Source organism: Arenibacter certesii DSM 19833, assembly GCF_000429545.1.
In the GTDB taxonomy this organism is placed as follows: Bacteria; Bacteroidota; Bacteroidia; order Flavobacteriales; family Flavobacteriaceae; genus Arenibacter; species Arenibacter certesii.
The window spans coordinates 57,672-115,342 of record NZ_AUCB01000011.1 but is presented as its reverse complement, the minus strand read 5'-3'; the positions used below and the strand labels follow the sequence as shown (position 1 = coordinate 115,342).

At 37.3% G+C, this 57,671-nt stretch carries 46 protein-coding genes (2 of these 46 cut by a window edge); 16 read left to right on the top strand and 30 right to left on the bottom strand.

The annotated features are described in order from the left end of the window. Positions 1-284, bottom strand: the start of a protein-coding gene (locus tag G466_RS0107060) for a rhomboid family intramembrane serine protease (RefSeq protein WP_026813033.1). 367 nt of this gene lie to the left of the window's left edge; only the first 284 of its 651 coding nucleotides appear in the window; its start codon is at positions 282-284; its stop codon lies off the left edge, out of view. Between the two features lie 58 nt (positions 285-342). Here G466_RS0107060 and G466_RS0107055 point away from each other — a divergent pair, with 58 nt between their 5' ends. Further along, complete coding sequence (locus G466_RS0107055; protein ID WP_026813032.1) at positions 343-1,230, top strand: lysophospholipid acyltransferase family protein; 888 nt, start codon at positions 343-345, stop codon at positions 1,228-1,230. A gap of 151 nt (positions 1,231-1,381) precedes the next feature. Here G466_RS0107055 and G466_RS0107050 read toward each other — a convergent pair whose 3' ends face one another. Together G466_RS0107050 and glmM are read right to left on the bottom strand one after the other, a co-directional pair. Further along, positions 1,382-2,170, bottom strand: a complete 789-nt coding sequence (locus G466_RS0107050; protein WP_034234939.1) for an endonuclease/exonuclease/phosphatase family protein — start codon at positions 2,168-2,170, stop codon at positions 1,382-1,384. Between the two features lie 104 nt (positions 2,171-2,274). Next, entirely contained in the window at positions 2,275-3,663 is a 1,389-nt protein-coding gene (gene glmM / locus G466_RS0107045) for a phosphoglucosamine mutase (RefSeq protein WP_026813030.1), read from the bottom strand. A gap of 96 nt (positions 3,664-3,759) precedes the next feature. Here glmM and G466_RS0107040 point away from each other — a divergent pair, with 96 nt between their 5' ends. The 5 genes from G466_RS0107040 to G466_RS21580 all read left to right on the top strand — a co-directional run bounded on the left by G466_RS0107040 (position 3,760) and on the right by G466_RS21580 (position 9,098). Then, positions 3,760-4,353: an acyl carrier protein phosphodiesterase gene (locus G466_RS0107040; protein ID WP_026813029.1), complete on the top strand. Its 594-nt coding sequence runs from the start codon at positions 3,760-3,762 to the stop codon at positions 4,351-4,353. Between the two features lie 36 nt (positions 4,354-4,389). Continuing rightward, on the top strand, positions 4,390-6,078 hold the full coding sequence (ggt, locus tag G466_RS0107035) for a gamma-glutamyltransferase (RefSeq protein WP_026813028.1): 1,689 nt from the start codon (positions 4,390-4,392) through the stop codon (positions 6,076-6,078). Between the two features lie 12 nt (positions 6,079-6,090). Then, positions 6,091-6,810, top strand: a complete 720-nt coding sequence (locus tag G466_RS0107030) for a hypothetical protein (RefSeq protein ID WP_034234906.1) — start codon at positions 6,091-6,093, stop codon at positions 6,808-6,810. Positions 6,811-7,002: 192 nt separating this feature from the next. Next, a complete protein-coding gene (locus tag G466_RS0107025; RefSeq protein WP_026813026.1) occupies positions 7,003-7,416 on the top strand; it encodes a hypothetical protein in 414 nt (137 codons plus the stop codon). Between the two features lie 380 nt (positions 7,417-7,796). Further along, entirely contained in the window at positions 7,797-9,098 is a 1,302-nt protein-coding gene (locus G466_RS21580; RefSeq protein ID WP_157373824.1) for a serine hydrolase domain-containing protein, read from the top strand. 120 nt (positions 9,099-9,218) lie between these two features. On the opposite strand, the gene G466_RS0107015 is transcribed toward G466_RS21580, so the two are convergent. Continuing rightward, positions 9,219-10,097, bottom strand: a complete 879-nt coding sequence (locus tag G466_RS0107015; RefSeq protein ID WP_026813025.1) for a universal stress protein — start codon at positions 10,095-10,097, stop codon at positions 9,219-9,221. Between the two features lie 3 nt (positions 10,098-10,100). Continuing rightward, complete coding sequence (locus tag G466_RS0107010) at positions 10,101-11,765, bottom strand: BCCT family transporter (protein WP_026813024.1); 1,665 nt, start codon at positions 11,763-11,765, stop codon at positions 10,101-10,103. A 599-nt stretch (positions 11,766-12,364) separates the two neighbouring features. On the opposite strand from G466_RS0107010, the gene G466_RS0107005 reads away from it, so the two are divergent. The 3 genes from G466_RS0107005 (at position 12,365) to G466_RS0106995 (ending at position 15,120) form a co-directional block, all read left to right on the top strand. Next, positions 12,365-13,492, top strand: coding sequence for a DmpA family aminopeptidase (locus G466_RS0107005; protein ID WP_026813023.1), 1,128 nt, complete (start codon positions 12,365-12,367; stop codon positions 13,490-13,492). A gap of 8 nt (positions 13,493-13,500) precedes the next feature. Beyond that, positions 13,501-14,349: a 23S rRNA (adenine(1618)-N(6))-methyltransferase RlmF gene (gene rlmF / locus G466_RS0107000; RefSeq protein WP_026813022.1), complete on the top strand. Its 849-nt coding sequence runs from the start codon at positions 13,501-13,503 to the stop codon at positions 14,347-14,349. 249 nt (positions 14,350-14,598) lie between these two features. Further along, positions 14,599-15,120: a sigma-70 family RNA polymerase sigma factor gene (locus tag G466_RS0106995; protein WP_026813021.1), complete on the top strand. Its 522-nt coding sequence runs from the start codon at positions 14,599-14,601 to the stop codon at positions 15,118-15,120. A 221-nt stretch (positions 15,121-15,341) separates the two neighbouring features. On the opposite strand, the gene G466_RS0106990 is transcribed toward G466_RS0106995, so the two are convergent. From G466_RS0106990 to G466_RS0106980, 3 genes are all read right to left on the bottom strand, one after another. Continuing rightward, positions 15,342-15,845: a nucleoside deaminase gene (locus G466_RS0106990; RefSeq protein WP_026813020.1), complete on the bottom strand. Its 504-nt coding sequence runs from the start codon at positions 15,843-15,845 to the stop codon at positions 15,342-15,344. A 110-nt stretch (positions 15,846-15,955) separates the two neighbouring features. Beyond that, on the bottom strand, positions 15,956-17,122 hold the full coding sequence (locus G466_RS0106985; RefSeq protein ID WP_026813019.1) for an MFS transporter: 1,167 nt from the start codon (positions 17,120-17,122) through the stop codon (positions 15,956-15,958). A 424-nt stretch (positions 17,123-17,546) separates the two neighbouring features. Continuing rightward, positions 17,547-18,086: a DUF4494 domain-containing protein gene (locus G466_RS0106980; RefSeq protein ID WP_026813018.1), complete on the bottom strand. Its 540-nt coding sequence runs from the start codon at positions 18,084-18,086 to the stop codon at positions 17,547-17,549. 572 nt (positions 18,087-18,658) lie between these two features. On the opposite strand from G466_RS0106980, the gene G466_RS0106970 reads away from it, so the two are divergent. Next, entirely contained in the window at positions 18,659-19,111 is a 453-nt protein-coding gene (locus G466_RS0106970) for a response regulator (protein ID WP_026813017.1), read from the top strand. Between the two features lie 6 nt (positions 19,112-19,117). Next, positions 19,118-22,384 carry a PAS domain S-box protein gene (locus tag G466_RS0106965; protein ID WP_026813016.1) on the top strand — a complete coding sequence of 1,089 codons (3,267 nt, stop codon included), beginning with the start codon at positions 19,118-19,120 and terminating at the stop codon, positions 22,382-22,384. A gap of 813 nt (positions 22,385-23,197) precedes the next feature. Here the strand turns inward: G466_RS0106965 and G466_RS0106950 are convergent. Continuing rightward, positions 23,198-24,619, bottom strand: coding sequence for a nicotinate phosphoribosyltransferase (locus tag G466_RS0106950; protein ID WP_026813015.1), 1,422 nt, complete (start codon positions 24,617-24,619; stop codon positions 23,198-23,200). A gap of 136 nt (positions 24,620-24,755) precedes the next feature. Then, entirely contained in the window at positions 24,756-25,211 is a 456-nt protein-coding gene (locus G466_RS0106945) for a copper resistance protein NlpE (RefSeq protein ID WP_026813014.1), read from the bottom strand. Between the two features lie 222 nt (positions 25,212-25,433). Between G466_RS0106945 and G466_RS0106940 the strand changes: the two genes are divergently transcribed. Together G466_RS0106940 and G466_RS0106930 are read left to right on the top strand one after the other, a co-directional pair. Next, positions 25,434-27,095 (top strand): ArnT family glycosyltransferase, encoded by a 1,662-nt coding sequence (locus G466_RS0106940; protein WP_026813013.1) that lies wholly within the window; start codon positions 25,434-25,436, stop codon positions 27,093-27,095. Positions 27,096-27,283: 188 nt separating this feature from the next. Beyond that, positions 27,284-28,195 carry an NAD(P)-dependent oxidoreductase gene (locus G466_RS0106930; RefSeq protein WP_026813012.1) on the top strand — a complete coding sequence of 304 codons (912 nt, stop codon included), beginning with the start codon at positions 27,284-27,286 and terminating at the stop codon, positions 28,193-28,195. On the opposite strand, the gene G466_RS0106925 is transcribed toward G466_RS0106930, so the two are convergent. From G466_RS0106925 to G466_RS0106865, 13 genes are all read right to left on the bottom strand, one after another. After that, the gene (locus G466_RS0106925; RefSeq protein ID WP_026813011.1) at positions 28,182-28,982 is read right to left on the bottom strand and encodes an aspartate dehydrogenase domain-containing protein; all 801 of its coding nucleotides are present in this window, start codon (positions 28,980-28,982) and stop codon (positions 28,182-28,184) included. The genes G466_RS0106930 and G466_RS0106925 overlap by 14 nt on opposite strands. Positions 28,983-29,245: 263 nt before the next feature. Further along, a complete protein-coding gene (locus G466_RS0106920; RefSeq protein WP_026813010.1) occupies positions 29,246-29,857 on the bottom strand; it encodes an ABC transporter ATP-binding protein in 612 nt (203 codons plus the stop codon). Beyond that, positions 29,850-30,809: an oligopeptide/dipeptide ABC transporter ATP-binding protein gene (locus G466_RS0106915; RefSeq protein WP_026813009.1), complete on the bottom strand. Its 960-nt coding sequence runs from the start codon at positions 30,807-30,809 to the stop codon at positions 29,850-29,852. Before G466_RS0106915 ends, G466_RS0106920 begins: the two co-directional genes overlap by 8 nt. Before the next feature lie 8 nt (positions 30,810-30,817). After that, positions 30,818-31,681, bottom strand: a complete 864-nt coding sequence (locus G466_RS0106910; protein ID WP_026813008.1) for an ABC transporter permease — start codon at positions 31,679-31,681, stop codon at positions 30,818-30,820. Then, entirely contained in the window at positions 31,674-32,654 is a 981-nt protein-coding gene (locus tag G466_RS21575) for an ABC transporter permease (RefSeq protein WP_034234901.1), read from the bottom strand. The genes G466_RS0106910 and G466_RS21575 overlap by 8 nt, the downstream gene beginning before the upstream one ends. 24 nt (positions 32,655-32,678) lie before the next feature. Next, on the bottom strand, positions 32,679-34,280 hold the full coding sequence (locus G466_RS0106900; RefSeq protein ID WP_026813007.1) for an ABC transporter substrate-binding protein: 1,602 nt from the start codon (positions 34,278-34,280) through the stop codon (positions 32,679-32,681). 331 nt (positions 34,281-34,611) lie between these two features. Continuing rightward, positions 34,612-35,448, bottom strand: coding sequence for an urease accessory protein UreD (locus tag G466_RS0106895; RefSeq protein ID WP_026813006.1), 837 nt, complete (start codon positions 35,446-35,448; stop codon positions 34,612-34,614). Further along, positions 35,435-36,055: an urease accessory protein UreG gene (gene ureG, locus G466_RS0106890; RefSeq protein ID WP_026813005.1), complete on the bottom strand. Its 621-nt coding sequence runs from the start codon at positions 36,053-36,055 to the stop codon at positions 35,435-35,437. The genes G466_RS0106895 and ureG overlap by 14 nt, the downstream gene beginning before the upstream one ends. A 41-nt stretch (positions 36,056-36,096) precedes the next feature. Beyond that, on the bottom strand, positions 36,097-36,783 hold the full coding sequence (locus G466_RS0106885) for an urease accessory protein UreF (protein WP_026813004.1): 687 nt from the start codon (positions 36,781-36,783) through the stop codon (positions 36,097-36,099). Next, a complete protein-coding gene (gene ureE / locus G466_RS0106880; protein ID WP_026813003.1) occupies positions 36,776-37,237 on the bottom strand; it encodes an urease accessory protein UreE in 462 nt (153 codons plus the stop codon). Before ureE ends, G466_RS0106885 begins: the two co-directional genes overlap by 8 nt. A 22-nt stretch (positions 37,238-37,259) precedes the next feature. Further along, positions 37,260-38,978 (bottom strand): urease subunit alpha, encoded by a 1,719-nt coding sequence (gene ureC, locus G466_RS0106875; protein ID WP_026813002.1) that lies wholly within the window; start codon positions 38,976-38,978, stop codon positions 37,260-37,262. A 6-nt stretch (positions 38,979-38,984) separates the two neighbouring features. Next, positions 38,985-39,299, bottom strand: a complete 315-nt coding sequence (locus G466_RS0106870) for an urease subunit beta (protein ID WP_026813001.1) — start codon at positions 39,297-39,299, stop codon at positions 38,985-38,987. A gap of 24 nt (positions 39,300-39,323) precedes the next feature. Then, positions 39,324-39,626, bottom strand: a complete 303-nt coding sequence (locus G466_RS0106865; protein ID WP_026813000.1) for an urease subunit gamma — start codon at positions 39,624-39,626, stop codon at positions 39,324-39,326. Between the two features lie 1,311 nt (positions 39,627-40,937). Between G466_RS0106865 and G466_RS0106860 the strand changes: the two genes are divergently transcribed. Further along, positions 40,938-42,428: an acyl-CoA dehydrogenase family protein gene (locus tag G466_RS0106860; RefSeq protein WP_026812999.1), complete on the top strand. Its 1,491-nt coding sequence runs from the start codon at positions 40,938-40,940 to the stop codon at positions 42,426-42,428. 180 nt (positions 42,429-42,608) lie between these two features. On the opposite strand, the gene G466_RS0106855 is transcribed toward G466_RS0106860, so the two are convergent. Beyond that, positions 42,609-43,022 (bottom strand): response regulator, encoded by a 414-nt coding sequence (locus tag G466_RS0106855; RefSeq protein WP_026812998.1) that lies wholly within the window; start codon positions 43,020-43,022, stop codon positions 42,609-42,611. A 421-nt stretch (positions 43,023-43,443) separates the two neighbouring features. Between G466_RS0106855 and G466_RS0106850 the strand changes: the two genes are divergently transcribed. Both G466_RS0106850 and G466_RS0106845 read left to right on the top strand, forming a co-directional pair. Next, positions 43,444-45,750, top strand: a complete 2,307-nt coding sequence (locus tag G466_RS0106850; RefSeq protein WP_026812997.1) for a glycoside hydrolase family 65 protein — start codon at positions 43,444-43,446, stop codon at positions 45,748-45,750. A 92-nt stretch (positions 45,751-45,842) separates the two neighbouring features. Further along, a complete protein-coding gene (locus G466_RS0106845; protein ID WP_034234898.1) occupies positions 45,843-47,675 on the top strand; it encodes a glycoside hydrolase family 13 protein in 1,833 nt (610 codons plus the stop codon). A 109-nt stretch (positions 47,676-47,784) separates the two neighbouring features. Here the strand turns inward: G466_RS0106845 and G466_RS0106840 are convergent, their stop codons facing one another. From G466_RS0106840 to G466_RS0106815, 6 genes are all read right to left on the bottom strand, one after another. Further along, positions 47,785-49,263 carry a potassium/proton antiporter gene (locus tag G466_RS0106840; protein WP_026812995.1) on the bottom strand — a complete coding sequence of 493 codons (1,479 nt, stop codon included), beginning with the start codon at positions 49,261-49,263 and terminating at the stop codon, positions 47,785-47,787. Positions 49,264-49,539: 276 nt separating this feature from the next. Beyond that, a complete protein-coding gene (locus G466_RS0106835; RefSeq protein ID WP_026812994.1) occupies positions 49,540-50,814 on the bottom strand; it encodes a chloride channel protein in 1,275 nt (424 codons plus the stop codon). A 48-nt stretch (positions 50,815-50,862) separates the two neighbouring features. Continuing rightward, positions 50,863-51,978, bottom strand: coding sequence for a mechanosensitive ion channel family protein (locus G466_RS0106830; protein ID WP_026812993.1), 1,116 nt, complete (start codon positions 51,976-51,978; stop codon positions 50,863-50,865). A gap of 42 nt (positions 51,979-52,020) precedes the next feature. After that, positions 52,021-53,427 (bottom strand): efflux transporter outer membrane subunit, encoded by a 1,407-nt coding sequence (locus tag G466_RS0106825; protein WP_026812992.1) that lies wholly within the window; start codon positions 53,425-53,427, stop codon positions 52,021-52,023. 4 nt (positions 53,428-53,431) lie between these two features. After that, on the bottom strand, positions 53,432-56,575 hold the full coding sequence (locus G466_RS0106820) for an efflux RND transporter permease subunit (RefSeq protein WP_026812991.1): 3,144 nt from the start codon (positions 56,573-56,575) through the stop codon (positions 53,432-53,434). A 24-nt stretch (positions 56,576-56,599) separates the two neighbouring features. Then, positions 56,600-57,671 carry the 3' portion of an efflux RND transporter periplasmic adaptor subunit gene (locus G466_RS0106815; RefSeq protein WP_026812990.1) on the bottom strand. The gene runs 56 nt beyond the window's last position, so the window shows 1,072 of its 1,128 coding nt (coding positions 57-1,128); the start codon falls outside the window, past its right edge; its stop codon occupies positions 56,600-56,602.

The window sequence follows — 57,671 nt, the reverse complement described above, 5'->3', positions numbered from 1 at the left end:
CTACCTGCTATTAGGCTTATAAAGTAAATTATTAAGAATTTCCCTGGCCCAAACCAATTGATTACCACGGGAGCAAAGAAAAAGAGGGTAAACATATTAAAGAAAAGGTGCGAGAAATCTACGTGCAAGAATCCCGAAGTAACCATTCTGTCCTTTTGTCCTGCTTGTATAGCTCCCACTCCAAATTTGTAGCGTTCAAAAAAATGAGTGTCATTAAAACCTTTTAAAGAGGCAATTAAGTTGATTGCCATGATAGCTATGGTGGCAAAATGGATGTCATTCATATTTAAATGGATTATCTTTGACGCCAAATATAATTATATTTCGACTAATCCTCTTTGCATGCAGCTTGTTGTTTTTCTATTAGTATTTCCTTTCTTATGGATTATTTCCATACTTCCATATAGACTGTTTTACGCGTTTTCTGATTTTGTATTTTTTTTGGTCTACCATGTAGTAGGATATCGAAAAGAGGTGGTATTAAACAATTTAAAACTTGTTTTCCCCAATAAAGATAAGGAAGAACTGTTAGGGATTAGAAAATCCTTCTACCATCATATGTGCGATATGTTTTTAGAAATGGTAAAGACCATGGCCTTATCTAAAGAAAAAGTAAAACAACGGTACCATGTTACCAACATTGAACTGCTACAGAAGATTTCACGGAAGAAAAGTATCTTGGTAGTATGTTCTCATTATGCAAATTGGGAGTGGAATGTTAGCATCAACAATTATATAGATGCCAAAGGTTATGCCGTATATCAGAAAATAGGAAATCCTTATTTTGACCGACTAGTAAAACGGATAAGGGCAAAATGGAACACTACTCCTATTACTACCAATGAAACTCCAAAAACTGTTCTCTATAACGAGCGAAGAAATGTACGTTCTGTTTATGGGATGGTAAGCGACCAGTCTCCAATGGCACAACGGGCCCATTATTGGAGTGATTTTATGGGAATAAAAGTACCTGTTTATAATGGTGCCGAGGCTTTAGCCCGTAAATTAGATTTGGCAGTTGTTTTTTTAAAAGTTTCAAAGGTGAAACGCGGAAATTACGAAGCAGAATTTATCCCTATCACCTTATCGGGCGGGGAAACGAAAGAAAATGAGATAACTGAGCAATTCTTACGTCTTACCGAACAACAGATCAGGGATAAACCGGATTATTACCTGTGGACCCACAGAAGATGGAAACATCGGGACAAGGTTCCTGCCGAGTTTAAGTAGGCTGTTTTTATCAGTAATTTTTGTTAAAAACAGAGCGGTTTACTTATATTTAAAAAAACAGAATACCTCATACTGCCCCTGGCATGGAGTTACACTGGAGAGCACCCGACTGATAAATTAGTCCGTAACACCCCTCTTCAGAAATAAATAATTAAGGAGTAAATACCAAAGTAGCCATTACCACACAGTGATCTGTTGCATAGTTCTCACAAAGCACTTGATAATCTGTTACCTTCCATTTCTGGGGTACATTATATAGTATATGATCTATATTTATCCTTGGATTATCTGAAGGCCAAGTAGGTAAATAGGCATTTGGTGTTTCGGGTTTTGTAAATTCTGCTAACAATAATTTTATAGACTCGTCCTTAGGTTGTGCATTTAAATCACCGGCAAGAATAGTAGGATATGGAGAATCTTTCAGTTTTTCCACCAGAGCTTTCGCCTGCATCACTCTATCCGTATTATCTTCCAAATGGTCTAAATGCGTGGCTACAAACTGAATAATATTCCCTTTTTTTGTTCTTACTCTAGTAATCAATGCAGCTCGAGGTTCCGAAGTTGGTAAATGAGGTAAGGCAAAATTTTCGGTTTCAACAAAGGTGAATTTAGACAGCACACCTTCCCCATACTCTCCACCATCGTAGTACATTGCACGGCCAAAAAGAGAGGCCATTTTTGTTCTATGGCCCAATTCTGTGGGTAGATCATATTCCTTTGCACGCTTCGTTTTAAAATCTACCTCCTGTAATGCTACTAAATGTGGTTGATAACTATTGATTACCCCAGCAAGGGTATCCAAATTGAAATCGTTTTTAACTGTTGCCCCGTGAAGAATATTGAAACTCATTATTCTTAGTGTGTCCGTTTGGGCATTTACTTTAGGGATTGACGCTAATATGGCTCCAATATGTAACAACTTTATCCAAGTTAATTTCATTATGGTAATTTTAAAATTAAGGAAATGTATAGAAAATAAAAGGTCCCGGAAAGAACCAGGACCTTTAAAAATATAGTTTAATTGTATACGAACCAAATTATCCATTATAATCCGGCTACCGCTTTAATCTCTCCTATAATCCGATCAGCAAGTGTATCTGCATCAGCCTGACTTTTCGCTTCGGTATATATTCTGATAATTGGCTCAGTGTTAGATTTACGTAAATGCACCCAATTTTCGGGGAAGTCAATTTTAACCCCGTCAATAGTAGAGATTTCCTCATTCTTGTATTTTTCCGCCATAGCTGTTAAAATACCATCAACATCCAACCCTGGAGTCAATTCAATTTTCTTTTTACTCATAAAGTAACTTGGGTAACTAGCCCTAAGTTCACTTACGGTACCTCCTTTTTCTGCCATCAGCATTAAAAACAGCGCGGTTCCTACAAGGGAGTCGCGACCATAGTGACTCTCTGGATAGATAATACCACCATTACCTTCACCTCCAATTATGGCCTTATTCTTTTTCATTAAGGTTACTACATTCACCTCGCCTACTGCAGACGCTTCATAAGTACCGCCGTGTTTCTGGGTAATATCCCTTAGAGCACGACTAGACGATAAATTAGAGACGGTATTCCCCTTGGTTTTCCCTAGCACGTAATCTGCACAGGCAACCAAAGTATATTCTTCTCCAAACATTTCCCCTTCATTGGTTATAAAAGCTAACCGATCTACATCAGGATCCACAACAATTCCAAAATCTGCTTTTTCTTTTACCACTAATTCACAGATATCACCTAAATGTTCTTTAAGGGGTTCGGGGTTATGTGGAAAGTGTCCCGTTGGCTCACAGTAAAGCTCTACAACCTCTACTCCTAATTCTCTTAAGAGCTTGGGGATGGCAATTCCACCTGTAGAATTTACCCCGTCTACCACTACCTTAAATTTAGCAGCCCTAATTACATCTGCATCTACAAGGGAAAGATTTAAAACTTCATCGATATGGATATCTATATAAGAATCGTTTCGGGTAATTGTTCCCAAATCGTCTACTTCTGCAAAAACAAACGCCTCTTCCGCTGCAATTTCCAATATTTTGGCGCCTTGTTCAGCATCCAAAAATTCTCCTTTTTCATTTAGAAGTTTAAGGGCATTCCATTGCTTAGGATTATGGCTAGCGGTTAGAATAATTCCACCATCGGCATTTTCCAAGGGAACGGCTATTTCCACAGTTGGGGTGGTTGAAAGATCTAAATCTATTATATCTATACCAAGGCCTACCAAAGTAGAAACTACCAAATTCTGGATCATTTCACCTGATAGTCGGGCATCCCTTCCTATTACTACTTTTAATTTTTCTTTTTTGGAATAGTCTTTTAACCAAATTCCATAAGCAGCAGCAAATTTCACTGCATCTATAGGTGTTAAATTGTCTCCTGGTTTTCCTCCGATAGTGCCTCGGATTCCTGAAATGGATTTAATTAAAGTCATTTTTACAATTATAAGTTTATACAAATATAACGGGTTAGGTTTAATTACTATGGCCCTAAGTTGTAAATTAGTTCTTAATAACCTTCTTTTGTCAGTATGAATTTTTTGGCACATATATTCCTTTCCGGCAATGATGATGAAATAACTATAGGGAATTTTATAGCGGACAGTATTAGAGGTAATAATTACACGCACCTACCAGAAAAAGTACAGAAGGGAATTATACTGCACCGTGCCATTGATACATTTACGGACAAACACCCTACTTTTAGAAAGAGTACTAAACGACTTCACAATAACTATAGTCATTATAGTGGTGTTATCGTAGATATTTATTACGATCATTTTTTGGCTAAAAACTGGTTAAATTATTCTGATACTCCTCTTCCCATTTTTACCAAAAACTTTTACGCTCTTTTAGAAAGCAATTACGGATTACTTCCTCCAAGAATAAAAGGAATGATGCCGTATATGATAGAAGATAACTGGCTTTTGAATTACGCCAATTTAGACGGTATATCAGGGGTGTTGAGGGGTTTAAACCAGCGTACAGGAAACAAATCCAAAATGAATCTAGCCATAGGAGATTTAAAAGAACATTACACCGAATTTGAAAATGAGTTTACCATTTTTTTTGCCGAACTTATGGTCCATGCAAGAGCAAAATATATTGAATTAACAGACCAATAGAACTAAATATTACAAACATCTAACAACTGTAGATTTATGAAATTACATCAGTTTATTGTCGCGCTATTGCTTATCGCATTTGTTTCTTGTAAGAAAGCTGTTCCTGTCCCTACAGGTTTGGTAACAGAAAATGCTATGGTGGTCTCTGCACGTGAGGAAGCCTCCAAAATTGGATCAGATATCTTACAAAAAGGTGGTAACGCCTTTGATGCTATGGTAGCAACAGAATTAGCACTTGCCGTGGCCTTTCCCTTTGCGGGAAATGTTGGTGGTGGCGGATTTATGGTCTATAGGAAGGCCGATGGTGATTTTGGTGGTATAGACTATCGTGAAAAAGCCCCTATGACAGCCCATAAGGATATGTATTTGGATTCTTTGGGTAATGTTATTCCGGGCAAAAGCACTGTGGGTGCAACCGCTGTAGGAGTTCCAGGGACGGTAGCTGGCGTAATGGCGGTACATGAAAAATTTGGGACCATGCCCTTAAAAGAATTATTGGCCCCCGTAATCGCATTAGCAGAAAAAGGTGTGGTAGTTACCCAAAAGCAAGAAGACCGATTAGCCTCTTACAGAAGTCAGTTTATTGAGGTTAATGGAGATAGCACATTTTTTGCCCAACCCTATAAAAAAGGGGATACTATTAAATATAAGGCCTTGGCTAGGGTTATGAGAAAAATTGCCGAGGAAGGGAAAGACGGATTTTATAAGGGTGAAATAGCTGAGAAGTTAAGTGCTTTTATTCAAGACATGGGAGGATATGTTTCTATGGAAGACTTAGCGCTGTACGAGGCCAAATGGCGTGCTCCCCTTAAATTCTCCTATAAGGATTTAGATATCATTTCTATGAGTCCGCCTAGTAGTGGTGGTTTTACTATACAGCAGATCCTTAAAATGATGGAACCTCACGAGATTTCTAAATTTGGACATAATTCGGCCAAGACAATACAATTATTTACGGAAGCAGCTAGAAGAGCTTATGCCGACAGAAATTACTATTTGGGCGATCCGGATTATGTGGCAATACCGATGAACGAATTGTTAAGTGATAGTTATATACAAAGTAGAATGGCCGACTTTAGCTTTGACAAGGCCACAAAATCTACAGCCGTATCCCATGGCGATGTAACTATTGTAGAAAGTGATGAGACTACACACTACTCTATCGTAGATAGTTTTGGAAATGCCGTGTCCGCTACCACTACTATAAATGGTGGTTATGGTTCCAAACTATTTTCAGAGGAATTAGGTTTTTTCTTAAACAACGAAATGGATGACTTTAGCGCTAAACCAGGCGTCCCCAATATGTTTGGATTGATTGGCGCAGAGGCCAATAGCATTATGCCCGGAAAAAGAATGCTGAGCAGTATGACCCCTACTATTGTAGAGAAAAACGGAAAATTATGGATGGTAGTGGGTACCCCAGGTGGATCTACTATAATTACAGCAGTGGCACAAACTATTTTGAATGGATACGAATTTAATATGAGTATGCAAGAGGCAGTTAATGCGCCAAGATTTCACCATCAATGGATGCCAGACAATGTAGTTTTTGAGCCTAATGGTTTCTCTCCGGATCTAATGATTGAGTTAAAAGAAAAAGGATATGTCATAAACGAGGAACGAACTCCGATAATAGGAAAAGTAGATGCTATTATGGTATTACCCGATGGTAGGTTGGAAGGAGGAGCGGACCACCGGGGAGATGATACTGCCGTTGGCTTTTAAGGAGCGTTACATATGATAAAGAAAATTGGGAAATTTTTACTTGTCGCTTTCATACTGCTATTAGTAGTAGCAGGAACTCTTTTTGCCTTGTTGCATGAGTCGCGCCCCCAAAATTCTCCTAGCATAGAAGCAGATGCACTAGCCAGTAAAATGCTCACTGCCCTTAACTATGAGGCCTATAAAAACACCCGTTTCTTGGAATGGTCCTTTACTAATAACAAACATCATTATTTATGGGATAAACAGGAAAATCTAGTAGAAGTAAATTGGGATGCCTATACTGTAATTCTAAATTTAAAGGTTAGCAATCTAGGCGAAGCGTTAAAAAATGGAGAAGCAATAGTTGGTGAGGAAAAGAAGAAAATAATGGAAAAGGCCCGAACTTATTTTAACAATGATTCTTTTTGGTTAGTAGCCCCTTATAAAGTATTCGATAAGGGTACCCAGCGGAGTTTGGTGCCATTTGATAATGAAACTTATGGCCTTCTGGTTACCTATACCACCGGAGGAGATACTCCAGGAGATTCATATTTATGGGTTTTAGATGAAGAGGGAATTCCACAAAGCTTTAAGATGTGGGTGAAAATTATTCCCATTGGCGGTTTAGAAGCCACATGGGAAGGATGGCAAGTAATGGATAGTGGGGCGTTACTTCCTGCTAGCCACCAATTGGGGCCATTTAACTTTAGTATGGGAGAAGTTAAGGGATTTAATTCTGTGATAGAAAATTAACGTCAAACCGGCTTTGATAATGGAGATGTTTTAAAAATGGTATTCGTAGTAAGGCTAAATAAAAATTACTTAAGATTTATATTCATTGAAAACTTTACGTAAAGCGGATCCTACATATTAATAGTAGATATGAGAAAGATATTTTCTGTATTGGTTTAAAGATTTTAGCAGTAATAATTAGCTGAGTATAAAATGAACGAAAAAGTATGGAAAATAACAGTAAAAAGCCTAGTATTACTCCCTATTGGATTATCCCTATGGGTTTTAATTAATGGTTTTGACTTGGAGTACTGGGTGATTCCGGTAATTGCTGGATTAGTAATATCGTTCGGAATTGTATTTTGGAATATTTTTGATTACGAAAAGTTTGAGGATATAGATATGTCCGATTTTCTGGAGTCTACCCATAGAGTAACTTTTAAGTATAATAGTAAAAACTGGAATAACATTCTTCAAATGATCCAAACTCCATTCGTAAAATTAGAAATACTAGAGAAAATAGGGAATATTATAAAGACACAGGTCCACCAAAAATTCATAGATTCTATTCTAACTATAGAAAAATCTGAAAATGAAATTATAGTAGATATTGAAAAAAAGCAATGAAATTTATGCCAGATAAAGCCGAAAATTATAAGATTCTGAAGAAGATTGAAAAGGGTATTTTGGGGTAGTGGTATATTAAAAAATTTAAAAGAGCTAAATGAATATTTCAACCAAATAAAAATGTGAAAAGAGCGATTGTTTAAGGTGAATCTACACAGACAAAAATAGCAACCAATTAAAATAGGTCTTCAACTTATATTATAATACATTATAAATCTGCCATGTACCATCTAAAACTTAGGACTTCTCCTTTAATAAGAAACAAATAACGATTGAAATATAAGAAACTATGCTCTTCATCCGTTAATAAAGTATATTACCCGAAATTTAACCCATTATTTTCATCAACTTACAAAATAATTAGTATGCTTCAAAACAAAATGATAGTAAGAACATCTTTATTAATCCTTACGATTTTTGTTTTTACCTATATTGGCTTTTCACTAGTTTCACCACAAAACGATTCCGTATCCGAAAAGTCGGACTTTTCAGCGAACATAGAGGAACCATTAGTTGACCCCCTTGAAGTGCAACTGTATAAATTGCAACAACGCGACTTAAAAATTGCTGTTCAGGCCTATTTTGATAAGGCAATTGCAGCAGGAGATATTGTAGGTGCAGGAGTAAGTATTGTAAAAGGAGATTCTATTATAATTTCGGATGGATATGGCAGGCGAGATATCAATCAAAATAGCAGTGTAGATCGTGAAACTGTATTTCGGCTAGGATCCTTATCCAAGGGGTTTGCCGGAGTATTGGCCGCTAATTTAAAGAGTGAGGGCAAATTACATTGGGAGGATAGGATAAGTGATTTTATTCCTGCATTTCGCTTAGGAGACAAAACTAATACAGATAATATTACACTTGCCAATATACTTTCGCACACATCTGGTACACCTTATCATAGTTACACCAATCTTGTGGAGGCCGGATTACCCTTAACAACCATTGCGGCACGCTTTAAAGATGTGGTCCCAATTAGTAAACCAGGATTGATGTATAGCTATCAAAATGCCATGTTTGCACTCTGTGAAGAGTTGGTACTACAGGCCACCGGGCAAAATATTACCACCTCTTTGACCAATCGATTTTTTAAACCTTTGGGCATGAAAAATGTAACTATGGATTACGAAGCTTTGTCACATGAGCAGAATGTAGCCATGCCACATTCACCCATTAAAAATGGATGGAGAACTTTAGCCCTCAATTCTAATTATTATAATGCCATTGCCGCAGGCGGCATCAATGCCAGTGCATTGGATATGGGTAAATGGATGCGTTTTTTATTGGGACACCATCCAGAATTAATGGAGAAATCTGCCTTGTTAGAAACCTTTAATCCGTTTGTAGAAATAAAAGGGAGTAGCAAATATTACCAACGTTGGCCCGGGCATTTAAAATCATATTATGGATTTGGATGGCGAATCCACACCTTTTTGGAGGACGATAGCGAAGTTCCAAAAACCGTTTGGCATCACGGTGGTAGTGTTAATAGTTATAGAAATGAGATTGCAGTATACCCAGAATCCGATCTAGGGATTTGTGTATTGTTGAACAGTAATTCTAAATTGGCAAGAACAGTAATTCCAGACTTGCGCCAGATTGTAAAAGATGTGTACAACACTCCATCACCCATATCGCTTCAAAACCCTCTAGAGAAACCTGATAGACCTACGGGGTAGTCCGTCTATACAGGTCTAAGAATACAGGTTTATCATACAAACAAAATCACTAGACTTATAATTTAAACATTATTGAGTACAAAAAAAAAGGCTTTACCTGTTGGAAAAGCCCTAGCTTTATTACTTAACGACCAACAAGGGCATTGTTCGGTTCATTAATAATAGGTCGTTTGTAATACTTCCTATAAAAAGGGACGTGATATTGTTTCCTCCCCTGGCAGACATTAAAATAATGTCGAAATTCCCTTTCTCTGCTTCTCGTTCAATTATCTCTACTACCGAGTGCTCTTCGCGATCTATATGTATAAAATCGATGTCTCGCGGCAGTCGGTGCTTTTTACGATACTGATCAAATCTAGCGTGTAGATGCGCACTCGTTTTATCCTTTGCTTTTTGGGTGTCAATGTAGGGGAAATAGAATGAAGGGATATTGTACACATGCAAGGCTTGTATTTCCTTATTATCATCACTACCTAAACTTTTTGCTGCTGAAAATGCCTTTGCGGAATTAGAACTAAAATCTACGGGAACCAACATTTTTTGTAAACTATGCCTTGCATCCTCTGGCACCAATAGCAAATGTCTATTTAACATACGTACCAATTTTTGCGGTATTGCACCCGTTCCTTGCAACTCGTCCTTATTCCCCATCACCACAACATCTATATCGTATTCCTTCGCTAAATCGGCAATTATACTTTCTGTATAATTATCGGAAGTAATTACAACAGTATGTGGCGCATTTCCATTGTAGTTTTCTTTAATGGAACGCTCTAGTTCTCGCTCTACGATATCTTCCACTGTAATATCGTCCTTCAAAAAATCCTCGTATAGATTATAAAGCTTGGACTGTTTTATATTATGAGTAAAATAAAGGTGTTTCACCTTCCAAACATTGCTTAAATAACTAACATATTTCAGCAGAATAGGATCCATTCTTGTAAGGTCCAGCGCTACAATAAGATTTAATTCGTTATCCAAACTTTTATTCTTTGTCATTTCCTATTTATTATCTGTTAGTGTAGATTCTACGTTAATTTCTTTTTCGTTTTGGCTTCTAGCTTCCCTTTCCCTGTCTACTAGTTGAAGGATATTTTTTCTATAGGATTCCCTTTCCAGTAGTTTCTGTTCTCGTTCTGCTTGTTCATAATCTTCCTTCATTCCCGAATGGAGGGAGAAGCACATCATCACAAGCAGTATGGCAAAGGGAAGTCCAGAAATGGTGACTGCAGTCTGCAGTGCATTTAATCCACCTCCATACATAAGTACACCTGCTATAGTGCCCGTAGCAACTGCCCATATAACTCGCTGAAAAGGAGGCGTCTTCAGCTTACCTCCAGAAGTAATACTATCTACTACCAAGGCTCCTGAATCTGCAGATGTGATTATAAAACTACTTATAAGCACAACACCCAATACTTTAAGCAACATTGCTAATGGAAATTTATCGAAAAACACATAAAGGGCGGTAGAGATATTGTCATTAACCGCAGCGATCATAGCGGTATCCCCTAACAGAATATCGCGCATTGTAATTCCACCAAAGGCACTGAACCAAAGAAATGTAACCAATGCCGGAAGGATCAACACACAGAGCATAAATTCCTTTACGGTTCTACCTCTAGATATTCGGGCAATAAAGGTACCTACAAATGGAGACCAAGAAATCCACCATCCCCAATACATGATAGTCCTAGTTTTCTGCCAATCTGTTCCCCTGAGCGCTTCTGTCCATGTGGCCATATCCACAAAGTTGGTGAGGTAAACCCCAATATTTTGGATATAGGATTTAAATATAAAGGTGGTTGGCCCAAGAATAAGAACCAAAAGAAAAATTGCCGAAGCGACTCTTACATTTAGCTTACTTAGCATTTGAACCCCTTTATTTACACCACTAAATGCAGAGAGCGTGGCAGCAAGGGTAACTGCAAGAATTATAATTATTTGATAAAACAGGGAGCTTGGAATACCAAAAACATGAGTCAGTCCAGAATTGATCTGCCCTACTCCAAAGCCTATTGTTGTAGCCAGTCCAAATAAGGTTGTAATTACCGCCATAATATCGATCACGTCTCCCATCCATCCATGAATCCTGTTTCCTAAAAGTGGATAGAAAGCGGATCGTAGCGTAAGGGGCATTTTTCTATTATATGTAAAGTAAGCTAAGGAGAGGCCCACAACAGAATAAATAGCCCAACCGTGTATTCCATGGTGAAGAAATGAAAAACTAATAGCTTCTTGTGCAATAAGTGCCGGTTCTTCTCCCGCTAAACGTGGGGGATTTAAAAAATCACGCACTGGATCAGCAATACTGAAAAGCACTAATCCATTTCCTATTCCAGCACTGAACAACATGGAAAACCAAGCCCAAAGGCTAAATTCGGGTTTGGAGTTTTTTCCGCCAATTCGGACTTTTCCGAATTTCCCAAAAGCCATATATAGACAAAATATAATGAACAGGTTAACCGCTAAGGTATAGATCCAACCTCCGTGGGCGGACACATAAGTTTGTGCAATTCCAAAATAATGATCGGCCTCTTTCTCAAATATTAAAGTGAAGAGGATACTTCCTATAAGAATTAAGGTGGCACTTAAGAAAACTGTTTTATTGACTACCAATCCTAAAAACTTGGAAGATTTTTCTTTTCTAGTAACTTTTACTGGCATATTTCTTTATTGGATTACTAATTTTAAATTTATCCTTCCTCATAACCTGAAGAAAGAATTAAGAAAATTTGAATTATAGACTTGAGCTTGCGTGATTTGGTGAATCATAAGAAGGAAACAATTTAATATGATGCTTATCCAAAAAAGGCATCGTGAAAATTAAATACAACAAATGGGTTACCTCAGGTTGCCTGAAGAGAATGCGTTTCATAAATATTTGTTTTGCGATTTGGTAAATTCTGCGATCGGCCATTATAATAAAAATAGGACTATTTTACAACTATTTCCTAGAATAGTTAAATCACATTTAAGGCATAATTCTCAGTTTTCTTTTTATAAGATTACGTTTTATATAATTTTTCCTATCTACAACCATGTAGTACCATTAGAATAATTTCAATATCTATTTATAGCCTACCTGAAAAACATATAAATCATTAGAGTGGTAGCTTATCTCTAATGTATATTTAGGAAAAGCTGATAATTAAATTTTAAATTATGGAACACTTATATTTGGTGTATCCTAGAACTAATAAACAATTCTGTCAATTATAAATTTAACTTGTCTGAAAACCACCAACGGCACTAAAAGTTACCCTATGAAACCAACTAGATTATTTGTATTGGTAGTTTTACTAATTTCCCTTCAAACACATTCCCAACGCAAAAGAGCAAGGGACTACGGAATTGAGATTGGAGTCTTAAAAACCGGTAAAAACAATGCCATTACAGATGTTTTAGGAGTTAGCGTTGGACATACTACCCTAATTTTAGGAGATAATGTAAGAACGGGGGTAACTGCCATACTCCCCCACTCTGGCAACATTTTTCAAGACAAAGTGCCAGCTGCCATTTATATCGGTAACGGTTTTGGTAAATTAGCAGGTTATAGTCAAGTAAAAGAATTAGGGAATATAGAAACTCCCATTATCTTAACCAATACGTTAAGTGTTCCCATAGCTTCTGATGCCTTAATCACCTATACTTTAGATCGCAACGAAAATGTGCATTCCGTAAATTCCATAGTTGGGGAAACCAACGATAGTCGGTTAAATGATATAAGGGGAAGGCACATTAAACTAGAACATGTATTGAGTGCTATTGAAAATGCCAAGGCTGGGGAGGTAATGGAAGGCAATGTGGGTGCAGGAACTGGTACCGTGTGTTTTCAGTTCAAAGGAGGTATTGGTACATCTTCTCGTGTAATTCCACCATCACAAGGAGGATACACTGTGGGGGTTTTAGTTCAATCCAACTTTGGAGGAGTACTAGAAATCAATGGCGTTCCTATTGCCAAAGAGTTGAATTCCATCCCTAAACAGTACAATTACGATACGGATGGCTCTTGCATGATAGTAGTCTTCACTGATGCACCATTAGACTCCAGAAATTTAGAGCGACTTGCTAAAAGAGCTATGCTAGGATTAGGAAAAACTGGGGGAATTGCCTCTAATGGTAGTGGTGATTATATAATAGCGGTATCAACGGCAAAAGATAATTTAATCCCCTATTCCAGTGAATCTTTAATTAATGAGGCTAAACTACTAAGAAATGAGGCTATGACACCCTTATTTTTAGCAACTATAGAAGCAACCGAGGAGGCTATTATAAATTCCTTGTTTGCTGCAGAAACCATGATTGGAAGAAATGGAAATACAGTAGCGTCGCTTCCCATTGATAGGGTTATGAAAATCATGACCGACTATGGAAAAATCAGTAAACAATAAACTGCCTTATGCACCCAAAAAATCCTTTCATAAAAGAGTATGATTTTGATAGGTTAACTTCTATTCATCCTACCCTAAATGACTTTGTTTTTGTAAATGATTATGGGAGTAAAACTATAAAATTTGGTGATAGAGATGCGGTAAAAGCATTGAACACAGCTTTATTAAAGTCGCATTACGGCCTCACCTATTGGGATATTCCAGAAAATAATCTTTGCCCTCCTATCCCTGGTCGGCTGGACTATCTACTGTATATTTCCGATTTAATTCCAAAAACTAATATTCGGTTATTGGACATTGGTACTGGAGCCAATTTGATATACCCTATTTTGGGCTGTCGTCATTTTAATTGGGAGTGTACTGGAACCGAAGTGGATCTGACATCCCTTAATAACGCTCAAATTCTTATTGAAAAGAATCGTGTTTTAAAAGAAATAGATTTGCGCCATCAACGGTTTAAAAATAATATTTTAGAGCACGTTGTATTGCCCGATGATGTTTTTGATGTGGTGGTATGCAATCCGCCATTTTTTAGGAATAAGTCCGAAGCACTTCGCAGCAATAAGCGCAAGGTCCAAAATCTTAGGTTATTAGAAAAAGATTCACAAAATTTTGGCGGACTCTCTAACGAACTGTGGTACAAGGGTGGGGAAACAGCCTTTATAAAAAAAATGGCAATGGAAAGTGTGCAATTCAAAGACCAAATACACTGGTTTACTTCCTTAGTATCTCAAAATGAAAATGTGAAAGACATAAAACGAGCTATAAACAAAACCCTTCCTACCTCTGTAAAGGTGATTAATATGCAACTAGGCAATAAAAAAAGTCGGTTTATTGCATGGACTTTCCAAGGTTAATCTTTTCCTGATTAAAAAAATAGTAAATAATTTGTATCTTTTTATAAGTTTATCGGTCTACTTATATAGAACTTAAACAATTTAGATATGAATAATTGTAAATGTACCGATTGCGACTGCAAACAATGTAATTGTGGAAACTGCCTAGAAAATAAATGTCCCTGTGACAAGTGCGAATGTAGCAAATGTGATTGTTGTTAAAAAAAAAGGGTTGGATTTAGATCCGACCTTTAACATTAAAAATAGGAAATGGAAACTTCTACCATATGGAATAAATATAATGGTCAGATGTACTTTTTTATACTTAAAAAAGTAAATGATCGGGATACTACCAATGATATAATGCAAAATTCTTTTTTAAAAATTCATCAAAATATACATCAGTTAAAAAACCGGGAAAAAGCAAAGGCTTGGGCATTTCAAATTGTCCGTAATGAAATCCATGATTATTTTAATAAGTCGAGTAAAATAGTCCAAGACCTTAATCACGCTCCCATTGTCCAAACAGAAAGTTATTTGGATTTATGTTGTTTTGATCGCTTTTTGGCCAATTTACCCGAGGAATATAAATCGGTAATTACCATGGTTTATATAAAAGGAATGAAGCAGAAGGACGTAGCCTCCGAAATAGGAATTAGTCTAGCCAATGTGAAAGCTCGGATAAGACGGGCTAAGCGCCTTCTCATTGAGAAATTTAATGAATGTTGTAAATATGAATTGAACCTTGAAGGTAAGTTGGTGGGAGAGTCTAATTGTAGTCTCTGCAATTAATTGTATTAGGTGTATTTGCCTTAAATTATACTTATTTCAATTGGCACCCCTAAAATTAAACCCTTACGCTTGAAGGTGTATCCGATATGGTATTATAAAAATAATCCATCAAGTGTATATTGATGGGGCTTATTTTTATATTTATCTATTGAAGGAATCTCCTGCCCCCTATTCTATCATTCATCTAGGAAAGCTCTATTCTCCATTGTTCCAATTTTCACTTAAGAATACAGTTCATAATACTTCTTATGCAAGGCTTTGATGCCCTCTAGCAATTCCCCACTTGCCGGACCTTTTACCTGAATATTAGGCACAATATCTTGAATGGGATAAAAATTAATGGGTGCTGTAGGAACTTCCATTTCCAAGAGCCATTCTTTTAATTGTTTTGCAGAGCTTAGATATACAATTCCCCCTAAACCTACCCATCCATGGGCCGCAGCACACATAGGGCAATGTTCACCACTGGTGTACATCACTATTTGTTTCCGTTCTTCGGGAGAGACATGTTTTGCTGCCCAATGTGCTAATTCGATCTCTGGATGTGCCAAATCATTTAATTCGTTCACCCTATTCCGTGCCGATGCAATTACCTCGTTTTTGTTATTAACAAGAATAGATCCAAAAGGTTTATCTCCTGCATCTACTGCTTCTTTCGCTAAAGCAAGACAATGAGCCAGATGTTTTAAATCATTTTCTGAAAGTGATTCTTTAGTATTATTCATGTATAAAATTATTTTGTGTTACTATTTAAGGAAGAAAAGCTCTATTTGCATTCCCGAAGCTAATCTTGGGCCAAATGTTATCCTTTAATAATTCATTTATTTCTTATCCCCTAGATGGTTGCTTTACGTCTAGAAAAAAGGTGTACTACAAGGATACCTATGGACAAAACACCTCCCAGTACAGAAACTCCTAGCCAACCATAATTTTCCCAGGAAATTGCTCCTAAGGTAGTTCCTAAAGCGCCTCCGATAAAAAAAGCGACCATATAAACTGTGTTTACGCGGTTCCGGGCCTCAGGATTTTTTGAAAATATAATATGTTGATTAATAATATGCAAAGATTGTAATCCTAGGTCTATCAATATCACCCCAATAATTAATCCTATCAGGGAATAGGTAGAGAACAGAAAGATCATCCAAGACAGAACAAGCAGAATACTAGAAAACAGAATAATTTTGTTGTTACTTACCTTACTGCTCATTTTCCCTACCACTGTCGCTGCCAAGGCACCTACAATCCCTAATAACCCAAAGATTCCTGTAATTCCACTTCCATATCCAAAAGAATCTTCCATTAAGAAAACCAACGTAGTCCAGAAGGCACTTAAACCCGCAAAGGCCAATGCTCCTCTAATTGCAGCTAAACGCAACGAGCGTTCCGTTTTAAAATAATACCAAAGTGACCTCATCAGCTCCCAATAGGATCCATTATATTTAGGGGTAATTTTCGGCAATTTAAATTGGAGAAGTATAAAAAGGAGCAACATCATTACTGCGGCCACATAGTACATCACCCTCCATCCAAATTGCTCTCCTAACAGGCCACTGATAACCCTACTACCTAAAATCCCAATCAACAATCCGCTCATAACGATTCCTATAGCTCTTCCTCTTCCTTCATCATCACTAAGTTGTGCCGCCATGGGTACAAATAGTTGAGGTAACGATGAACTTAAACCTATAAAAAAACTACTAGTAATTAACAGCATTAGGGAACTGGACATTGCGCATGCCAAGAGCGATATAATCATCAAAATAAAATTATACTGTACAATTTTCTTATTAGACATCATATCGCCCAAAGGGTTAATAAAAAGTAATCCACCTGCATAGCCCAATTGTGTTGCGAGCGCCACGTTACTCACCGCAGATTCCGTGACTCCAAAAGATTCTGAAATCAAATGCAATAGCGGCTGATTATAGTAGAGATTCGCTACTATAAGTCCGGCCGAAATACTCATTAGATATAAAGTAGCGTTGGAAAGCTGTTTCTTCATTATAGGAGATTATTTTTATTCTTTTGCGTTAGGGATAGCAGCGGAAATCCCCCAAGCCATAGGTTGGGGGATTGAAACGGATAGCCCGCCCGAACGCCCTAAATATAAGAGCTAAATTAGTCAAGATATAATTTTATAACTATAATTAAAACGTGTCGTATTCTATAGTTTAGAAAATAAAGATAGCGAAACGCGATCCCTTGAGTACTGGCAACCATGGAATGATGATAAATCTATTAAAGAAAAATTCCAAACACGGATTGATGCAGCGTATGAACTATCTTAAAAGCCTATTATTTATTAAACTTCTCCGTTCAGAAATCTTTAGGATTTTGAACAAAGAATACCTATTGAAGGTTAAGCCTATCTAAAATACAGAAGAAATTTAGGCCTCCTTTTTTATTATCAGAGGCCTTTACATTGATTACTTACTTTCACTCTCTTCCATCTCTTCTAGAACGTCTTCCGATTCAGATTCAGATTCGGGTTCGGTTTTTGCAATGGCATTAAATTTTTCCAACTGCTCCTCTTCACCTGTAAAGTACGGAAATACATCCAATATAGGTGATTCGGTGATTGCAGGAATAGAATACTCGCCCATGGTACCCTTCATCGCAGTTATCGTATTATCATACGCCTCTTTTACGTCATTGGCTTGTACCAGCATATATAAATTCGTCTTTCTTTCTTTCCCACTCTCTTCATCATAGGCGATTAAAGAAACTTTAGATTTAAACCATCGATCGGAATTTTCATAAGGATGGACTTCCGAAAAATTTGCTACCTTAATATTCGTAATTAGAAACTCCTCACTTGTATAGGCTGCCATTTCTTCGTTAATCCTAGTTTCTGCCTCCGTATAGGATATAGCATCTAAGAGATAGGTTTCCGTAGTTACTTTTTGTTCTCCTGTTTCGTGTGTTTTTCTGTATTTTACTTTGCACTCGTACCAAGTTACGCTCATAATTATTTTTTTAGGATGCCAAATATATATTTAATAAAAAGGATAGCGGATAAATCTGGGAATAGATATCCACAATATAGAACCCAGTTTAAATTACGTCTGCACAACAAACAGCAAAAGCAAGTTCAATTTCAGTATTTTGACACTGAAAAGGTCGATTTTTACTTTGGTCCTTTCCTATAATCTGATTAAGTTCATTATTAATTTACCCTTTACAGTATTTGCATAATGTAGCTTAGTATTATAAGTGCCTGGATGAATTGAAATTTTAGGATGATTAAGGTGTTTATAAGTAGACATGGTAAGCCCATGAAAATTAAAAGTCGATTACTGAAAACAATTGGACGCCCGCAAAAAAAGAACAGACAGATAGGCCTTATAGCATTCGTTTTTCATTAATCTGTAGCATTGTGAGGCCATAAATTAAATTACATGGACGTAAAATGTTGATAACAAAAAAATAAATAGACATCCTCACCAAACACCGGTTTTAATAATATTTTCGCTACATTTAAAACCAAGGAAAAATAACTCATAATTATTTCTTATAGTTCTTTAAATTTGAAATTAGAATGAATAATGCCCATATACAAATAATGCTCGCAGATGATGATGAGGACGACTGCATGTTTTTCAAAGATGCTTTGGATGAACTTACTTTACCCGTATCGTTAAAGACAATGAATAATGGCGTGGAATTAATGAATTATCTTCAGCATAATTTTACCAATCTTCCACATATTCTTTTTTTGGACTTAAATATGCCTTGTAAAACAGGTTTTGAATGTTTAACCGAAATAAAGCAGAGCGAGGAATTAAAAAATTTGCCCGTGGTAATCTATTCTACCTCTAACAATCCCCAAGTAATTGATACGCTATATGGCAAAGGTGCTCACCATTATATTCGGAAACCTGCGGCTTTTTCGGATTTAAAAACGGTAATTAAAAAGGCTATCTCTCTTCTTACCGCTAACATTGGCCTACAACCTAAAAAGGAAATCTTTCTTATTGAACCTGAAAATTAGATTGCTATGACTAAACCGTTAAAAGGGGATGAACTCACTTTCCTCAATGGTGGAGGTGAAATGGGCGACTTGATAAAATCAATAGAGTGGGATAAAACTTCATTGGGTGACATTAAAGAATGGCCCACTAGCCTATGCTCCACGCTTGGCTTGATTTTACACTCTGCCTTTCCTATGTGTTATTTTTGGGGAGAGGAGCATATCTGCTTTTATAATGACGCTTTTAGGATACATCTGGAAGGGGAAGAAAAGAATCCCGTAATCGGCAAAAGGGGATTTGAAGCATGGCCAGAAATGTGGAATCGATTAGGGCCAATGGTAAAGGAAGTAGTGTCTACAACTAAACCTGTCTCCTATTATAATGAGAATCTGCCATTTCTTACAAACAAGGCATCAAAAAATAGATATTGGACATTCTGTTGTAGTGCTGCGTTTAATGATGAAGGCAAGGTTAATGGAGCATTAATAACCTTTACTGAAACTACGGATAACGTAAAGGCCAAAACAGAATTGCAGGAGAGTGAGAATTTGTTACGCTCCATGATAAGACAAGCCCCTGTGGCAATCGCGATATTTAGAGGCAGTGAACATATTACAGAAATAGCAAACTCCAAGGCATTGGAGTTATGGGGCAGAACTGCTGATGAGGTAGAAGATAAACCCATTTTAGAAGTTTTGCAAGAGCTAAAAACACAAGGAATAAAAGAAATTGTGGATCAGGTATTTAAAACAGGTGAAATTTTTACTGCATCAGAATATCAACTACAACTACTTAGAAACCAACAATTAGAAACTATCTATCTTAATTTCAGCTTTGAACCACTAGTAAATGCTAAGGGGGAGATTGATGGGATTATGGCTCTTGGTGTAGAGGTTACCGATCACGTTATTATCCGTAAAACAATTGAAGAAAGTGAAGCTAAATATAAATCCTTAGTTCATGGGTTGCCAGTAGCGTTATATATCTGTGACAGCGAAGGATATATACAACTCTTCAATGAGGCTGCTGTTAAGTTATGGGGCCACACCCCAGCTATTGGGAAGGATTTATGGTCCGGATCATGGAAGATTTTCACTCTTGAAGGTAATCCAGTGTTATCAGAAGATCTTCCAATGTCACATGCTTTAAAAGGTGGTGAGGTAACTAACCCAATCCTTGTGGTGGAAAGACCAAATGGTAGCAGACGGCATTTTATTCCACACCCCAAACCTATTTATAATAATGATGGTCAAATTAGTGGTGTAATTAACACCCTTATTGATATTACAGATCAAATAAGAGGTCAAGAAAAAATAAAGGAAAGTGCCATTCGAATGCGTGCTATAGCAGATAACATACCTAATATGGCCTGGATGACTCATGCCAATGGAAGTGTTTATTGGTATAATAAAAAATGGCAGGATTATACAGGTACAACCTTGGAAGAAGTGGAAGGATGGAATTGGCAAAAGGTAATTCACCCAGAATACTTACAAGAAGTTTTAGCGAAGTGGCAGCAATCGTTAAAAGCAAGAAAAGAATTTGAAATGATATTTCCCCTTAAAGGTGCTGATAATGGGTATAGACAATTTTTGACACGTGTTTTGCCAGTTTATGATGAATCTGGCGAAATTTCCAATTGGTTTGGAAGTAATACTGATATTACAGAGCACATTGAAGCAAAAAAGAGACTTGAGGAAAGCGAACAGAAATTTAGACTTCTAGCAGATTCCATGCCCGAATTTGTCTGGATTGCAGATCCGCAAGGCAATATAAATTACTTTAACCAATCTGTATTTAAGTTTTCAGGTTTTACTCCGCAAGAATTAATAAGAAAAGATGGGTGGTTACAAATGGTACATCCAGACGACAGAGAAGAGAATGTTAGATTATGGAAAAAATCTATTGCTTCTGGTGAAGATTTTATAATAGAGCACCGCTTTTATCGTCATGATGGGGAATATCGATGGCAATTGAGTAGAGCAAGACCTCAATTCAATGAAAACGGTGAAATAACGATGTGGGTAGGAACCAGCACAGATATTCAAGAACAAAAAATGTTTACAAACGAGCTGGAAAAACAAGTTAGGGAACGCACCACAGAGCTGCTTAAGCTAAATGAGTCTTTAAAAGAAAGTGAACAACGCTACCACCTTATGGTGGAAGAAGTACAGGATTACGCTATTCTATATCTAAATAAGGATGGGATTGTGGAGAACTGGAATGCTGGCGCAGAAAAAATCAAAGGATATACCGCTGAAGAGTTTGTTGGTAAAAGTTTTTCCAACTTTTATACAGAGGAAGATCAAAAAAGTGGACTACCCCAAAAATTATTAAAAAAGGCTATAAAAAACGGCCAAGCAATACAAGAAGGCTGGCGGGTTAGGAAAGACAAAACTCTATTCTGGGCAAGTGTCGTTATTACAGCTGTACATGGAAATAATAATAAATTAATAGGTTTTTCTAAAGTTACGCGGGACCAAACAGCAAAAAAAGAGGCCGATGACGCTTTACAGGAGAAAAAGATAGAACTAGAACAAAAAAATAATGAGCTTCAGAAAATGAATAAGGAGCTTCAATCTTTTGCGTATATTTCTAGCCATGATCTACAAGAGCCACTAAGAAAAATTCAGACTTTTGCCTCTCGTATAGCAGAAAAAGAAAGCAACTCCTTATCAGAATACGGTCTAGATCTTTTTAATCGCATGCAATCGTCTGCCGAACGTATGCAGTCACTAATTGAGGATTTGCTTGCATATTCCCGAACTCATAATCTAGAGGGAGATTTTAAAAAAGTAGCTTTAAGAGGCATTATTGAACGAGTAGAAGATGACCTTGGAGAAGAATTATTAGATAAAAATGCTACCATTGATATTCAAACTAGTGGGGAGGTAAATATAATTCCTTTTCAGATTCAACAGCTCTTTCACAATCTATTTACTAATTCCTTAAAATTCGCTAAAACAGAAGAACCTCTACGCATCACAATAAGCACTGCTATTGTGAAGGGGAATACCATAGAAAATGAAAATTTAATGGATGATCATAGCTACTGCCGCATTTCGGTAACCGATAACGGAATTGGTTTTGATCAACGGTATAGCGATAAGATTTTTGAACTTTTTCAGCGGCTACATGGAAAAAACGAATATCCAGGAACTGGGATTGGTCTTGCCATTATAAAAAGGATAGTAGAAAATCATAATGGTGCAATTGTCGCGAAAGGGGAATTGGGCGTCGGTGCTACTTTCCATATTTTTCTTCCCGTTGAAGACCAGAAAATAGGTATTTAAAAGGTCTATTTTATTTTTTAAATTAGTTTATGTACCATGTTTACGCAGCATTAATGATTTTAACTGAGGTACTGCTTCAATTTAGAATAATCGTTGCTATTCTTTTTATTAGTTGCGACACTGCTTATAAGTGCTCCTAGGAAAAGGTCATTGAATACCGGTAAGAATCTAAGGACACAAGAATAGAATAGAATCACGGACTGTAACTGTAAGCAACATGTCTTCTGGTACTGAGTTGACCCAAATCGCAAAGACGGAGAAAGCTCCTGAGGGAAAGGAAATTGGCAATAAGTACAATTACATTTACACCAAGTCTATGGGAGATAGCAACTCCTGAGGTGAAATTTCTATACAATTAAATTTTACTACCCTATCTATGTTAGGTTTGGAATAGTGTTAAATAGTATAATTTCAATTATCAAAGACCAATAGTTGTCAGAACAAATGAGCTTAACGAGCAGAGACGCTACCTAATATTATCTTTTATCCATCCGCATAATAATTTCTCTAAGCAGCTCGTTATGTTCTTGTTTCAGTGCAATAAATTTATTTACCCATTTATAGATTAAATAAAGAATTCCAAAAAATATTGCTAGATAAATAATCATGAAGAGAAAGGGAAAAAAGCGAAAGATTTCCATAAGGTTAAATGGGTGTTTTGGTTATAATTATTTTATCAATCGGTTAAAATAGGGAGAGATATTATAAATTAAACTCTTTCATTAAACTGAGGAAGATACTACATTAACTTATTACCCCCTACTTCCCTCTCATTAGTAATAGTACCATATTTTTCTCTATAATGCTATATTTCTATTTTTTCTTTTTAATATCAGCCAATAGCTTTTCTCTCAGTTTAATGAGGGCATCGCTTAATCCTACCTTATAAATATGAGGAAATTCGAACCGCTTATGCTCCTCGGACAATTGGGAAACTCTATATTTTCTATATTCTGAAATTTCCCTTACCTCTTTTTTGGGGGCAAGAACCTTACCATTTTCAAAAACTTTGGAAACTAGGACCTCACTTTTTAATCCGCTTACGTCCGATTTTTTATCGGCGTATTGAGGATGATAAATAGTGTCTATTTCCGATAAATTTTCTTCTGCTAGTACAATAGCATCGGCATATAGTTTATTCTCCCCGTTATAGTACCTTACAATTTTCTTTTTTCCGGGGAGTGTCAATTTATACACATCTTCAGATAGTTTTATGGTAGGTCTTTGGTTAACCTGACTCAGTTTGTAGACGCCGTCCAATGCCCCATCTTCTCGCCCAGTAATCAGACTAGTTCCTACCCCAAATGCATCAATTTTTGCTCCTTGGTCAATAAGACTTTTAATGATGTATTCATCCAACTGATTAGATGCAATAATTTTTACTCCTCTCAACCCGGCATCATCCAACATTATTCTCGCTTTTTTAGACAAGTAGGCCAAGTCCCCACTATCTAATCTAATACCGGAGAGTCGTTCTCCTTTTTTCTCCATTTCCTTTGCAACAACGATTGCATTGGGTACGCCACTATTGAGGGTATGATAGGTGTCTACCAGCAACACGCAGTTCTTGGGCCTGGTTTCGGCATAAACCCTAAAGGCCGTTATTTCATCCTTAAAACTTTGTATCCAGGAATGAGCTTGGGTCCCAGAAGATTCCAATCCGTACAAATAGGCGCTCAGCACATTTGATGTACTATCTACCCCACCAATTACCGCTGCCCTACTACCATGGATAACGGCCCATCCTTGTGCTCGTCGCATTCCAAATTCCATTACACCCCTATCCCCCGCAGAATGTCGTAGTCTGTTTGCCTTTGTAGCGATAAGAGATTGATAATTGATGGTATTTAGTAATAAGGTTTCCAAAAGTTGAGCCTCAATAATATTTCCTTCAACTGTAATTGTCGGTTCATTAGGAAAAACGACTTCTCCCTCTTGCGGCGCATGTAAAGTCCCCTTAAATTTAAAGTCCTTTAAGTAATCCAGAAAACTACTGTGAAAGCCTCTTTTGTGTAGAAAATCAATAGCCTCCGAATTAAACCTAAAGTCTTCTATCATTTCAAAAAGGTCTTGTAATCCTGCAAAAATGGTAAATCCACCTCCAAAAGGATTTTTTCTAAAAAAATAATCGAAATTGACACTATCTGTCCCCCTCCCGGCCAAAAAATAGCCCTCAGCCATTGATAGTTGGTACTGATCAGTGTATAAACCGGAGAATTTATTTGTTGATTTCATGCTGTTGGTATTAAAAATCTTCGTTGAATTAAAGGGCCATATTAGCACCTATTATAACGAATATAATATATATAGCATTTTTAACCATAGTATCCTGAATTGATTTTCACCAAGGCCACTATTATGAGAAAGAATACTACTTTTTAGATAATATGTAATGCCCGGCCAACTCCCCTGTAGTGATTTTTCCATCCGAATTTAAGAGAATTATAGCATTCTCCACCACTTTATATAATTGTTTTCCCCCGTCCGCTTCATATAATGTAATAGTATTACCATCTGCCCTCCATTCAAAATTTCCTTTATCAAAAAACTTTCCTTCTTCCTCCCCTAAATAGGCAGCCTCAGAGGTATACGTGTTATCTGCTTTTAAAGATATTATGGTTTTTATACCCACGCAACTGGCACATGGTAACGTTCCAGTATAGGTTCCCTCCCAATCCAGTGATATCTGCGAAGTGTGCATATCCGGAGTAGTAATTTTTTCTGTCATGTTTTTAACTTCAAGGGTGTGGTCTTGCTTTTTATCGTTGTTTTTACAAGACATGACTAACAAACCTAACATACCAAATACTGAAATTGTTTTTTTCATTTTCCTATCAGATTGAAGTGAACTAAACCATTAACAAACTGTTTGCCAGAAAGGGCTTATTCAACTGGAATTATGGGTTAAAGGTAGATAACTTACTCTTGTAATAATTGATTTACCAAACCATATCTATTTAGTTTTCTGGAATACAATACTTTATGCCCAAAAAGATTTTTGTACCTTAACCTAACTACTAGGATCAAAAACATCCCATTAACTACCGAAATGAAAATATTACTAACTAAAATAACTACATTTCGGTTTTATATAGTATTTATCGCTATTGTCTTTATATTGTTAATAAATGGCATAGGCAATTACGGTTTAGCAGAAACCAGTGAGGCCCGTTACGCAGAGATCAGTAGGGAAATGTTCATCTCTAGCGATTATTTGAATCCGAAGCTACTGGGCATATTTCACTATCATAAACCTCCTCTAACCTACTATATTACAACCGTGGGCTACCGTATCTTTGGGATAAATGAATTTGGTGCGAGGTTCTTCCTTCAGATTGCCATCGTAATCCAATTACTATTAATATATGGAATGGCTCAGTTGCTGTTCCACAATAAAAAGATAGCGTTTATATCTGGACTCATCTATTTTTCCATACCGATAGTGTTAATATCAAGTCGCAATTTAACCACAGACGCCTATCTTACTACATTTATCCTAGGGGCCATTTATTGCTGGCAGAATTACACCAATTATAAAAGGATATTTTACCTTTATCTGTTCTATATTTTAGTTGCCCTAGGTTTGCTGACCAAAGGTCCGGTTGAACTTATATTTATCTTCACCTATATCATCACTTACAAAATACTTTTTAGAGCTGGTTTTAAGATTACTCTCCACCATGCGTTGGGTTTTATACTGTGTCTTCTTTTAGGTGGAAGTTGGTATTTCATATTGATAATGGACAATTCTGGCTTATGGAATTATTTTTTGGAGAAGCAACTTTATTCCCGAGTCGCCCTAGATTCCTTTAACCGTTCCAAACCTTTTTGGTTCTTCATCCCTCTAATTATTATATTACTTTTCCCATGGTGGATCCCAATAATTGGGAAATATGTGAAGCGATTACTAATCGCATTTAAAGGGGACAAGGAGTCAAAATTGCTTTTGATCTCGACCCTTTGCACCCTTATAGTATTTTCCATTTTCAGCACTAAATTGATCTTATATATCCTTCCAGTGTTTTGGATGATGTCCCTATTAATTTCAGCACTATTGATTAAGACCGGAAATAAAATCAGTTTTATTTTAAACCATGCTTTCAGTTTTATGATACTTGTTTTTTTCATGGGAGTTTTCACCTGTTATATTATGAAACCTGAATTCATCAAGATTGCAAACGGAACTTTAATCTTGACTTTCATTTGTGTTTCCATATATACAGGTATTTACTTTGCGTTAGATAATTACTCTCCCATTAAAACGGCTATTCTAGCGACAGTTTTTAGTGGAACAGTGTTAGTAACCACAACCTCCATTCTGCCAGATAATAGTGTAGCGATCAATTCTACCAAAGAGATCATTGGCTTTATCAATGCCGAAGGTCATAATCAGGAGTCTACTATATTAGTATACGATTATCTTCTCTCTTCTGTTCCATTTTATACCGAGGCGAATCAAATAACTTTAAAATCTACCCACAACACTACAGATAGGGAAGTGCTATTTCAACATGATAATCTATGGAGAAATAATCTTTGGGATATGAAGGATGATCAGACGATCTATCGATTGGATTCGATAAGTTACAAACCTCATACATTTCTACTGGTCAGGAAAAAAAGCCCACTGCCCAATAATTTAAATTTCTTGAAAAACCATTTTAAAGCTCAATTAGAATATACTAAATGGTGGCTTTATTATAATAAATAAAAGAGTGTTGTACCGATGATCATTTTACAAACCCTTAAGTTTACACTATATCGTGGAATATAGCATTGGGGAATTTATTCCTATCGATATCGGAGGGAATTACCAATCCCAAGTTTTTCCCAACCTTAGGTTTGTTTTTCCACAAAAGATACTTTATAATGCGCTATGGAAAAAAATCAAACTAGATAATGTTCAATAAACTTGTTGCTATTGAGCCGCTAAATTTAATTCCATCAGCGGAAATAGATCTTTATAACTATGCAAAAGAAGTAGTTCTGTCTAGGGACATCCCCTCCAATAATGCAGAAATAGCAACGCGAATTGGCGATGCCGATGCTGTATTATTAAGCTACACGTCCAATCTTGGTACAGCAGCGCTAGAAGAGTGTCCTAATATAAAATCCATTGGAATGTGTTGCTCTCTATACTCTCCGGAAAGTGCAAATGTAGCTATTTCATACGCCAATGCGCGTGGAATTACCGTTACGGGAATTCGCGATTATGGTGATGAAGGGGTCGTAGAATATGTTATTAGTGAGCTAGTCCGATGCCTACATGGTTTTGGCACCAAACCCAATGGCAATCCAGAACAACCTTGGGATGGAGTCCCTAGGGAAATTACAGGATTGAAAGTAGGAATCGTAGGTTTGGGAGCATCTGGAGGTATGGTTGCCGATACCCTTCATTTTCTAGGTGCCGAGATCGCCTATTTTTCCTTTAGTCAAAAAACAGAAGCACTAGCCAAAGGATATCGATATTTACCATTAAGAACATTACTTGCAGAAAGTGAAGTAGTTATCACCTGTCTCAATAAAAATACGGTCCTCTTGCACAAAGAAGAGTTCGCAAGTTTGGGAAACCGAAAAATACTTTTTAATACCGGACTTTCCCCTGCTTGGGACGAAGTTCCTTTTGAAAATTGGATAAAGGGGGAAAATAGACTTTATGCAGATACAATAGAGGCTTTAGGAAATGAAAAATTTTTAGACCATCCTAATGTATATTGCATGCAAGTCTCCGTAGGAAGAACTAGACAGGCTTTTGACCGACTAAGCAAGAAGGTATTGGCAAAGATTAAGCAGTACCTTAAAATACAATAGGCGAGGTAATATTACGTAAGGTATTGACAACGCTCCACCCGGCAATTTGTGAGGTTTTGCTATAAATATCCATTAAAGCATTTACCTGTTCACTTTTAACCTCTATTCGATGTCTATCACCCACGAAGCCTGGTGTGGATGTTATTGAAACTTCCATGTTGTCCGGACCTACTGTAGCCAGTGAAGCGGCAACCGCCACATTTACTTTGGAAGGAAAAAGAGCAATAGCTTCTTTAGCGTTTCCTTTCATAACCGTTTTCTTTTCAGTTTGAAGGGATTCCTCGTATACGGGTGTGTTTTTAAGAGAGTTAGGATTTTTTTCGGTGTCAAAAGATGCAGTACAACTTTCCATGAGAGAGATAGTTCGCATAACATCAAAACCACCAATAGCACCAGAAACTAAATGTACTCGAGTATTGTTTTCACTCGCGGCCGTATTAACCTCCTCATAATAAGCAGTATCTGCCAATGCACCTATAGAAAGAGTTACAATGGAGGAGCCGTTTTTTAATGCAGGAATTGCGAACTCACGAAAAGCGTTTGGTGAAGCCGCCTCAACAATATAGTCGGGTTTAAGGGCCAGTAATTCATCAATGGTTTTAAAAGCAGTGCACAATTCTTGGGGTTGGGAATTGGAGACCAGTTCCGCAATTTTCTCCGCTTTTTCAAAGGTGCGTGAATAGGCGCCAATAAGCTGATAATGGGGTAATAAACCAGAGTTTATTGCTTTTACAACTATATGGGCAAGTTTCCCACAACCAACAATAGCAAGTGATTTTGTTTTCATGCCGGCCAAGATACTGTGTTTTTTATCTTAAAACAATCCAGTCATAAGTCATTTGGCATCTAGCAGTCAATTACTTCTAAACAAGGCCATGAGGTATTGGACGTAATCCATTACTACCATTTTGACGTCCGCAAAAACGGAACCGGCAGGCGAGCCTTAGTGAGTAAAATTATACTGGTGCAGTGATATTCCATTTACAAACTATATCTCCTTAATTCCGTATACCAATTTTTGATTGAAATCCATTCCCCATACGCTATTCTTTAGATAGCTCTTGCAAGCTCTTCAAAGTTGAGAATACGATTAGAAATTTGTTTCAATAAAGGCAGCTCATGGCTTATGACCAACATTCCCAGTTGTCTTCGTTCCACGAGCAATAATACGGTTTGCCAAATCTGTGCTTGGGTAATGGCATCCAGCATTGTAGTCATTTCGTCCGCTATCAAGTACGATGTTTCAGGTGCAATAGCTCTTGCAAGGCAAAACCGCTGTAATTCGCCTCCAGACAGCTGTGATGGAAAGCGGTGCATCCACTCTTTACTAATCCCCAATTCCGATAAAAACCCATCGCTGTATTCTCCAGATTCTGCTAAAACTTGCTTCATCCGCCAGTGAGGATTAATAGCTTTTTCTGGATGTTGACCTATTAATTGTACCGGGTTTCTTCCAATTTGTGGGGATACTTTTCCATTTACTATAATGGAGCCCCTATCTGGTTTTAAGTAACCTGCAATAACTTTTGCAAAAGTAGATTTTCCAACACCACTAGGCCCGTAAATTCCAACCACTTCTCCTGGATTAACATTGAGCTGAATGCTATCAAATATCCAATGATCTGAATGATATTTGTAGCTTATATTGTTTATTTTAAGCATAAAAACAGCGTGTTATCCCATTGTTGATCATCGTAGAGTCCGGCTTATTTGTTTTACAAAGCCCGGTAGCTATGGGGCATCGTGGCTCAAATACACATCCTGGGAAAACATCCTCGGATTCTGGTTGATTACCTTTTAAGACTTTAAAATCATTTTCAGGTAAGGCAAGCCACAAGGCTTTAGTATAGGGATGTCTTAATACTTCACCTTTTCCCGAGAAATCTTCTTTATTTGCTATTTCCAATGTTTCACCGGCATAAAACACGGCTATCTTATCAGCAATTTTTAAAGCGGCCTGAATGTCGTGAGTAATAAACATAATACCCCTATTGCCTTCGCTCAGTTGCTTTAAATTGCTAAGCGTTTCTTCCCATGCCAGCTCATCCAAACCTGGAGTGGGCTCGTCGGCAATTATTAATTGTGCCTCACTTACCATAGCCGACGCTATTAAAACCCTTCGGGCCATTCCTCCTGAAAGCTCATGGGGATATTTATCACCAGTACCGGGTGCTAAACCTAATTTTAGAAAGGCCTCTTCTTGTATTCTTTTTTTATCTTTTTTATCTCGGATAATACCCTGTACTTGCCTACCGGTTTTCATTAGCGGGTCTAATGCCTTTACGGATTGCGGAATAAGCGATATCGCTTTTCCGCGAAGTTGTTCTTGCCTATTTTTAGTCAATGCAACCCCTTTAAATAAAAGAGTTCCGTTAATCGCGGCATTTTCTGGCAAAATTCCCAAGATGGAATCGGCTAGAAGACTTTTACCCGATCCACTAGACCCCACCACGGCCACTATCTCACCAGGATAAATAGTGAGTTCAAAATCCCTGATAACTTGAATATAGGATTCTTCAAATCCTTTTTTATACTGTGGAAAGGATAATGAAAGCTGTTTTACCTCCAATAATGGTATTTTATTCTTTTTATTGGGAATCGATATATTTTCCATAGCAAAACTCAACCTTTTTGTCCTTTAAATGGGTCCAAAATATTACGCAAATTACGACCTAGACTATCAAAAACAGCAACCATCAGTAACAACATTAAACCTGGAAACAATGCTAACCACCACATTCCTGAGGATAAATATCCCATAGATTCAGACAAGATAACTCCAATAGCGGGTTGCTCCGAAGATAGACCAAATCCTAAAAAGGTAATGCTGGCCTCGTGTAAAATAGCATGTGGAAACGTCAAGATAAACCCAATAATTAACTGAGGGATTAAATGGGGTAAAATATGATGACGAGCAATCCAAAACCACGATTTTCCCATGTTTCGCGAAACCGTAATGTACTCGGTATTTTTTATTTGCATGATTTCTGCACGCAATAAACGCGCCAAACGGGGCCAATGGGTTAATGCTAGGGCAATAATAACCCCTTTGAGTCCGCCGCCGAGCATAAAAGATATTAGGATCAAGGTTACCATATGTGGTAGTCCTAGAAACAAATCAATAAGTCCCGTCACCAAAGAATCCAAGGTTTTATTGAGCACTAATAACAAACTTAGCAGCAACGCGATAAGGGCACTGATAAAAGCGGCCAACAAACCTACCCAAAAACTTAGGGTAAGGCCTTTTACTGTTCGTACAAACATATCACGCCCTAACCAATCCGTGCCAAAGGGGTGCGTCAATGAAGGTGCACTGTTGGATGCATCAAAATTAACCGCCAATCCGTCGGTCCCAATAAAAAATCCACTCACGACAAGAACCATTAATAAGATAATGGCGATAACGGAGGTCATTAGCGCTCGTTTTCTCCGATTCCAATTTTCGGAACGTTTCAATGGCAGATATTTAGTTCCTATTTCAGTCATGGGCTTGTTTAGTTTTCATCCGAGGATCTATTACCACATATAGTAAATCTGCCATAAAATTGCCCACAAAAATAAAGACAACACTAAACAAGGTAATTCCCAAAAGAAGGGGTATATCTCCACCTAAGCCTGCTCTCACCACTGCTTGTCCTAAACCGGGATATGAAAACACTTGTTCCGTTAAGACTGCACCACCAAACAGTTCCCCAAAAGATGCAAAATGTAAGGATATGGCTGGCAATGAAATATTGCGTAATCCGTGCCTCCAAAACAATCTCATTCCGCTTAACCCCTTAGCCCTTGCAAAGCGGATAAATTCACTACTAAGCACCTCTATCATTTTTTCCCTTGTATGTAATGCTATACTGGCCACCCCGCCAATACTCAAAGTTAGGACCGGTAAAAACAAGTGTTTAAATGTATCTGCTAAGCTAACTTCTCCCCTTAAACTACCTGCTGGTGCGGCTAGCCCTACGGGAAACCAGTTTAACCAAGCTGCAAAAACCATCAATACCAATAAGCCAAACCAAAAAGCAGGGGTAGAAGCTAAAATAAAAGAATAACTTTTTATAATACGATCCAGTATAGACCCTTCATTCATTCCAGCTAAGATCCCCAGAATTAGACCAAAAACTCCGGATAATACCCATGCGATCCCCATGAGGAGAATTGAGGCAGAAAAACGTTCCCAAATTATGTCTGTCACCGGTTTTCGGTATATTAACGATTCTCCCAAATTGCCCTGAAAAACTGCTTTTGACCATAGGAAATATTGTTCAGGTTTAGAGCGGTGCAACCCCCAATATTCTTCAATATTTGTTCGTTGCTCTGGACTTATCCTTGATATTTCTGCACCAATATAAGATTGTACCGGATCAACTGGGGAATTACTTATCAGTATAAAGGAGAAAATACTGATAGCCACCAGTAAACCCATTAATTTTCCGATTTTTCTCAGGATAAACTTAATCATCTATAAACCTTTTCCAATCTTTTGTTAATCTTTCCAATGCCAAGTTTCAATAAAATCCGTAATAGGCCAATCGTGTTCGTGGGGTTGTAACTTTTGTGGACCTATTATCAGATTTTCCCGCATTATAAATAAATGGTCCAGATTAACCAACCACACCCAAGGGGCGTCTCCTTTGTTAGAGAAACCTGTTTTTCCATCCCATTGTGCTTTTTTCCAAAAGGTATTAGCTTGTTCTTGTGAAGTGGCACTCAGCGCTTTTTCAAAATACGCATCCACGATTTCGTTGCCATAATAGTTTGGATTATTAAGGCCATGACCTTGTACTTTACTGCTAAAGGCATTGTACAATTCTAACGGATCATGACTCCCTAGACCAAATAAGATAGCGCTGGAATGGAGTTCTTTTTCTATCCCATTCCAGTTTTTCCCTTTAACATTGATTTTGATACCCAAGGCCTTCATCATATCTGCAAAAGCAATGGATAAAGATTGTCTAGTATGATCATTGGAGGGGTAATGCAAGGTGAATTCTGCCTTAACTCCATTCTTTTCTCTGATGCCGTCTTTATTTTCTATCCAACCAGCCTTAGCTAATATTTCAATAGCTTTTTTTACATCTCCGTCATTTTTAATCTCCGTTTCAGAATTCCACCATGGCAAATGATCAGCTATGGTATAGGCCGGTGTCCCATAACCTTTTAAAACTCCGTTAACCAAAGCTTCTCTATTCACCCCCACATTCATGGCTTTACGGATGGCGATATCTGAGGTTACATTATTCCCAATGGGAACCCCATCAACAGATTTTCCTTCCTTTGGAACAAAAGGAAGCACTACCCCGCGATTGTCCACGCTTTTTAAAGCGACCAGCTTCATCCCGTTTATTCTTTCATTGGCCAATGCCGGGGTTACCGATGCAACATCTACCTGACCTGCTTTAGCTGCAGCAAAAGCAGCATCTTGGGATAAAAACAAAAATATTAGTTTCTTAAAAAAAGGTTTTTTTCCATAATAATGGGGATTGGCTTTGACAATTAGTTGTTGACCTTTATCCCATTGAACCAATTTGTAGGGCCCCGATCCCAAAGGGTTTTCATTATAAGATGCACCATAAGCATGTTCAGGGACAATACCCAAACTTATAAGATGATGAATAAAAGTGGAATTCCGCTTCCTTAAGAAAAACTGGACCGTAAAGTCATCAATTTTCTTAACATCGTCCAGATTGGTAAGATCAACCACAGAAGCGCTATTTTTAGCGGTTTTAAAAGTAAAAACCACATCATTGGCTGTAAGCGGTTTTCCATCGGAAAATTTAATATTATCACGTAGCTTAACTGTCCAGTTTAGCCCGTCATCACTAATCCGATAATCGATTGCGGCATCATATACAACATTAAAATCCGTATCATATTTCAATAACGTACTTTGAAAAAGTGGTGACGCATATTGTCCCCAACCGGTAGTGGGATCAAAACCATTATCTGGCTCCCCTCCTATTGCCAAAATCAGATTATCTTTCTTCCCGCCTTCTGCACTATTTTTATTTTTATCCTGGTTTGCACAGGAACTCAGGAGTATGCTGAGCAGTAAATACAAGGGGTACTTTATTGTTTTTTTCATCATTATAATTCACAAGCATCCAATAAATAAAAATTGGACGAAAAGGTAACATTATTTGACTCAATCTTACTACTATCGGGGACAAAATAAACTCCTTGCGCATTACTCTCTCTCTTCGCTAAATTACTATCAACATTGAAACAAATTTCAAAAAAATTAATGTAGAATGATGCTAAGAAATTATTTAATGCACAATGGATTTATAGTCAATTACCTCAGGGCAAGCACATGAGGCATATGACAAAAATGAGTTTTGATATTCTGATGCCCACTTTAAAGGAACGGGTCCGGACATATAAATTTAACTTGGTGGGTGAGAAATTATACCAAAATATCAATACTTTCTCAAAAACATAGGTGTTTCATCAAACCACTCTTCACTGATTAATTTGTGACATACCGAAATTATCCGTTGAACGTCCTGGGTCATATTCGCCATGATACGTATTGTAAAACCGGGAACTGAAAGCCGAGAAATTCCAACATCAAATTTTCCGGGTTGTTCATGAATAACCTGGTGCAGGCGTTTTACTAAATCATCATCTGTTTTCTCACCTATAACGATTAGCGTTCCAAGATGTGTAAAATCCTCCATAAACCCGAGCACATCTATTTGCTGAACGGCAGGTGCTAGCTTTATGTTGTCATAAACCACCAACTCATCTTCCATGTAAATATTGGTTTTGAGTTGAAGCATGTTATAGGTAAAGGAATTACCATTGGCAGACCAACCAGGCGTTAAAATATCAGAATAGATCAAGGTAGCACCTTTCTCCATGTAAATAGTGTCGACCTGTTTGTACTGAGCGTTTTCATACCCTATTATTGGATCGGGCAAGTACACCAAATAACTATCCTTTTCAAGAACTATCTCTGACTCTTGATAAGCCGGTTTATCCAGCGTTTTGTAAATCAATGTAGCTCCCAAGGTGGTTAGCGTTAATTTAGCATTTTCCCTTAACCGCACTTCTAAGCGGTAGGTATCACCATTCATATAACCACCTCCCACATTAAGGATGTAATAACACGGCATCCCTGTAGTTCCATGGTAAATGGGGCGTTGCACCTTTAGAGCATTATAATAATAGATGTTTTTAGGGACTGACTTTCCTGCTCGGTTTTCAATGTCAATTCTAAGAAAGCCAGTCCATTTATCACTATTTAAGTTCATTCAATCCCGTTAATAGCACATGTTGATCAATCCAGTTAATAACATCTTCCAGACCATCATTTGTTTTAAGATTAGTAAAATAAAATGGTTTATCCCCGCGGAATACTTTAGTATCTGAGGCCATAATATCTAGGTTAGCGTCTACATAAGGCGCCAAATCTGTTTTATTGATAATAAATAGGTCGGCCTTTATCATACCTTGACCACCTTTACGTGGTATTTTTTCCCCTTGAGCCACATCTATGATATAAATAGAGAAATCTACAAGTTCCGGACTAAATGTTGCTGCAAGGTTATCTCCCCCGCTCTCTATAAAAATCAGCTCTACGTTAGGATGCCTTTCTATTAAAATATCGACGGTTTCGGCATTCATTGAGATATCTTCACGGATTGCAGCATGGGGACATCCTCCTGTTTCCACCCCAATAATACGGTCTGCTGGCAAAATCCCAGTTCTAATAAGAATTTTAGCATCTTCTTTGGTGTAAATGTCATTGGTAATTACACAAGTCTCTACCCTGCCGTCTAATGCACGGGTTATTTTTTCGATAAGTTGGGTCTTTCCCGCTCCAACTGGCCCACCTATACCTATTTTTATTGGTTTCATATCAATATTGTATTTTGTTAGTTTTATTAGATTTTCAAAAGTCAGGACATAAATATCCTAACATTAAGATATTCATGCTGCATCTGTGCCATTTCTATACCCGGCGCAATGGTTCCAAAATCATTTTCTTCCAACCGCTTTATGACCTCTACAGCTTCCTTAAGTTTTGGCTGAAAATCGGAGATAATACGCTGTCCGTCAGTTTGACCAATAGGAATAGCGCGAACAGCATTCTGAACAAGATTAATAATTGTAGAATACAAATAGTATAATATTGTGGTATCCCTTGAAATCTTCAAGTGATTTCCGGCCAAAGCAAATAAAATAGCCGGATGCGCAAATGATTTTTTCTCCAAAATACGCTTACTATACATAGTAATCATTTCTGAGTCATAAATGGTCTCTGCAATTTTCACAAGTGATCTTCCCATAAACCGAGTTCCTTCGCGAGTTTCACGAGACATGTTTTGGATTGTAAGTAAACGGTCCAGACGCCAAACTTCCTCTATATTACCTTCCTCTAAAGCGTTAAAGACGAGCTTCATGGCAAGACCATCAGCACTGACCATCTGCTCTTTTAAAAATAACGACAACCATTGGGAAAATGTATCCCGATTATGGACTTTATTGCGCTGTATAAAAGTTTCCAACCCAAAAGAGTGACTAAAACCACCACTGGGAAAATTAGAATCACACAGTTGAAATAGAGCCAATAAACTACTATCCATGACTATGTCCTCCTGTCGTATGCCTAAAAGCCTCTTTAAGTTTTCTATCTTCTCTTTTAAAAGGAATGCCCTTTTGCTTCAATAAATCTTCTACTAAATAGTCGTACTGAACGAGCATCTCATTGCCCTCAAATTTTGCTGGCATGTGCCTATTTCCCAATTCATGTGCTATAATCCCCATTTCATTGATGTTTTTGGGTTGTATAGCAAGTATGTCGTCAGTTTTCACATCAATGATAATCATATTCTTATCATCCATAAAAAGAATATCGCCATCTCTCAAATCTTGGGATATTTTTAAGCGAATACCCAAATCCCTATCGTGATCCGTTTTAACTCTTTGGATTCTTTTGACTAGGTCAGCACTTTCAATCCTGACTTTTTCGACATGATGGTTCTTAAATTCAGTGGTATCCATATCATGAATATTGCCCACAATTTCTTCTATAATCATTATATTTATTTTTTGGACATTATTAAAACAAGAAATAGCGTTGCGTCAAGGGTAAATCTCTGGCCGGATCGCAAGTCACTATTTCACCATCGACCCTTACTTGATAGGTCTGCGGATCTACTTCTATATTAGGTGTCTCACAATTAAGCTTTAGATCTTGCTTAGTCAGTTTTCTAATTCCATTAACCGGTAATATTAGTTTTTCTAGACCAAGTTCACCTTTTATATCATTATCATATGCTATCTGGGAAACAAAGGTGGTACAGCTTTGATAGCGAGCCTTGCCTAAACTTCCAAACATAGGACGTAGCATAACAGGTTGTGGAGTTGGTATGGCCGCATTTGCATCTCCCATTTGGGCCCTCACTATTTCCCCATTTTTCAAGATAATTTCCGGTTTAGCAGCAAAGAATCTGGGGTCCCAGATAACAAGGTCGGCTAATTTCCCTACTTCCACGGAACCAACATGATCTCCTATTCCATGTGCAATTGCGGGATTGATGGTGTATTTGGCAACATATCGTTTTGCACGGTTATTATCATTGTATTTACTATCACCTTTTAAGGTACCGCGTTGTTTCTTCATATGATGGGCAACTTGCCATGTTCTCAGTGTTACTTCTCCAACACGGCCCATGGCTTGGGAATCGGAACTAACAATGCTAAACACTCCCATATCATGTAGCACATCTTCTGCGGCAATAGTTTCTGCCCTAATCCTGGAATCTGCAAAAGCTAAATCCTCAGGAATAGCAGGGTTTAGGTTGTGAGCTACCATCACCATATCTAAGTGCTCTTCAACCGTATTTATTGAAAAAGGCAAGGTTGGATTGGTAGAAGCTGGTATAATATTATTGTAACCAGCCGCTCTAATAAGATCTGGGGCATGGCCACCACCTGCTCCCTCGGTATGGTACATATGCAATAGTCGGCCATCAACGGCCTTCATAGTATCTTCAAAAAATCCACTCTCGTTCAAGGTATCTGCATGCAATGTAACTTGCACATCAAATTTATCAGCACACTTCAAAGCTTGATCAATTACAGATGGTGTTGCTCCCCAATCTTCGTGAACTTTTAATCCGATGGCGCCAGCACGAATTTGTTCTTCTAATGGACCCATTGTGGATGCATGCCCTTTACCGGTTAGACCAATATTGATAGGAAGTTCTTCAACGGCCTTTAAAATGGTTTGAATATGCCATTTACCAGGTGTGGCAGTGGTAGCCCTAGATCCATCGGTTGGTCCGGCTCCCCCTCCAATTAATGTGGTGGTTCCATTATTTAACGCAACAACAATTTGTTCTGGGTTAATGAAATGGACGTGCGTATCAATAGCACCTGCGGTGATAATTTTACCTTCACCAGAAATAACATCGGTAGCTGCGCCAATATGAATGGTTACCTTATCTTGAATGTTGGAATTCCCAGCCTTTCCGATTCCGGAAATTCTACCATCACGAATTGCAATATCAGCTTTATAGATACCGGTATAATCAAGAATCAAGGCATTGGTAATTACTGTATCTGGTACATCCGGATTGTCTTCACGGGTTATTTGGGAATTTTGCCCCATTCCATCGCGAATTACTTTTCCTCCACCAAAAACAACCTCTTCGCCGTAAATAGTATAATCTTTTTCTACTCGTATATATATATCCGTATCGGCCAACCGTACTGAATCCCCTGTAGTTGGACCGAACATTTGGGAGTATTGCTCCCTTGACATTTTAAAACTCATAATCTTTTATTTTTTAGTTAATGGTCCATCTACCTTATTTTGAAAGCCGTAAACTTCTCTTTTTCCTTTATAATCGATCAAGTTTATTTCTTTTTTATCACCAGGCTCAAAGCGTACAGACGAACCTGCGGGTAGATCTAAGCGCTTCCCATATGCTTGTTCACGATCGAACTTAAGCGCATTGTTAACTTCATAAAAATGATAATGAGAACCCACTTGAACCGGACGATCACCACTATTGGTCACCATTAAGCTAATAGCTTCTGAATCTGCATTACATATAATGTCTTCGTCTTTTAAAATATATTCACCTGGTTTCATAATCGTATATTTTTATTAATGAATTTAACTAATCGGATGATGTACAGTTACCAATTTTGAGCCATCGGGGAAAGTAGGTTCTAGTTGTATAACATCTAATAATTCCGGTATCCCGTCCATAACATCGTCACGGGTTAAGATCTGAGTACCATAATGCATAAGTTCTGCAACTGTTTTTCCATCCCGAGCCCCTTCCATTATTTCATAGGTAATCATCGCAACTGCTTCGGGATAGTTTAATTTTAGACCCCTCTCTTTTCTACGGCGAGCTAAATCGGCCACAACGACAATAAGTAACTTGTCTTTTTCTCTTTCTGTTAATCTCATATCATTATTATTTATTTATGGGTGTCATTTGTATTAATACACTAAAAAAAAGTGTTGATAAAATAATCAGCATAATTATAGCATAATTATCATGTTGTAGAATATCAATCCTGAACTCCAAACTAAACTCAATTTATCAATAGCACCACTAGAATATTCTCAAATCCTATTATAATGGGACAACCTCTAGATAGTGCTCTTTAATACGAAAAATACCTGTAACTCGTATTTAGCCATTCCCCTTAAGTTACACTTGTTTTTTATTCCATTTATGCCAAAAAGGATGCGGAATTTAAAACAAATTTGACCTGTTTAGCTAAGTACTTCCTAAGAAATCCTTCTTTATAAAATTATTGTATATTTTACATTTTAGCAAGGAATATTTCGCACTCAACTACTACCGCATAATCGCAATAGCAAGAAATGGTTACTTTCCTATTTTAAATAACCCGAACTAATATACCGAGCAATTTTTTATTTCGCTAAACCTTGAGTGCATCTAATATAGCAGAATTATCAAATTTATTTTTTTTGAAGGATAAATGAAAATTGATACATTTAAATCTGCTTAACCAGCAATCAAGGCAAAGCTAATACCTTATCTTTAAACAATAGTATAAAATAAAGCAAATTTGGCAATTTTATAACATAAATTTTAACAAAATATTGATTGGTTGTATTTCTAATTTATGCACTAGAATTTATCGCACCTCAATTTAACTACTTATCTAGCTAGCAATTAGTAATATGGCTTGGAAGGGTAGCATATTTAGACCGACTTATTAAAATATGCACCTTATGAATTTTAAAGGGCCACCTTACGGCTTATTCCTTTAAATTTAATCCCACGCTCCCTGGACATCCAATAAAAGGAACACTATAAATATGTCATTTTCGGAATTATGTCTTGTGTCGATTTCCAATTCTAAAACAAAAGAAAAACAACTGCATATTTCAACTGGTCACAAGTATGATTTCTAGGTTATTAAAACTGATAAATATCAGTTTTGAAGTAATTTGGATAAGCTAGTTTTGCTTATTAAACAAACTATTTGTTAAATTGGCCACATCTAATGAGTCTGAATTTACATATCAGATACAACTACCACAAAATTAGGTGGTTAGGTAATTTATTGTTATTTAAAGGATAGCATAAAGTTTGTTTTGAACAGCTTATGGACTAACGAATTTCGCTAAGGAAGTATATTTATATCGGGCCACAAAGTTGCTAGAATATCTTTAGGATCGGTTTGATTTAATAATGTATTGAAGTGATAAATCTGAAACGTTAATAATTTATTTAATTATAGTATGCACAAAAATTTCACCGAGTATATTAAAGAGTTTGAAAATGTTTTAAAAAGTGTCTTTCATGAAAGATATAACATTGATCAATTCAGTAAAGAACGAGGTATTCCGCCAGTAGCATTGCGGGAAATTATGGAGAAAGCTCCTTTATCCGTGGCGATTCCAGAAAAATTTGGAGGTCGTGGATTAAAGGTTAAGGAGTGTTTAGGCATTCTATCGGCGGCTTCATACGAGTCTCTTTCCCTATCCCTAACTTTCGGAATAAACATAGCACTTTTCTTAGAGCCAGTAGCCAAATACGCTAATGAGAGCGTAAAGGCCGACATCTTCAATCGGTTTTTAAAAAAGCGTAATATGGGTGGTCTTATGATTACCGAACCCGATTATGGAAGTAATGCTTTGGGTATGGAAACCTATAATGAAAAAATAGGAGATAGCTATACGGTTAAAGGAACAAAACACTGGCAAGGTTTAACAGGAATGGCCGATTATTGGATTATCGCCTCCCGTGAAAAAAATGCTAAGGGAAACCTGAATAGGGATATTGATTTTTTCATCTGTGATGTTACCCAACCTAATCAGCAGATCGTAGTGGAAGAATATTATAATAACCTAGGGTTATATATGATCCCCTATGGAAAGAACAAGGTAGACATTACCGTTCCTTCCCAGTTTAAACTAGAGCCGGCATCATCTGGAGTTAAAATGATGCTAGATATACTCCACAGAAGTAGGATGCAGTTTCCAGGAATGGCACTTGGTTTTATCAAAAGAATGCTAGACGAATGTTTAAGACATTGCGAGGAAAGAGTGGTTGGTAATAGCAAGTTAATTGAACTTGATATGGTACAATACCAAATTTCAAAAATCCAATCTGCTTTTACTATAGCTTCGGCGATGTGTTTTAGAAGTAGCACAAACAGCGGTATAGATAACGACCTTGCAGATGCAGGTGTAGAAGCGAACTCTATGAAGGCCTATATAACAGATCTTATGCAAGAAGCAGCACAAACTGCAACGCAATTATACGGATCAACAGGCTTTAAAATGGAAAATGTTGCAGGCAGAGGAATTATGGATAGTAGGGCTTTTCAAATATTTGAAGGTTCTAATGAAATGCTTTATACACAGATTGCTGAAATTATTGTTAAACAAATGAAGCGCAAAAACGATTATAACGTCTATGCCTTTTTAAAAGAATTTAACCTAACGGAAAGATCGCATCCCTATTTTAAAAATGATATGGATTTTACCATTACCCAAGGGTTGAAGCAAAGAAAGCTAGTTGATTTGGGAAAAATGTTCTCTAGAATTATTTCTTTGAATTTTGTGTTGGAAATGGAAGAAAAGGGGTTCAGAAAAGACTTGGTCGCTAACTGTGTTGAAGTTGTACAAGGTGAGGTCTCCTCTTTATTAAATTCGTTTAATAACAATAACACAGTTGTACAGATAGCAGATTACCACCACAACAGTCATTGGTACGATTTTGTATAGATCTAGGGACTATTTTTATTTTTAACCCTAGCATTACCTGAATAAAAAATGACACCTTCATTCCTGAAGTTTTAAGGAATAGAGGTGTTATTTTTTTACGAAGACCAACTTTAATTTAAATGCCATATAGGTTTAAATCAAAAATGAACGTAATCATCCAATTCGTAATATAACTGGAAGTTAGTCAGACGAAAGTTTTACTTTCTGTTTATTTATTACAATCTTCTTCGCATCCACTAGCGTTAGTGGCTTATTAAAATAGCCTTTCACCATAGGATGGTTTTTCACCTTCTTACGATCTTCTGCATTGGCGAATGCGGATAACACATAAATTTCAGTGGGAATATTATTGTTATGTATATTCCTAAATTCCTTAAGAAACTCCCATCCATCCATATTGGGCATTTCGAGATCTAAAAATAAAATATCTGGGAGCTTTTTACCATCTGTTAATTGGTCAATAAATCCTTTTAGCCCTTCCTTGGCGCTATCAAAGCTAACTAAGGAACATTCACCAATGGCCTGTTTCAACCTGTATTGGGTTGCGAATTGGGAAACCAAATCGTCATCAATAATGTACACCAGTGGAATCATTGTTGAATTTTAGTAATGAGTAATGAGTGGGGAACTATTTAGTAAAAATACACATTTAATAAAATTTAAACCCTTTTACCACTAAAGAATATCCTCACTTAAATCATTTTATTTATTAATTACACTATATTTCTCACTATTTAATAGCAATACAACCTCAATTTTTACATAAAATTTTTAGAAACTGTATATTCTCTTACTACAAATTATTGCAGCTTTGAGAAGAAAATATTTTATATTCATCTTTTTTAGAAAAAGAGTTTAGGAATATTATCATAAATCCGCAAAAATCATGTCTAACACCTTGATTAACAATATACAACAAAATTCCTTGTCAATTAAGCGAAGATAACTTATCAATATCTTGTATTGAACGCTACATAATCATATAACACTATCATTTTTATATAAAACGCTATCTATGAATCAAGATTATATTAAACCAAATGAATGGTCCATTATAGAAGAAGGGTTTAATCCGGACATGGTAAAATCTTCTGAAAGTATATTTAGCTTAGGCAATGGCGCCATGGGACAAAGGGCCAATTTTGAGGAGCATTATTCTGGAGCAACATTTCAAGGAAGCTATATTGCAGGAGTCTACTATCCTGATAAAACTAAGGTTGGCTGGTGGAAAAAAGGATATCCTGAGTATTTTGCAAAAGTGCTAAACGCCCCTAATTGGATTGGTATCCATATTACGATTAATGGTGAAACCCTGGACTTGTTCAGTTGCAAATCGGTGTCCGATTATAAAAGAGAGCTAAACATGAAAGAAGGTTGGTTGTCCAGAAGCTTTACCGCAACCATGAAGAATGATGCTATTATAAAAGTAGAAACGAAACGATTTTTAAGTTTAACCTTGGATGAAATTGGGGCCATATCCTATAATATAACTCCCCTATCCGGGCATGCTAAAATTGCTTATAGTCCTTATTTAGATGCGGGAATTACCAATGAAGATAGTAATTGGGACGATAAATTTTGGGAAATAACAAATATCACCCAGGAAAATGAAATGGCCTTTATAGAGGCACATACCCTTAAAACCAATTTTAACACCTGCACTTTTATGCAATCTCAATGCTTTATAAATGGTGCAATTACTAAGCTAAGTCCTGATGTTGAAAAATTAGAGAAAAAAATATCCTTCCATTATTCGGCGGAAATTAAACAGAATCAAATTTTCACCATTCACAAATATGGGGGATATACAGCCGATAGGAATCATAAGAAAGAGCAATTGATCCCTGCGGCTAAGAAAGCGCTGACCAAAGCTATAAAAATGGGGTTTGGAATTCTTCTGGAAGCTCAGAGAATTGCTTGGTCCCAGATTTGGGAAACCTCTGATATTACCATTAAGGGCGATGTAAAGGCACAACAAGGCATTCGTTTTAATATTTTTCAATTGAATCAGACCTATTTAGGCACCGATTCTAGATTAAATATTGGCCCTAAAGGATTTACGGGGGAGAAATATGGAGGTAGTACCTATTGGGATACAGAGGCTTATTGCCTCCCCTTTTACATGGCCACCAAGGACCAACAGGTAGGTAGAAATCTATTGGAATACCGATACAATCACTTAGAAAAAGCCATAGAAAATGGAGAAAAGCTCGGCTTTACCGATGGCGCTGCACTGTACCCTATGGTAACTATGAACGGAGAAGAATGTCATAATGAATGGGAAATAACTTTTGAGGAGATTCACAGAAACGGCGCTATCGCCTTTGCAATCTATAACTATTATCGTTATACCGGTGACTATTCCTATATACCCGAGAAAGGCTTAGAAGTACTAATAGCTATTGCCAGATTTTGGAAGCAAAGAGCTACTTTCTCTACGAAAAAGAATAAATACGTCATACTAGGGGTAACAGGTCCAAATGAATATGAGAATAACATCAATAATAATTGGTATACCAACTATATAGCCCAATGGTGTCTTAATTATACCATGGAGACCATAGATAAGGTAAAGGCGAGCTACAGCGAGGAATATCAAAGAATTATTACCAAGGTTGCACTTGAACCCAAAGAAATTGAAAAGTGGAAAATAGTAGCAGATAATCTATATTTCCCATACTCTGAAGAGCACAAGGTGTTTTTACAACAGGATGGGTTTTTGGATAAAGAGCTTACTACTGTGGCCCATTTAACGCGATCACAACGACCTATAAATCAGAAATGGTCATGGGACCGAATTTTAAGATCGCCTTATATTAAACAAGCAGATACCTTACAAGGATTTTACTTTTTTGAAGACCAATTTAGTAGAGAGGAACTTGAACGTCATTTTGATTTCTATGAGCCTTTCACAGTCCACGAAAGCTCCTTGTCACCTTGTGTACATAGCATCCTTGCTGCCAAATTAGATAGAATGGATCAGGCTTATAGCTTCTATTTAAGAACCTCTAGATTGGATTTGGATGATTATAACAAGGAAGTAGAAGAAGGCTTACACATCACTTCCATGGCGGGCACCTGGATGAGCATCGTTGAAGGCTTTGGAGGAATGAGGGTGGTTAATAACACCTTATCCTTTCAACCAAAAATTCCGAAGCAATGGGTTTCCTATTCCTTCAATGTTATTTTTAGAAATCGTACCGTTAAGGTAAACGTTTCTCAAAAAGAGGCCCAATTTACCTTACAGCAGGGAGATGAATTACAGATTTCTGTAAACGGAAAATTGATTTCCATTACCCAAAACAATATAATACCTATTTAAAAATTTAAAGTGGTTGGTAATATGGAACGTATAGTTACCTAGCTAGTAACGTTTACGATCTCTTATTGTTGAGGATGAAATAAAATAAAATTATGGCTAGCATAGCAATGGAAAATGAAATTGTCCGGGTAGAACCTCCCAATTGGTGGGTAGGTTTTAAAAACACCGATTTTCAATTGATGGTGAAAGCAACTAATATTGCAAAAAGTGTCCCTGAAATTTCCAAAAAAGGGATTTCAATAAAAAAGACCACTGAAGGGAGCAGTCCAAATTATCTATTTATAGACTTAAACATATCGGATAAGGTAGGCCCTTGCTTCTTCATTATAGAATTTAAATTTAAAGATGGGGACCTAAAAACGCATCGCTATGAACTAAAGGAAAGAGTTAAACCTGGGGAGGAATATATTGGATTTAATAGCTCTGATGTTATTTACTTGATCACCCCCGATAGATTTGCAAATTCTGAAGCCATTAAAAATACAGTTTCCCACCTAATAGATAATAGCATAGACCGCAACAATGACTATGCCCGTCATGGGGGAGATATTAAAGGGATAACCAAACACTTGGACTATATTGACGATATGGGATTTACCACTATTTGGCCTACCCCTGTATTGCTTAACGATATGGAACAAGAGTCCTATCACGGCTATGCTATAACAGACTTCTACCAAGTGGACCCACGCTTTGGAACATTATCAGATTATAAGGAACTGGTAGATAAGGCAAAAGAGCGCAATATTAAAGTTATAATGGACCAGGTGGTCCATCACTGCGGATTAAATCATTGGTGGATGTTAGATCTCCCTTTTAGGGATTGGATAAATTATCAGGAGAATTTTGAGAAGCAAAAGCCTATTATCCTCACCAATCATAGAAGGACCTGCAATCAAGATCCCTATGCTTCTGAAAAGGACAAGAAAGAAATGACCGAAGGATGGTTTGTATATGCCATGCCCGACTTAAATCAGCGTAATCCCTTTATGGCCAAATACCTCATTCAAAATAGCATTTGGTGGATAGAGACTTTAGGTTTGGGAGGAATACGCCAAGACACCTATTCCTATTCGGACAAGAACTTTATGGCCCAATGGGCGGGTGCTATTATGACCGAGTTTCCTAACTTTAGTATCGTTGGTGAGGAATGGAGCTATAATCCATTGTTAATTGCTTATTGGCAAAATGGTGACCAAAATAGAGATGGTTACAAATCCAATTTAAAATCTACCATGGATTTCTCCATGCAGAACATAATAATTGAAGCTTTAAAAGAAGAGGAGCATTGGGGTACGGGATTAATAAAAATATATGAGGGCCTAGCCAATGATTTTGCTTACGCCTCTCCTAAAGATTTAATGGCGTTTTTGGACAATCATGATATGGATAGAGTATTTACGCTATTAAATAAAAACATAGTAGACACTCAAATGGCACTTGGTTATTTATTACTACTGCCTAGAATTCCTCAATTGTATTATGGGACAGAGATATTAATGCATAATTCCGAAAAGCCTGGAGATCACGGTTTAATTAGGTCCGATTTCCCCGGTGGATGGAACAGGGATCCTGTAAATGCTTTTACTGGAAAAAACTTAACACAGGCCCAAAAGGATATGCAGTCTTTTCTAAAGCAACTTTTAAATTACAGAAAAAACAGCAAAGCTATACACGAAGGAAAAACCATCCATTTTGCGCCTTTCAATGGAGTTTATGTGTTGTTCAGAAGTTTTGAAGATGAAATTGTGGCTATTATTATCAATAAAAACAAGAATCCCTATACGCTCAACTTAACATCATTCTCCGAAATTGGACTAACAGGGAAAATCATGAAAAATATAATATCCCACACAACACTTATTTGGAAAGATAGCATTAGGCTTTCTTCCAAAGGGGCTACTATATTAACCACTAAACTATAGGAGCCTTTAAATTGAAGTGTGTTATAATGATTACACAAATTTCTTAATTTTTTTAGATTTTATAAAAGGAAAGCTAAATAAAGAACTCAAAACTTGGGGTTATGTAATATTATGCGGGTTTCTTTATTGGTCTTTTTAGAACCCTATTCACTTCTTCTATAATTTCATCTTTATCCGCAAGTACAAAAAGCGTATCCTGATCCTCAATTCTTGTGGAACCATTTGGGGTTATAAATTCGCCCTCCCTTTTTATCATAGCAATAATAGCATGCTTGGGAAAGCCTAGATCCACTATTTGTTTATTCACCGCATAACAATCGGCCCCTACAGGGATTTCCTTAAGTAATGTTTTGGGATTTTCCATTAATAATAAATCAGTAGCGGTCATTCTTTTTTCCTGTGCGGGAAGGGCAACCCTTAACCATTTAGCCACAATAGAAAGTGTAGTTCCCTGAATAAGTACAGAGGTTACGGAAATAAAAAAGACAATATTAAAAATCATATCTGCCTTATCTATTCCTGCTAGCAAAGGATAAGTTGCAAATACAATAGGAACAGCTCCCCGTAACCCAACCCAGGAAATGTATGCTCTTCTTCTGAACTTCATTTTAAAGAACATTAAACTGAGGAGCACACTAACGGGCCTGGCAACAATGATCAAAAACAGGGAAATAAGCAGCCCTATTCCCATTACGGGAACAATTTCTGATGGAAAAACCAATAAACCCAAGGTGAGGAAGAGTACTATTTGCATTAACCAAGCCAGTCCATCGAACATTTTCAGGATAGATCTTTTATGTATTAGATCCTGATTCCCCAAATAAACAGCACATATATAAATAGAAAGAAATCCGTTACCGCCCATAAAATCAGTTGCAGAAAAAGTGATGAACATAAGGGCTATTACCAAAACCGGATAAAGTCCTTCAAAACTCAATTTAATTTTGTTGATGACATATTTACTTATCCTACCGAAAATAAATCCTGCAATGGCACCTACTACCATCTGCTGTATAAACTTAGGAATTACAGACCAAATACTTTGATCTTGATGCACTACCAACGTTAAAAAGGCAATAGTAAGCACGTAGGCCATAGGATCGTTACTTCCACTTTCCAACTCTAAAGTAGGCCTTAAGTTCTTTTTAAGGGCTAGGTTTTTGGAACGTAAAATAGAGAAAACTGCCGCGGCATCTGTAGAAGAGACAATAGAGCCTAGGAGCATACTCTCATAAATAGTAAAATCTGTAATGTAATATACAAAGCCACCGATACAGCATGCTGTCAAGAGCACCCCAACGGTAGACAGTACAACCCCCTCCCTTAGAATGGGCTTTATCTCTCCCCAGTTGGTATCTAGGCCCCCAGAGAAGAGTATGAAATTCAAGGATACAATACCTATAAATTGAGCCATTTTGGGATCATCAAATTTAATCCCTAAAATCCCGTCAGACCCTGCTAGCATTCCAATGGCTAGGAAAAGCAATAAGGTAGGAACACCAAATTTATAAGAAGTTTTACCGGCAATAATACTAATAAAAAGGAGCAAAGATCCAACTAATAAAATGTTTTCAATGGTCAAGTTCATAGGTTCCTCTTTATGGTTTTTGCAAAAATAACCCTTCTACATAAATATGGTCAAAAAATGATCTATATTTAAAATTAAAGTCGGTTTTATATAAGGGATGAATATTACTTTACCAGTAAATTATATTGTTCAAAATCCTGAACATAAAAAATAAGAAAGGTATTAATAGATTCGTAAAAGTCATTTAATTTCCTTTACACCCATTTTAAACTTTCCGTGGATCTTACATCAATTAAAACACTTAAAAATTAAAATTTTAAAAAGATATGCAGTTAATTACGCTTTTTCACTCTCCCCTTGGGATCCGATAAAAGGAATTCTAGGTGCTAGAAAATACCCTGTTAAACTAGCGAACAAAATTGGGATAAAATAGGAGAATCCGGTTAAGGATGCTAATAAGATAGTAGTACTCATAGGAGTACGGGTAACACAAGCGTTTATAGCCGCCATACAGCTAATAATTGCTAAGGTTACATTAGTTTCTGGAAAGATCTGATGGATTATTAGCCCTAGCGTTGTCCCCACAAAAAACAAAGGGATTATAAATCCGCCACGCCATCCGGATGTTACTGTAATGGAAATTGCCAAAATTTTAAATATCAATATTCCTAATAACAGGGTTAATGTGAGATTAGACTCCAACAGTTCATTTATTTCATGATGGCCAAAATAGCGAGTCAATGGAAAATAATAAGAAATGACCCCTAATAGAATTCCACCTATTAAAGTTTTCATATAAATAGGCAGCGTTTTCTTTTCAAACACTATTTTAAAGAATTTCACACAATAGATAAATCCCCAGCCTACGAATGTAGCGACCATACCAAACAATACAGCTAGTCCAAAATCGAATAACCCAGCATATTCATATGATTTTAATTCCCAGGTGGCACCTAGCCCCAATTGAAGTATTAACGCAAAAATTACATAACTAAAGCTACTGGCAACCAAGGCTGGAATTATAGCCTTATAATATTCAACGGCATGTTTATGATGTAAAATTTCCAAGGAAAACAAACTTCCACCTAGTGGAGCTCCAAACAATGCGGTGAATCCAGAAGCCATTCCAGCAATACTTAAAGACCGTAACTCCTCCCCTTTTAATCTAAAAATTTTCCCCAACCACGTACCTGTAGATCCAGTAACTTGAACCAATGGAGCTTCTGGACCCAAACTACCTCCCGATGCCACGCATAGTAGGGAGGACAAGATCATGGAAGGGTTGTTCTTAGGATCCAGTTTTCCCTTATTAAACCTAATGTTATTTACGATTAAATGAATTTCTCCTGGATCCCCTATGAAATAAATTATCAGTCCCGCCAAAAGACCACAAATTGCCATAATCGGGATCACAAGCCAACCTTCAAAGAAGGCAATCTTGGTCGTTAAAAATTCCAACACAATCCAATAGAGTCCAGCAATAATGCCACCTATTAATCCCAATAAGGCCCATAAGAGGAAAGTGCGACTAAAGACAAATGGATTAAACCGTATAGGTTGATCTAAAATATTTAGGTAGGTTACAAGTTTCCTTCTTTGTTTAAGCTTCAAAACATTATATTTATCGTGAGGTCATACAACTAGCTATTATTCCTAAAATCAATCATCCTTAAATTCACTATTACCTTCTTTCTTAATATTCTCTTTTATCACCAGAGTTCTATAGGGAAAGGGGATTTCGATACCTTCCTTATCAAAGCGCATTTTTACACTTTCCAAAATATCACATCTTAAATTAAAGGAGTCACCATAATTTCTTGCCCATGCCCAAGCTCTTATGGTTACAGAAGAGTCGTCCAATGAGATGAGTGCTGTCCTTACCATTGGCTGGCCGTCTTTTTTTTCCAATTTGGATCGGTTATCATAAATTAAAGGATGTTTCTCGCATTCTTCTTGCATAATCCTCTTTGCCAAAGTAACGTCACTATCATAAGAAATACCGATCTCTATGCGTTCACAACATTTAAGATCCCCCAAGTTATAGTTGATTAATTTCTCCTTATTGATTATGGCATTTGGAATAACTATCATCTTATTCTCGAAATTACGAATAATAGTATGGCGCAAAGTTATATCTACCACAGTGCCCACCATAGTATCTGAGACCTTAATTATATCCCCTATTTTGAAGGGTTTAAAACTGATAATAAATATTCCTCCCACAAGATTGGCAAGTGCCTCTTGGGACGCCACTCCTGCAATTAGGGCCAAAACTCCAGCTCCTCCCAAAGCAGTCTGTGTAATTCCTTTAAAAGCTGGGAAAGCAAGAAGCCCGAACAGCAGTCCTATCGTATAAATGACAAACACTACCACATAACCCAAAAATTTTAGGCTTGTAGCATCGGCATTCGTAGTTGCTTTCCGTTGAATTTCACGTTTGAACCACAAATTAGCAAATGCTGTTAACGCTATAGTAATTACCGCAACCGAGCCTAAATATAATATCAAAAGAAAATTGTGCTTGAGAATAGCATATTTATTCTCACCAACAAAAATAAAGCCTAAGGCAATTAGGCCAAGCACAATCCATAACGAATTAAGGATACGCTTTACCAAATTAACTGCCTTAGGCCTTTCTCCAGGAAATTTTTGATCTCCCTTATTCAATAACCAACGGTTTAGCAAGTTAGTTAACCCGCGCAATACTAATACCGTGATAATAACTAAAAGAGCATAAATTAGATGTGCTCTATATATTTCAAAAAAATCTGTCATCTTTTATTGGGATATCGATTTTAAGATACCCAAAAATATAACTTAATTCCATCCGCCCCCTAATGCTTCATATAAATCTACAACAGATTGCAATTGTCTATTTTTAGCATTTGCTAGATCTAGACTAGAATTTAGTGCATTTTCCTGAGCTCGTAATACCTCTAAATAGTTTGCTAGTCCGTTGTTTAACAATTCTTGAGAATACTCCGTAGCCAAGGCATAGGCTTCGTATTCCTTTTCTTTTATCGCTATTTTTTCGGTAGCCGTTCCAAAGGAATATACGGCATCCGAAACTTCCTTGCTTGCAGTTAATACGGATTGTTTAAAGTTTAAACTAGCCATTTCCTGCTGTGCTTTGGATACTTCGTATTGGGTTCGGATCTTTCGTCCATTCAATATGGGTTGCGCAAGTCCCCCTACGAGATTGGCAAAAAGCGAATTAGCACTGAACAATTGATCAATATCCAGACTTTGGTAACCTCCTGTTGCCGAAAGGGTCAGAGAAGGATAAAAACTACTACGAGCTACATTAGTAAGCTCAAATGCTTTTCTTAATTCTAATTCCGCTACCATGACATCTGGACGATTGCTCAATAGCTGCATAGGCACCCCAACTACCAATTCTGTAGAAATCTTTTGATTATCCAAAACGGTTCTTTCCCTGGCTTTCGGCATTTCCCCTAATAGCACGGATAGGGTGTTTTCCAATAAGTACGCTTGGTTATTGAGGTCTACCAATATTGCTTCAGCCGTATGGAGCTGTGCCTCGGTCTGTTTTACAGCAACTTGGGTTATACCCCCTGCTTCCTTCAATGCTTTGGAGGTTTCTAAACTATTTTCTCGAGTGGCAATGGTTTCTTTCGTAATAGAAATTTGCTCATCTACGGTCAATAGTTGGTAGTATACCGATGCTATATTGGCAATTAGTCTTGACTTTACAGCATGATGAGCGGCTACCGTTTGTAAATAAGAAGCTTCAGAAGCCCTCTTATTACTACGGATTTTCCCCCAAATATCTGCTTCCCATGCCAAGCTTCCTGTAAGTTCGAATTGATCTTGAGAACTACCTACAAGAGCACCCATAGGGCTATTTTTGGACAATTCTTGATGTGTATATCGCCCATTAGCCGAAAATGTAGGATAGTATCCCGCTTTTCCTTGCTTAAGGTATGCCTCTGCAGCAACTATCTGCTGCAAGGCTACCCTTATATCCATATTATTGTCTAGTCCTTGCTCTATATATTGGGTAAGAATAGGATCGGTAAAAAGCGTTCTCCAAGAAACCGCTGCCACGGTAAGACTGTCTTGTGAAAGTTGATCCGTCCTAAAGGCTCTGTCCTCAATAACGGCCTGATCTGACTGTACATATTCCTTTGCCGAAAAGCAGGATACCAATAGTACCGGCATACTGGCAATAATTATATATTTCGTTAATCGTGCTGATTTCATAGTATTATACTTCTTCTGAAATTTCTAAATTCTGTTTTTTTGGTTTTCGGCTTACCTTTTCATCTAGCCACTGGAACAAGATATAAAGGATCGGAATTACAAAAACCCCTAAAATAGTTCCTATTAATAACCCTCCAACTGCTCCAGTACCAATGGCACGGTTCCCCTCGGCTCCAACTCCAGAGGCCAAAACCAGAGGCAATAGACCAAATATAAAGGCAAAAGAGGTCATTAAAATAGGTCGTAACCTAGCCTTTGCTCCGTCAATTGCTGCATTAAATATGGTTTCTCCCCTCTTTCTTCTTTGTATGGCAAACTCCACTATCAAAATTGCATTCTTTGCCAACAGCCCGATTAACATTATTAAGGCAATCTGGAAATAGATGTTGTTTTCCAAGCCTGCAAATTTTGTGGAGATAAAAGCTCCAAAAATCCCCAATGGCAGTGAAAACAAAACGGCAAATGGTAATAAATAACTCTCATACTGGGCACTTAATAAAAAGTACACAAACACAATTACCAAAATTAAGATAACAGTAGTTTGGTCACCCGCATTAATCTCTTCCCTAGTAAGTCCAGAATACGCCGTACTAAAGTTTGCTGGTAACTCTGCACTGACTTCTTCAACTGCCGTAATTGCATCTCCAGTACTAAATCCAGGATTTACCGCTGCGGTAACTTTAGTTGAGTTAAACAGATTAAACCTTGTTACTGATTGTGGTCCAAATACACGCTCTATTTTGACAAATTGAGTAATAGGTGCCATCTCCCCACTTTTAGTCTTTACATATAGACTGTTTAAATCTTGCTTTTCGGCTCTGCTTTCTGGTAAAGACTGAATATAAACCCTATACTGCTTTCCAAATCTAGAGAAATCTGCAGCATAAATACTGCCAATATACCCCTGGAGTGTATTGAATATACTGTTGATATTCACTCCATAATCTTTTGCTAAAGGAACGTTGATATCTAATTTATACTGTGGATATTCAGTACTAAAAGAAGACTGGGCATACATAAGTTCTGGCCTTTGCATCAGCTTCCCTATAAATTCCTTATTCACCCGATCTAATTCACTAAAATCGCCTCCAGATTGATCTAAAAGATTCACTTCCACTCCCGATGAGTTTCCAAAACCTGGAATACTTGGAGGTGCAAAGAAAATAATATTGGCATCAGAAACAGTTGCTACAATACCAAATAATTTCCCCGTAATTGCTTTGGTAGAAAGGTCATCGGTTTCACGGTCTTTCCAATCATCTAGTTTAATAAACCCTAAACCGTAGTTGTTTCCCGCTCCATTAATAATACTTATCCCGTTAATAAGGGTAACACTTTTTACGCCTGGTAAATCTTTAACTTTACTATATATTTCACGGTTTACTTCCGCCGTTCTATCAATAGATGCTCCTGGTGGTAATTCTACGTTTACAAAGACCAATCCTCTATCTTCATCAGGTACAAATCCGGATGGGGTGGTATTGGAAGCCCAAACAATTCCTGCAATAGAAACGATAAGAATAGCCCCAGTAATCCACTTATGACGGTACAAAAATCCAAGTGATTTCCCATAACGTCTTACAGTGGCATTAAACCCTACGTTAAAAGCATGGAAAAAGCGCTGTAAAAATGTTTTCTTCTTTTCTTCCTCATTATGAGGTTTTAAAAGGATAGCACATAAAGCCGGACTTAAAGTAAGGGCATTCACAGCAGAAATCAATATCGCTACAATAAGCGTTATCCCAAATTGCTCATAGAATACTCCGGTAGGACCGGTAATAAACGTTACTGGTACAAAAACCGCAGCCATTACTAAAGTAATTGAAATAATTGCTCCGGTAATTTCTTCCATTGCCTCAATAGTAGCTTTTTCCATATCCTTGGCTCCCTCGTCTATCTTGGCGTGGACAGCCTCTACTACTACAATGGCATCATCCACCACAATCCCAATAGCCAGCAATAAGGCAAAAAGCGTTAACAGGTTAATGGAATATCCAAAAAGATTTAAGAAAAAGAAGGTTCCAATAATGGATACTGGCACGGCTATAGCCGGAATTAAAGTAGATCTAAAATCCTGTAAGAAAATAAAGACCACCAAAAAAACAAGTAAAAAGGCCTCTATAAACGTCTTCACCACCTTATTTACGGAAGCGTTCAAAAACTCATTAGTATCATAAGGGATTACATAGCTAATACCCTCTGGAAAGCCTTTTTCTAAGCTAGCCAATTCTGTTTTAATCTCCTCAATAATTTTCTGAGCATCGGATCCTGGTGTCTGATAGATGGCCATAGCAACACTGGGCTTACCATCTGTTTTGGCGCTACTAGCATAAGATTGCGCATCCAATTCAATTGTAGCTACATCTTTTAATCTCAGGTACTCCCCATCACCTAAGGCTTTAATCACAATATTTCCATATTGCTCTTCGGTACGATAACGACCGTCATAGGTAATTACATAGGAAAAAGCCTCGCCATGATTTTCACCAATAGTTCCTGCTGCAGCTTCCTGACTCTGCTCATTTATCGCCGCTGTAACATCGGAAGGTGATAGTCCATATGCTGCCATTTTATTGGGCTGTAACCAAACTCGCATGGCATAATCCTTACTTCCAAAAACATTTACGTCTCCTACCCCTTCAACACGTTGAAAAGCTGGTACTACATTAATTTTTAGATAATTCTGTAGAAAAACATCATTGTAATCTTCAGAATCCGAATAAAAACTAATAAACATTAATGCACTTGTCTGTTGCTTTTGGGTAAGTACTCCTGTTTGCCGTACAGCCTGGGGGAGCATTGGATTTGCCCGTGCAACACGGTTCTGTACGTTTACTGCTGCAATATCTGGATCTACATCCTGTTTAAAATAAACAGTAATAGCAGCAGTACCGTTATTCGTAGCAGTAGAGGTTAGATAGGTCATCCCCTCTACCCCGTTGATCTGTTCCTCTATAGGAATTATTACACTTTCTAATATGGTTGCCGCCGAAGCTCCAGGGTAACTAGCCGTTACCTGTATGGTAGGTGGGGCAATATCAGGATATTGGGTTACGGATAGGGACTGCAACCCTAATATTCCCAAAATCACAATAATTATAGATATCACCGTAGATAGTACGGGACGTGTGATAAAAGTCTTAATCATGGTTTCTTTGTATTTCCTATATTATTATTGAAACTCAGTTTGTCTAAGTTGAGCCACTTCTTCAAATTTCACCTTCTGTGGCGTAATAGGAGTGCCATTTCTTAGTTTTCCAACACCTTTGGCAACGATGGTTTCCCCTTCTTGCAATCCAGACTCCAAAATGTACATACTATCGGCATTGCCTTTAATGCTTATGGCTTTAGAGCTTACTGTATTATCTTCGGATAACACATAGACAAAAGTCATTTCCTGTTGCTCAAAAGTTGCTTCTTGTGGAATCACAAGGACATCCTCAAAAACAGAAGGCACTTTTATAGTACCACTATTTCCATTGGTCAACAAACCACTTGTATTGTCGAATACCGCTCTAAAAGTAATCGTTCCCGTATTGGGGTTTACCTGTGAATTAATTGTTTCTATTTTTCCCTTCTGGTCAAATTCCTTGCCATTGCTCAATACAAGCGTCACTTCTGGGAAGTTAGATATTCTTTCTTCCTTATTGGCACCCTTGGCATTTTGCAAAAAGTCTAAGTACGAAGTCTCGTTCATTGAAAAATAGGCATAAACTTTACTGATATTAGAAACCGTGGTTAATGGATGCTGATTGGTAGGACTTACCAAGGACCCTGTACGCATGCGTATTGATCCTACATATCCATCTACCGGACTTACAATAGTACCATATCCAATGTTGGCTGTAATACTATTGTATCCACTCTTTGCCTGTTGCAGTTTCGCCTTCGCGGTTTCTAACTGGACCTCACTTATAATATTCTTTTCTACCAATGGCCTAAGTTTATTTACCTCAACTTGAGCGGCCTCCACATTAGCCTTTGCAGCTGCTGCATCCTGACTCATGGATTGGGTTTCCAATCTAAAAAGAGGCTGACCTTTTTTTACCTTTTCACCCTCATCAACCAATACCTCCGTAATGTATCCCGTTATTTTGGCTCTGACTTCACTATTTATTATTCCCTCTATGTTAGTAGGATAGGTAGTGTAAGAAGTTACAGTTTTGGTAGGAACCTGAACTACTGGAAAAGGAAGTGCCGGCCTGGCCTGCGCACTATTTTGTTCCGATTTATCGCTTCCACAA

Bases quoted from the DNA above. Each gene is read 5' to 3' on its own strand.
- G466_RS0106900 (WP_026813007.1), bottom strand. From the start codon at position 34,280: ATGATGAAAAAAACAATAAAGTACCCCTTGTATTTACTGCTCAGCATA.
- G466_RS0107015 (WP_026813025.1), bottom strand. From the start codon at position 10,097: ATGACAAAGAATAAAAGTTTGGATAACGAATTAAATCTTATTGTAGCG.
- G466_RS0106920 (WP_026813010.1), bottom strand. From the start codon at position 29,857: ATGCTTAAAATAAACAATATAAGCTACAAATATCATTCAGATCATTGG.
- ureG (WP_026813005.1), bottom strand. From the start codon at position 36,055: ATGAAACCAATAAAAATAGGTATAGGTGGGCCAGTTGGAGCGGGAAAG.
- G466_RS0107040 (WP_026813029.1), top strand. From the start codon at position 3,760: ATGAATTTTTTGGCACATATATTCCTTTCCGGCAATGATGATGAAATA.
- G466_RS0106855 (WP_026812998.1), bottom strand. From the start codon at position 43,022: ATGATTCCACTGGTGTACATTATTGATGACGATTTGGTTTCCCAATTC.
- G466_RS0106825 (WP_026812992.1), bottom strand. From the start codon at position 53,427: ATGAAATCAGCACGATTAACGAAATATATAATTATTGCCAGTATGCCG.
- G466_RS0106895 (WP_026813006.1), bottom strand. From the start codon at position 35,448: ATGAACTTAAATAGTGATAAATGGACTGGCTTTCTTAGAATTGACATT.
- G466_RS0106970 (WP_026813017.1), top strand. From the start codon at position 18,659: ATGAATAATGCCCATATACAAATAATGCTCGCAGATGATGATGAGGAC.
- G466_RS0106885 (WP_026813004.1), bottom strand. From the start codon at position 36,783: ATGGATAGTAGTTTATTGGCTCTATTTCAACTGTGTGATTCTAATTTT.
- G466_RS0107050 (WP_034234939.1), bottom strand. From the start codon at position 2,170: ATGAAATTAACTTGGATAAAGTTGTTACATATTGGAGCCATATTAGCG.
- ureC (WP_026813002.1), bottom strand. From the start codon at position 38,978: ATGAGTTTTAAAATGTCAAGGGAGCAATACTCCCAAATGTTCGGTCCA.
- G466_RS21575 (WP_034234901.1), bottom strand. From the start codon at position 32,654: ATGATTAAGTTTATCCTGAGAAAAATCGGAAAATTAATGGGTTTACTG.
- G466_RS0106990 (WP_026813020.1), bottom strand. From the start codon at position 15,845: ATGAATAATACTAAAGAATCACTTTCAGAAAATGATTTAAAACATCTG.
- G466_RS21580 (WP_157373824.1), top strand. From the start codon at position 7,797: ATGATAGTAAGAACATCTTTATTAATCCTTACGATTTTTGTTTTTACC.
- G466_RS0106830 (WP_026812993.1), bottom strand. From the start codon at position 51,978: ATGACAGATTTTTTTGAAATATATAGAGCACATCTAATTTATGCTCTT.
- rlmF (WP_026813022.1), top strand. From the start codon at position 13,501: ATGCACCCAAAAAATCCTTTCATAAAAGAGTATGATTTTGATAGGTTA.
- G466_RS0106950 (WP_026813015.1), bottom strand. From the start codon at position 24,619: ATGAAATCAACAAATAAATTCTCCGGTTTATACACTGATCAGTACCAA.
- G466_RS0107055 (WP_026813032.1), top strand. From the start codon at position 343: ATGCAGCTTGTTGTTTTTCTATTAGTATTTCCTTTCTTATGGATTATT.
- G466_RS0106930 (WP_026813012.1), top strand. From the start codon at position 27,284: ATGTTCAATAAACTTGTTGCTATTGAGCCGCTAAATTTAATTCCATCA.
- G466_RS0106940 (WP_026813013.1), top strand. From the start codon at position 25,434: ATGAAAATATTACTAACTAAAATAACTACATTTCGGTTTTATATAGTA.
- G466_RS0107005 (WP_026813023.1), top strand. From the start codon at position 12,365: ATGAAACCAACTAGATTATTTGTATTGGTAGTTTTACTAATTTCCCTT.
- glmM (WP_026813030.1), bottom strand. From the start codon at position 3,663: ATGACTTTAATTAAATCCATTTCAGGAATCCGAGGCACTATCGGAGGA.
- G466_RS0106860 (WP_026812999.1), top strand. From the start codon at position 40,938: ATGCACAAAAATTTCACCGAGTATATTAAAGAGTTTGAAAATGTTTTA.
- G466_RS0106915 (WP_026813009.1), bottom strand. From the start codon at position 30,809: ATGGAAAATATATCGATTCCCAATAAAAAGAATAAAATACCATTATTG.
- G466_RS0106865 (WP_026813000.1), bottom strand. From the start codon at position 39,626: ATGAGATTAACAGAAAGAGAAAAAGACAAGTTACTTATTGTCGTTGTG.
- G466_RS0107030 (WP_034234906.1), top strand. From the start codon at position 6,091: ATGATAAAGAAAATTGGGAAATTTTTACTTGTCGCTTTCATACTGCTA.
- G466_RS0106980 (WP_026813018.1), bottom strand. From the start codon at position 18,086: ATGAGCGTAACTTGGTACGAGTGCAAAGTAAAATACAGAAAAACACAC.
- G466_RS0106985 (WP_026813019.1), bottom strand. From the start codon at position 17,122: ATGAAGAAACAGCTTTCCAACGCTACTTTATATCTAATGAGTATTTCG.
- G466_RS0106995 (WP_026813021.1), top strand. From the start codon at position 14,599: ATGGAAACTTCTACCATATGGAATAAATATAATGGTCAGATGTACTTT.
- G466_RS0106870 (WP_026813001.1), bottom strand. From the start codon at position 39,299: ATGAAACCAGGTGAATATATTTTAAAAGACGAAGACATTATATGTAAT.
- G466_RS0106965 (WP_026813016.1), top strand. From the start codon at position 19,118: ATGACTAAACCGTTAAAAGGGGATGAACTCACTTTCCTCAATGGTGGA.
- G466_RS0106820 (WP_026812991.1), bottom strand. From the start codon at position 56,575: ATGATTAAGACTTTTATCACACGTCCCGTACTATCTACGGTGATATCT.
- G466_RS0107010 (WP_026813024.1), bottom strand. From the start codon at position 11,765: ATGCCAGTAAAAGTTACTAGAAAAGAAAAATCTTCCAAGTTTTTAGGA.
- G466_RS0106945 (WP_026813014.1), bottom strand. From the start codon at position 25,211: ATGAAAAAAACAATTTCAGTATTTGGTATGTTAGGTTTGTTAGTCATG.
- G466_RS0106910 (WP_026813008.1), bottom strand. From the start codon at position 31,681: ATGACTGAAATAGGAACTAAATATCTGCCATTGAAACGTTCCGAAAAT.
- G466_RS0106850 (WP_026812997.1), top strand. From the start codon at position 43,444: ATGAATCAAGATTATATTAAACCAAATGAATGGTCCATTATAGAAGAA.
- G466_RS0106925 (WP_026813011.1), bottom strand. From the start codon at position 28,982: ATGAAAACAAAATCACTTGCTATTGTTGGTTGTGGGAAACTTGCCCAT.
- G466_RS0106840 (WP_026812995.1), bottom strand. From the start codon at position 49,263: ATGAACTTGACCATTGAAAACATTTTATTAGTTGGATCTTTGCTCCTT.
- ureE (WP_026813003.1), bottom strand. From the start codon at position 37,237: ATGATTATAGAAGAAATTGTGGGCAATATTCATGATATGGATACCACT.
- G466_RS0107025 (WP_026813026.1), top strand. From the start codon at position 7,003: ATGAACGAAAAAGTATGGAAAATAACAGTAAAAAGCCTAGTATTACTC.
- G466_RS0106845 (WP_034234898.1), top strand. From the start codon at position 45,843: ATGGCTAGCATAGCAATGGAAAATGAAATTGTCCGGGTAGAACCTCCC.
- ggt (WP_026813028.1), top strand. From the start codon at position 4,390: ATGAAATTACATCAGTTTATTGTCGCGCTATTGCTTATCGCATTTGTT.